Here is a 52,912-nt window from a genome sequence, read left to right on the forward strand (position 1 = left end):
GGTCGGCGAGGCCACCGTTAAGGAACTGATGGCGGAGATCGAGAAGGCGCGCAAGTAGCAGGCGGGCGCGCCCTTGATCCGGGGCGCCTTGCCTTCATCGTCCACGGTTCCCGGTCAGAGCTCGCGGTAGTCCCGGATGCGCGCGCGTGCGAGCTGCTGCGCCGCTGCAATGGCCGCCGGATCGGCCGCGGCCGCATCGGGCAGCCAGTGGAAGGCGTCCGGGCCGTGGCACAGCAGCAGGCCGTCCTTGAAGCGGCGGGCCTTGGTGTAGGCCTCCCAGCCGTGGCGCACCTCGCTGTGGCGGCCCCGTGCGTGGGAGCCGCTCTCCGACAGCGAGAAGTCGATCTCGTCGTTGTAGAAGGGGCTCTGCCTGAAGCGATGGAGGGCCAGCCGGGCGATGGCCGGCGCGCTCAGCAGCAGCGCGATGCCCACCGCGAAAACGACCGCCAGGACGGGAAACCCTTCGTAGACGCATATGGCCAGGGCCAGGGCGAACAGCAGCGCCAACGGCCACTTGAACCGGACCCACCAGACCTGCTGCAGGTTGCGCAGGAAGCCGGTGAGCACATGCGCCTGCGAGAACTGGAAGCGGTAGCTGATCTGCATCTTTGAATTCCGAGACGGGCCGTGCGGGAGGGCGCGGGGCGGGATTCTGACCGCTTTTTGCGGGTGCGCCGGTGCGCTCCGGTGATGTTCCAAGTTGGGGCCTTGCCACGCCACACGCCCCAAACAACGCACCTTGTTAGGGCTTTGCGCCTCAATCTGGTTCTCCGATCCGGCAAAATGCAGGATTCGCATAAGGTTATGCACCGTTTTGGAAAACAGAGGATTGATTGGAATGAAGCACGCATCCGTCGGGGGGTTCCTCGCACACGTCGCACAACGCAACCCCGGACAGCCCGAGTACCTGCAGGCCGTGACCGAAGTGATGGAGAGCCTGTGGCCCTACATCGAGAAGCACCCCAAGTACACGAGCCACAGCCTGCTGGAGCGGCTGGTGGAGCCCGAGCGCGTGATCATGTTCCGCGTGTCCTGGGTGGACGACCACGGCGAGGTGCAGGTCAACCGCGGCTTCCGCATCCAGCACAGCCTGGCCATCGGCCCCTACAAGGGTGGCATGCGCTTCCACCCCTCGGTGAACCTGTCAATCCTCAAGTTCCTGGCCTTCGAGCAGACCTTCAAGAACGCGCTGACCACGCTGCCCATGGGCGGCGGCAAGGGCGGCGCCGACTTCGACCCCAAGGGCAAGAGCCAGGGCGAGGTGATGCGCTTCTGCCAGGCGCTCGTGACCGAGCTGTTCCGTCACGTGGGCTCCGACACCGACGTGCCGGCCGGCGACGTGGGCGTGGGCGGGCGCGAGGTCGGCTTCATGGCCGGCATGGTCAAGAAGCTCACCAACCGCGCCGACTGCGTGTTCACCGGCAAGGGCCTGAGCTTCGGTGGCTCGCTGATCCGCCCTGAAGCCACCGGCTACGGCAACGTCTACTTCGCGCAGGAAATGCTCAAGCGCAAGGGCCGCAGCTTCGACGGCCTGCGCGTGAGCGTCTCGGGCGCGGGCAACGTGGCGCAGTACACCATCGAGAAGGCCATGGCGCTGGGCGCCAAGGTGGTCACGGTGTCCGATTCGAGCGGCACCGTGGTCGACGAGGAAGGCTTCACGCCTGAAAAACTCGCCGTGCTGATGGACGTGAAGAACCACCTCTACGGCCGCGTGAGCGACTACGCCGAGCGCACCGGCACCCGCTTCGTGGCCGGCGCCACGCCGTGGCACGTGCCGGTCGACGTGGCATTGCCCAGCGCCACGCAGAACGAGCTCAACGAGGAAGACGCGCGCACGCTGGTGAAGAACGGCGTGGTGTGCGTGGCCGAAGGCGCCAACATGCCCTCGACCATGGAGGCCGTGAAGGTGCTCGAAGGCCACGGCGTGCTGTACGCGCCGGGCAAGGCCAGCAACGCGGGCGGCGTGGCCACGTCGGGCCTGGAGATGAGCCAGAACGCAGCGCGCCTGTCATGGACGCGCGACGAGGTCGATGCGCGCCTGCTGCAGATCATGCAGGGCATCCACGAGTCGTGCCTGCACTACGGTTCGCGCGCCGACGGCAGCGTGAGCTACGTGGATGGCGCGAACATCGCCGGCTTCGTGCGCGTGGCCGATGCGATGCTGGCGCAGGGCGTGGTCTGACGATTCGGGTTCGTCAGAGTTCGATGAACGAAGAGGTCGCCTTGTTCAGGGCCAGGCGGCCCTTCGCGGTGATCGATTCCACCTGGGCCAGCTGATGGATCGCGCGCTCGTCGGGCGCGTGCTCCGACGGCGGAATGAAGGCAGTCACGAGATCGGCGGCACGCAGCACGCGCAGCCTGTCGATGTCTGCGGGCGTGTGGAGGACGTATGGCAATTTCTGCTCGGCGAGGGTCCGAAGAAATTCCATGGACATGGGTCGTCTCCTTGTGTTGAGGGGAGGGCGGTTTGGACATTGTGCGCACAAACAATTAGCGCTGTCTAAACCCTGCGCCGCGCATGCCTTTCGAGGCGTGTACCGAAGTTTCCAGTTCTTTCTGCGGGCGCGAGGGACGTGCCACTTTGTTTCTGGTCGTAGCCATGCTTTCGGCCAGCGTGGCGGGGTCCATGCATTCGCCAGCGGCCCAGGTCTGGCGCAAGGTGGTGCGCAGGTCGGTCAGGTCGCGCCGCTGCGCGCGCAGGCCGGCCATGAGCTGGTCGATTTCGCGCACGCGGCCGTCGAGACGTTCGAGCAGGTCGTCCCCCGAAAAGACCTCGCAGCCTGCGAAGGCGCTGCGCAGGCTGTCCAGCGAGAAGCCGAGGTTCTGCGCGATCTGGATCAGCTGCAGCCGCTTGAGCGCGGCCTCGGTGTAGACGCGGTACCCATTGGCGCCGCGCTCGGGCGCGGGCAGCAGGCCGCTTTGTTCGTAGAAGCGGATGGCCGAGGGCGCCATGCCGGTCTTGTCTGCCAGTTCACCGATCTTCATATCGCTTGACCTTCAAGTTGGCTTGAATCTTAGCATCGGGTTTTTCCACTCCACCACCCGGTCCTCATCGTGAACTCCTCGCCGCTTTTCCTGCCGCTGACCCTGCCCAACGGGAGCGTCCTGCCCAACCGCCTGGCCAAGGCCGCCATGGAGGAAAACATGGCCGATGCCGGGCAACTGCCGGGCGCGGCATTGCACGACCTGTACCGCGTCTGGGCGCAGGGCGGGGCGGGCCTGATCCTCACGGGCAACGTGATGATCGACGGCCGCGCGCTCACCGGCCCGGGCGGCGTCGTGCTCGAAGCCGGCACGCCGCTCGAGCGCTTCACTGAATGGGCCACGGCCGCGCGCAGCGGCGGCGCGCAGGTGTGGATGCAGATCAACCATCCGGGCCGCCAGGTGCAGACCAGCATGGGCGGCACGGCCTGGGCGCCGTCGTCGGTGGCGCTCGACTTGGGCAAGCACAGCAAGCTTTTCGTGCAGCCACGGGCCATGAGCGAGGCGGAGATCGCCGAGACCGTCGACCGCTTCGCCGCCACGGCGCAGGCCGCCGAGCGCGCGGGCTTCACCGGCGTGCAGGTGCATGCGGCGCACGGCTATCTGCTCTCGCAGTTTTTGTCGCCGCTGACCAACCAGCGCACCGATGCCTGGGGCGGCAGCCTGGAGAACCGCGCGCGCTTCCTGCTCGACGTGGTGCGTGCAGTGCGGGCCCGCGTGGCGCGCGGCTTCGCCGTGGCCGTGAAGCTCAACTCCGCCGACTTCCAGCGCGGCGGCTTCTCGGAGAACGATGCGAAGCAGGTCATCCGCTGGCTCAACGACGAGGCCGTGGACCTGGTTGAACTGTCCGGCGGCAGCTACGAGAGCCCGGCGATGCAGGGCCGCACCGCCGACGGCCGCACGCTGGCGCGCGAGGCCTACTTCCTGGAGTTCGCCCGGGAGCTGGCCGCCGAGGCGCGCATGCCGGTCATGACCACGGGCGGCATCGTGCGCCGCGCCGTCGCCGAACGGGTGCTGGGAGAAGGCGTCGCCGTGGTGGGCATGGCCACCGCATTGGCCGTGGCGCCCGACCTGCCCGCACGCTGGCGCGCGGGCGAAGACGCGGCGGCGCAGAGCCCGCAGGTCGACTGGAAGGACCAGGTCATGGCCGCGCTGGCGCGCATGGCGCTGGTGAAGCGCCGGCTGCGCACGCTGCGCCCGGGCCGCAACAGCGCGCCCGCGCATTCGCCGTTCCTGACCCTGGTGCTCGACCAGCTGCGCACGAAGCGGCTGACAAAGCGCTACCGGCGCTGGTTGGGAGCGCGCACGGCGTGAGCCGCCGCTATCGATTGGCCGGTTGAATCGGCCAGGCGGTGGTGTCGGGCCGCAGCAGGTGCCAGACCACGGGCGCGATGCCTTCGAAGGTGGCGCGGTAGCGATCGGACAGCCGGTTCTCGTCGGTCACGTCGCGGATCACGATGCCGTCGATGCGCTGCGGATGCGCACGGAACACCTGCGCATAGATCTCGGGATCGGCCTCGCCCGAATCGCCCACGAGCAGGAAGCGGCGCTGCGGAAATTCGGCCAGCAGCCGTTCGATCACGCCGAGCTTGTGCGCGCGCGAGTCTTCGGCGCTGGGGATCAGCGTGCGCCACGTCGTGCTCTCGCGCAGGTGCATGCTGCCGGCGGGAAAGTCGGCATCGCGAATGAAGTCGGTGAGCGCCGGGTACAGCTGGATCGGGCTGCCCGAGAGGTAGTGAAAGCGCGTGCCCGGCGCCTGCGCCAGCGCGCGGTAGTACGCCGCCATGCCTGGCGCAGCCTCGAAGCGGCGCGCGAAGGTGTTCAGCAGCATCTCGCGCCGGTCGCGCACCTGCGTGCGCTTGATGGTGTCGTCGATGTCCGAGATGACCGACACGCCCTGCGCCGGCACGATCTGCGCACGGCCGCGAAAGCGCGGCAGCAGCTCGCCCGGACCGGTCACGCCATGGAAGGGCAGCCACTCCTGCGACGCCGGGATGTGCGAGGCCTCGACGACCGCGCGCAGGTTGCTGCGGCCGTCGGCGCCCGTGGGCGGCATCGTGAGGCGCGTGGCCGAGCCGTCGAAGACGACGTCGATCACCTTGTCTTCTTCCGACTCGGCATGGAACAGCGCCGTGCGCTGGCTGAAGCGCAGCCGCGCGGCCGGCGTGAGCTTCTTCAGGTTCATGCCGAGGTAGCGCGCGAGCGCGGCGTCCAGGCCCCAGCGGTGCTCGCGCTCGAACACCCAGGCATGCACGTCGACCTCGAGCCGGCCGTCGGCCGTGGGGCGCGCGGTGCCGGGCATGAACAGCGCCTCTTCGTCCGACTCCAGCGGCCCGGCGGCCTGCAGGGCCTGCAGCGGCGCGAGGCCCGCGAGCAGGGCGGCACCGGCCAGCACGGTGCGACGCGACAGTTGTGGCGAGGTACCGGGCGCGCGGTGCTTGATCGTCATGCAGTGACGCGTTCGTAGGTCACGAAGCTGAAGGGCAGGCCGTCCTTGGCCGAGACGTGCGACTCGCGCTGCGTCTCGCGCCACACGGCGGCGTCGAGCACGGGGGCGTGCGCGTCGCCCTCGTAGTCGCGTGCGATCTCGGTGACCACGGCGCGCTGGGCCAGCGGCTCGGCTTCGGCGTAGATCTGTGCGCCGCCGATGACCCAGACTTCGGGTGAGTCCGCCGGCGTGCACAGCGACAGCGCATCGGGCAGGCTGCCGACCGCTTGCGCGCCTTCGGCCTGCCAATCGGTTTGCCTGGTGACCACGATGTTCCGGCGGCCCGGCAGCGGACGAAAGCGCGGGGGCAGCGAATCCCAGGTCTTGCGGCCCATCACCACGGGCGCGCCCGCGGTCTGCTGCTTGAAATGCGCCATGTCCTCGGGCAGGTGCCAGGGGATGGTGTTGTTCACGCCGATCACGCCGTTGGCGGCGCGCGCGAAGATCAGGTTGATGCGGGGCGTGGCGGCACTCATGGCACTCACACCGCCACCGGCGCCTTGATCGGATCGCCGTGCTTGTAGTCCAGCACTTCGAAGTCTTCGTACTGGTAGTCGAAGATCGAGTCGGGCTTGCGCTTGATGTGCAGCGTGGGGTAGGGGAAGGGCGTGCGGCTGAGCTGCAGCTTCACCTGCTCGGCGTGGTTGCTGTAGATGTGGCAGTCGCCGCCGGTCCAGATGAAATCGCCCACGTCGAGGTCGCACTGCTGCGCCACCATGTGCGTGAGCAGCGCGTAGCTCGCGATGTTGAAGGGCACGCCCAGGAAGATGTCGGCGCTGCGCTGGTAGAGCTGGCAGCTGAGCTTGCCGCGCTCGCCTTCGGCCTGCGGCGGCGCCACGTAGAACTGGAAGAAGGCGTGGCAGGGCATGAGCGCCATCTTCGACAGCTCGGCCACGTTCCAGGCGCTCACGATGATGCGGCGCGAGTCGGGGTTGCTCTTCAGCGTCTTGATGACGTCGGAAATCTGGTCGATGTGGCCGCCGTCGGGCGTGGGCCAGCTGCGCCACTGCACGCCGTACACCGGGCCCAGGTCGCCGTCTTCGCGCGCCCATTCGTCCCAGATGGTGACGCCGCGTTCCTTGAGCCAGTTGTTGTTGCTGGAGCCGGTCAGGAACCACAGCAGCTCCTGGATGATGGACTTGAGGTGCACCTTCTTCGTGGTCACCAGCGGAAAGCCCTCGTTCAGGTCGAAGCGCATCTGGTGGCCGAACACGCTCTTGGTGCCCGTGCCCGTGCGGTCGCTCTTGAACACGCCGTGCGTGTCGACGTGGCGCATGAAATCTTCGTACTGGGAGCGGACGGGGCGGGCAGGGAGGGTCATGTTGGGAATTTTACGGGGCGGCGCTAGCATCGGCCGATGACCGGCCATGACCACTCCCACGACCATTCCCACGACCACAGCAGCGAACTCGGCGAGATGGACCTGCGCGTGCGCGCCCTCGAAAGCGTGCTCACGCAAAAAGGCTACATCGACCCCGCCGCGCTCGATGCGCTGATCGACACCTACCAGACCCGCATCGGCCCGCGCAACGGCGCACGGGTGGTGGCACGGGCCTGGGTCGACCCGAGCTTCCATGACTGGCTGATGGCCGACGCCACGGCAGCCATCGCCTCGCTGGGCTACACGGGCCGACAGGGCGAGCACATGGTGGCCGTGGCCAACACCAACGACCAGCACCACATGGTCGTCTGCACCCTGTGCAGCTGCTACCCCTGGCCCGTGCTCGGCCTGCCGCCCACCTGGTACAAGAGCGCGCCCTACCGCTCGCGCGCCGTGAAAGACCCGCGCGGGGTGCTGGCCGACTTCGGCACCACCTTGCCCGAGACCACGCGCATCCGCGTCTGGGACTCGACCGCCGAGGTGCGCTACCTTGTCATCCCGCAGCGCCCGGCGGGCACCGAGGGCTGGAGCGAAGACGAACTCGCCGCGCTGGTCTCGCGCGATTCGATGATCGGCACGCGCGTGGTCGAGGCGCCGTCGGCAAGGAGCACGACATGACCTACACGACGCATGCCGACCTCGGCGGACAACCCGGCTTCGGCCCCGTCACGCCCGAGCCCGAAGGCGAGCTGTTCCATGGCGCCTGGGAGCCGCGCGCGCTGGCGCTCACCCTGGCCATGGGTGCGACCGGCTCCTGGAACATCGACACCAGCCGCGCCGCGCGCGAGACGCTGTCCGACTACCGCGACCTGAGCTACTACCAGATCTGGCTCGGCGCGCTGGAGCAGCTCATGCTGCAACGCGGCCAGGTCTTCGCGGACGAGATCGCGTCCGGGCAGATGCACCATCCGGCCGCGCCGGTCGCCCGCGTGCTGCAGGCCGAGAACGTGCCCGCCGTGCTCGCCAAGGGCTCCGGCACCGAGCGCCCCGCATCGGCGCCTGCGCGCTTTGCGGTCGGGCAGGCCGTGCGCATGCACCTCGGGCGCGTCGACCACCACACGCGCCTGCCGGCCTATGTGCAGGGCAAGCGCGGCACGATCGAACACATCCACGGCGCGCACGTGTTCGCCGATGCGAATGCGCAGGGCCTGGGCGAGCAGCCGCAATGGCTCTACACCGTGGTCTTCGACGAGGCCGAGCTGTGGGGCGACGGCGCGCCGCGCCAGAACCTGGCCGTGTCCGTCGATGCGTGGGAAAGCTACCTGGAGCCCGCGGCATGAAGGCGAACGACATGCCGCCGCTCGCACTCGCCCCGGGCATGCCGCGCGACGCCGACGGGCCGGTGTTCAGGGAACCGTGGGAGGCGCAGGCCTTCGCGATGACGCTGGCGTTGCACGAGCGCGGGCTGTTCAGCTGGGTCGAATGGGCCGAGGCGCTGGCCGCCCAGATCACCGCCGCGCAGGCCGCGGGCGACCCGGACACGGGCGACACCTACTACCGCCACTGGCTCGCCGCACTCGAAGGCCTCGTGGCCCGCAAGGGCGCGAGTTCCGGCGATGAGCTGGCCCGCTACCGCCACGCCTGGGACCACGCGGCGGAGCGCACGCCGCATGGCCAGCCGATCGAGCTGCGCGGCGAGGATTTTTCTGGCTAGACCCGGATCACGCGCCCCGGGTTCAGGATGTTCTTCGGGTCGAGCCCGCGCTTGATCGCCCGCATCATCTCCAGCGCCACCGGCGACTTGTGCTTCTCGAGCTTGTCGACCTTGAGCGAGCCCACGCCATGCTCGGCCGAGAACGAGCCGCCAAACTGCTCGACCGCGTCGTAGACCAGCGTGTTGATGCGCTCTTCCTCGTTCTTCAAGAACGCCTTGGTGTCGATGTTCTCGGGCGCCTGCACGTTGTAGTGCAGGTTGCCGTCGCCCAGGTGGCCGAAGTTCACGAGCCGCACGCCGGCGATCTCGCGTTTCAGCAGGGCGTCGGTGGCTTCCACGAAGGCCGGGATGCGCGACACGGGGATCGAGATGTCGTGCTTGATGTTCAGCCCCTCTTCGGCCTGTGCGAGCGGAATGCTCTCGCGGATGTGCCAGAGCTGGTGCGCCTGCGTGAGGTTCTCGGCCACCACCGCGTCGGTCACGCAGCCGTCTTCGAAGGCGGTTTCGAGCAGCGCCTCGAAGCGCGCGCGGGCGTGGTCCTCGGACTCGCTGTCGGAGTTCTCGAGCAGCACGCAGTAGGGCACGGCCTCGTCGGCGATGAAGGGCACGCGCAGCTGCGGCATGTGCTTGTCGACCAGGCTCAGCGCGAACTTGCCCATCACCTCGAAGCCCGTGAGGCCCGAACCCAGGTGCTTGTGCGCCAGGCCCAGCAGCGTGACCGCGTGGTCGAGCGAAGGCACGGCCGCCCAGGCCGTGAGCTGCGCGGCGGGCAGCGGGTACAGCTTCATGGTGGCGGCGGTGATGACGCCCAGCGTGCCTTCGCTGCCGACGATCAGGTCGCGCAGGTCGTAGCCCGTGTTGTCCTTGCGCAGGCCGCTCGTGCCTTCCCAGATCTCGCCCTGCGGTGTGACCACTTCCAGGCCCAGGCACAGGTCGCGCGTGTTGCCGTAGCGCACGACCTGCGTGCCGCCCGCGTTGGTCGCGAGGTTGCCGCCGATGGTGCAGCTGCCCTCGGCCGCCAGGCTCAGCGGGAACAGGTAGCCGGCTTTCTCGGCCGTCTCCTGCAGGGTCTGCAGGATGCAGCCGGCCTCGACGGTCATCGTGAGGTTGGCGGCGTCGATGTTGCGGATGGCGTTCAGGCGCTGCAGGCTCAGCACCACCTGCGTGCCGCTGTCGTCGGGAATGGAGCCGACCGCCAGGCCGGTGTTGCCGCCCTGCGGAATGACGGCCGTGCCGGCCGCGGCGCAGGCCTTGACCACGTCGGCCACCTGCTGCGCATTGGCCGGGCGCACCACGGCCAGCGACTTGCCGCGCGCGCGCTTGCGCCAGTCCTGCTCGTAGGCCGCGAGGTCGCCCTCGGTCAGCACGTGCGTGGCGCCGACGATGGCGCGCAGTTGGTCGAGGAGGGAAGAAGAGGTGGTCATTGGGCGGAAGCCTCCAGGGGACGGGCAGCAGCAGCGGCCTTGGCGTGGCGCAGGCGAAGGCGCACATGCCACGCGCAGGCCGCGAAGAGCACGAGGCAGAGCAGCACCTCGACGAGCGCGAGGATTTGTCCCACGCCATTGGTGTCGCTCCAGGCGCGTACCACGCCTTCGGTGAAGTAGAGCCAGATCATCAGGCTGACCCAGCGGTAGGTGTACATGCGGTTCTTGTAGAGCCCCGCGAGCGGAATGACCAGCGGCAGCACCTTGAGCGCCAGCAGCGAGCCGCCCGGGCGCAGCGGCGCCAGCCACAGCTCCCAGGCCAGGCCCAGCACGATCAGGCCGACGAGGCTGCCCACGGCGGCCCATCGGGTGGCGCGGACGGAAGAGGGAGGAAGCGGCTGGTTGGCATTCATGAGCGGGATACCGCGGAACCGGCTTTGCCGGGCCGCTGGTATCGCCCCCGGTGAGGGGGTTGGCGCAGCGACACGAAGTGCGCGGAGACTGGGGGAGAGTTCAACTCCTATGATACCGGCCATGAATCGTCGGCAGCTTTGGAGGGATCTTTCGCGCTTTCCTTGGCGCAACACCGCAGCGGTCTTGGGGGAGCGTTTCCGCGAAGACCGCCTCGGCCTCACGGCCAGCAGCCTGACCTTCACCACCACCATCGCGATGGTGCCGTTCTTCACGGTGGCGCTTGCGCTGTTCACCGTGTTCCCGATGTTCGCCACCATGCAGGGCCGCCTGCAGCGCTGGCTGATCGAGAGCCTGATTCCCGACAACATCGCGCGCCAGGTGCTGGGCTACCTGAACCAGTTCGCGAGCAAGGCCAGCGGGCTGGGCATCGCGGGCCTGGTGGTGCTGCTGATCACCGCCATCGCGCTGATCCTCACGATCGACAAGACGCTCAACAACATCTGGCGCGTGCGCACGCCGAGGCCGTTGGCGCAGCGGGTGCTGATCTACTGGGCCACCATCACGCTCGGGCCGCTGATCCTCGCGGTGAGCCTGTCGACCACCTCGTACGTGTTCGCCGCTTCGCGCGACGTGGTGGGCGGAGGCATCGTCAAGCTGGCCTTCGACACCCTGGAATTCCTGCTGCTCGCGGCCGGCATGGCCGGGCTGTACCACTACGTGCCGAACACCACGGTGCGCTGGTCGCACGCCTGGGCCGGCGGCATCTTCGTGGCGGCGGCCATCGAGATCGCCAAGCGCGTGCTGGGCTACTACCTGAGCCTGGTGCCGACCTATTCGGTGCTGTACGGCGCCTTCGCCACCTTCCCGATCCTGCTGGTGTGGATCTACGTGGCCTGGGTGATCGTGCTGCTGGGCGCCGTCATCGCGGCCTACCTGCCGAGTTTGCTGACGGGCGTGGCGCGCCGGGGCGGCGCGGCGGGCTGGCCGATGCAGCTTGCGATGGAGGTGCTGCAGCACCTGGCGCGCGCGCAGGCCACGCCGGCCAAGGGCATGGGCGCGAGCGAACTTCTGACGCGCATGCGGGTCGACGGGCTGCAATTGGCGCCGGTGCTCGAGACGCTGGTGCGGCTGGACTGGATCGCGCCGCTGGCCGAGGAGCCCGCCAACCAGGACCCGCGCTACGTGCTGCTGGCCGACCCGTCGACGCCCATCGAACCGCTGCTGCGCGAGCTGCTGATGCCGCGCGCGGAGCCGCTCGAAGACCTGTGGCAGAAGGGCCCGCTGCGCACGCTGCGGCTGGGTGACGTGCTATTGATCTAGGAGCGCCCTGGCGTTCGGGTCGTCAGATCTTGACGCGGCCGGCCCAGATGTCGCGGTACATCGCCCAGTCGCCCATGAAGGAGTAGAGCGGGCGTTTGAACGAGGCGGGCTTGTTCTTCTCGAAGCCGAAGTGCCCGACCCAGGCGAAGCCGTAGCCCGCCACCAGCCCGGCCAGCAGCCACCACGGATTGAGCGTGACCACCAGGGCCACGAGGCACAGCAGCGAGATCGTCGAGCCCGCGAAATGCAGCCGCCGGCAGGTGACGTTGGCGTGCTCGGTCAGATAGAAGGGATAGAACTCGGCAAAGCTCGTGAAGCGGCGCGGATCGACCGCGGCCGGCGTGGCAGGCGTGTCCTGTGCGGCAGGGGTGGAGGTGTTCATCGTGGGTCTCCTGCGCCCCGCAGGGGCTTTGTTGATAATAGCCACGACCCCGCGGACGCACCACCCGGGTTCGCCATCCCACCTTCGCCGTATCCACCTTGAGCGCTGTTCCCGTCGTCCCCGTCGATTCTTCCGCCGATGCCAACGCGCTGTGGGTCGTGTGCCTGTGCGCCGAATGGTGCGGCACCTGCCGCGACTACCGGCCGCTGCTGGTCGAGCTGGCAAAGGCGCACCCGCAGTTCCGCTTCGCCTGGGTCGACATCGAGGACCACGCCGAGATCGCCGATGCCTTCGACGTCGAGACCTTCCCGACCCTGCTGGTGGCGGGGGCCGACGGCACGCGCTTTCTCGGTCCGCTGCTGCCGCACATCGAAACGCTGTCGCGCCTGCTCGGCGCGCTGCAGCCGCCGCAGCCTTCCAGCCTCGACGTCGACCTGCTGCTGGCCGTGCTCGAGAAAAAGCCCGCGGCCTTCGCGGTCTGACCGCTTCGGAGCTTCCTTCCCATGAACATCCTGATCTTTGGCGCCACCGGCATGGTGGGGCAGGGCGTGCTGCGCGAGTGCCTGCTGGCGCCCGACGTGGAACGCGTGGTGGCCGTGGGACGCAGCGCCACCGGGCAGCAGCATTCCAAGCTGCAGGACCTGGTGCACAAAGACATGTTCGACTACCGCGCCATCGAGTCGCAGCTGACGGGCTTCGACGCCTGCTTCTTCTGCCTGGGCGTGTCGTCGGTCGGCATGAAGGAGCCCGAGTACAAGCGCATCACCTACGACCTGACGATCGCGGCGGCCACCGTGCTGGCGCGGCTCAACCCGGGCATGACCTTCACCTACGTGACGGGCGCGGGCACCGACAGCAGCGAGCGCGGCGAACGCATGTGGGCGCGCGTGAAGGGCGCGACCGAGAACGCGCTGATGCGCCTGCCGTTTCGCGCGTCCTACATGTTCCGGCCCGGCATGATCCAGCCGCTGCACGGCGTGCGCTCGAAGACGCCGCTGTACGACGCCGCGATCGTGGTGCTCAAGCCCGTGCTCGGGCTGGCCCACCGCTGGTGGCCCGACCGCGTGACCACCACGGAGAAGGTGGGCCGCGCGATGCTCGCGGTGGCGCGCCGGGGCGCACGCAAGGTGCTGCTCGATCCGGCGGACATCAACGCCCTGGGCAGCTGAACAGCAGCTGAAACACCGCCCGGCGTTCTTTCAGCCCGCGACGAAGTCGCGCAGCGCGAACAGCACTTCGTCCGGCGCCTCGCTCATCAGCGCGTGGCCGGCATGCACCGTCACCACCTTGGCGTTGCGCGCCTTGCCCACCAGCGCCTTGGTGGCGCGCGGCGGCGTCATCTGGTCGGCGTCGCCCAGGAGGAACAGCACGGGGCACTGCACCCTCTCCATCGCGGCTTCGCCGTTCGCGTAGTCGTTGCAGGCCTTGAAGCCGATGTGGAACACATTGGCCTCGCGGTTGCTCGCGAGCACGCGGCGCATCAGCGCGCGCGAGCTGCCGTACAGCCACGTGCCCGGGCCGAGCGACGAAGGTGGCGGCGCCAGCAGCGAGTGCGAGAAGGTGTTGACCATCGCGATGGCCCGCTGCGGATCGCTCACCGAGCTTTCGAGCAGCGCGGGCGACACCACCATCGGGTAGGCCGTGCCGACCAGCGCGAGCTGCGTGATGCGCTCCGGCGCGCGCGCCGCGGTCTCGAGCGCGATCAGCGAGCCGAAGCTGTGGCCGACCAGCGCGGCCTTCTGCACGCCGGCCGCGTCGAGCAGCGCAATGACGAACTGCGCCGCCTCTTCCACGCTGGCCGGCGGCGCGCCGGCGCTCTTGCAGTGGCCCGGCAGGTCGACCGCCAGCACGTTCCAGCCGTGGTTGGCGAACCAGCGGCTTTGCAGAATCCACACGCTGTGGTCGTTGAGCACGCCGTGGATGAACACCACCGTGGGCTTGGCCGCATCGAAGGGCTTGCCGGCGGTGTAGCAGTAGGTGTCGTGGCCGTTGACGGTGTAGTTCATCTCAGGCACTCGCCTTTTCCGCGGCCTTCAACGCGCGCTTGAGGTCGTCGATCAGGTCGGCCGGATCTTCGAGCCCGATCGACAGACGGATCGTGCCTTGCGAAATGCCCGCGCCCGCCAGTGCCTCGTCGGTCATGCGGAAGTGCGTGGTGCTGGCCGGGTGAATCACCAGGCTGCGGCAGTCGCCCACGTTGGCCAGGTGGCTGAACAGCTTGAGCGCCTCGATGAAGGCCTTGCCCTGCGCGCGGCTGCCCTTGATGTCGAAGCTGAACACGGCGCCGGCGCCGCGCGCGCCGTGGCGCAGCAGCTTCTGCGCGAGCGTATGGCTCGGGTGCGACTCGATCAGCGGATGTCCCACGCGCGACACGAACGGATGGCTGGCCAGGAACTCGACCACCTTCTGCGTGTTGTCGATGTGGCGCTCCATGCGCAGCGGCAGCGTCTCGATGCCCTGCAGGATCAGCCAGGCCGTGTGCGGGCTCATCGAGGCGCCGAAGTCGCGCAGGCCTTCGCGGCGTGCGCGCAGCAGGAAGGCGCCGACGGTGCTTTCCTCGCTGAACACCATGTTGTGGAAGCCGTCGTAGGCCTGTGTGAGCTCGGCGAACTTGCCCGACTTCTCCCAGTCGAAGCTGCCGCCGTCGACCACCACGCCGCCAATGACGGTGCCGTGGCCCGACAGGAACTTGGTGGCCGAGTGGTAGACCAGGTCGGCGCCCCAGTCGAAGGGCTTGATGAGGTAGGGCGAGGTGAGCGTGGAGTCGACCAGCAGCGGCACGCCGGCTTCGTGGGCGATGTCGCTCACGGCGGGAATGTCGAGCACGTCCAGGCCCGGGTTGCCCACGGTCTCGCCGAAGAAGAGCTTGGTCTCGGGGCGCACCGCGGCGCGCCAGGCGTCGAGGTCGCCGGGCTTCACGAAGGTGGTCTCGATGCCGAAGCGGCGCATCGTGTAGTGCAGCAGGTTCTGCGAGCCGCCGTACAGCGCCGTGCTGGCCACGATGTGCGAGCCCGCGCCCATCAGCGTGGCCACCGACAGGTGCAGCGCCGCCTGGCCGCTGGCCGTGGCGATGGCGCCGATGCCGCCTTCGAGCGCCGACACGCGCTGCTCCAGCACCGCGTTGGTCGGGTTGCTGATGCGCGAGTAGACGTGGCCGGCGCGTTCCAGGTTGAACAGCGCGGCCGCGTGGTCGCTGGATTCGAAGACGAAGGAGGTCGTCAGGTGGATGGGAACGGCCCGCGCGCCGGTGGTGGGGTCGGGGGCGGCGCCGGCGTGCAGCGCGAGGGTGTCGAAACCGGGGTCGGAATAACCGGGCATGAAGGCCTTTCTGTTGTCTCTTCGCAATGCCCCGTGACGCCGGCAATGCTTGCACAGGCGACAGGGGCGTTCGGGTCGGCGTCGATTGTGGGCTATATTCAAATCGGCACGACGCCGAGAACGACGAATCCCCGAGAGGAGCACCACCATGAAAGTCAGCGACATTCTTCGCGTCAAGGGCAACACGCTCTTCACCACCACGCCCGACGACCCGCTGGCGGAAGCCGCCAAGACCATGGCGGACAAGGACATCGGTTCGCTGGTGGTCATGGAGCACGGCGACCTGGTCGGCATGCTCACCTTCCGTGAAGTGATCGTGGCGGTCGTCAACAACGGCGGCCAGGTCGGGACCACGCTGGTGCGCAAGGCCATGGACGACGCGCCCGTCACCTGCACGCTCGAAACCGACCTCGACGAAATCCGCCGCATCATGCTGGAGCGCCACGCGCGCTACATGCCCGTGATGGACAAGCGCATGCTCATGGGCGTGATCAGCTTCTACGACGTGGCCAAGGCCGTGGTCGACGCGCAGAACTTCGAGAACAAGATGCTCAAGGCCTACATCCGCGACTGGCCGGAAGACGAGAGCAACGAAAAGGCCGGCTGAGCCTTTTCAGCCAGCCACTGACCGACTCGCCGTCGGCCCCTTCAAGCGAACACCGAGGAACCGGCTTTGCCGGGCCTCAGGTGTTGCCCCCGGTCGGGGGGTGGCGAAGCGACACGAAGTGCGCGCAGCCTGGGGGCGAGCTTCTTACTCTTTGATGTTGGCGGTCTGCACGATCTTTTGATTGCGTGCGTACTCGGCCTGCACGAACTTCCCGAACGCCTCCGGCGTTCCGCTGCCCGGCAAAGCGCCTTGTTCCGCCAGCTTGGCGCGCACGCCTTCCTCCTGCAGCACCGCATTCAGTTCCTGGTTGAGCCGCGCCACCACGGCCGGCGGCGTTTTCGCGGGCGCGAAGATGCCGGTCCAGCTCACCATGTCGTAGCCCTTGAGGCCGGGCATCTCGTTGAAGGTGGGCACCTGCGCGAGCGCCGGCAGGCGCTGGCTGCCGGTGATGCCCAGGGCCTTCAGGCGCTTGCCGTTCACGTGCGGGATGGCGCTGGTGCTCACCAGCATCGCGAGGTCGACCTGGTCGCCGATCACGTCGGTGGCGATCTGCGCACCGCCGCGGTAGGGCACGTGCGTCACGAAGATGCCGCTGCGCTCCTTGAGCAGTTCCATCGCCAGCTGCAGCACAGTGCCCACGCCCGAGGTGGCGTAGTTGTAGTGCCCGGGCTGGGCCTTGGCGAGCTTCACGAAGTCGGCGTAGCTGCGCACGTCCAGGCCGGGGCGCGCCACCAGCACCATCGGCGCGGTGTTGAGCAGGCCGACGGGTGCCAGGTCCTTGAGCGGATCGAAGCGGAAGGCCGAGGGGTTGACCAGCCGGCCGATGGCGATGGCGCTGTCGGGGCCGATCACCAGCGTGTAGCCGTCGGGTGCCGCGCTCACGGCCTTGGCCACGCCGATGGCGCCGCCCGCGCCGCTCACGTTGTCGATCACGACCGACTGCTTGAGCCGCTCGCCCAGGCGCTGCGCCACGAGGCGGGCGTTGACGTCCACGCTGCCGCCGGCCGTGAAGGGCACGATCAGCGTGAGGGGCTTGGCGGCGGGCCAGGCCGGCTGGGCGAGGGCACCGGTGGGCAGGGCGGCACAGAGGGCGGCGGCAAGGATCAGGCGGCGGTTCGTGGTCATGGCGGGGTTCATCCGGGGAAGGGGGTGGCGGAAGGCGTGGGCTCGGAGGGCAGGCGGGCGCGCAGCGCGTCGAAGGCGGCGCTCCATTCGGCGCGCCACTGGCGGCGCTGCGTGTCGTCGATCCAGGCGCCGGTCAAGCCGTTGTGCATGAAGCCGCGCAGGTCGTCCAGGCCGAAGCCGAAGTCGCGCACCATCATCAGCCAGGCGCCCGTGGGCGTGACCTGGTGCAGCGTCGGGTCGTCGGTGTTCGGATGGATGCGCAGGCCCAGGCCGGGCATGTGGCGGATCGGGTGGTCCAGGGCCCAGCGCTCGGGCGGCAGCGTGCGCAGGTAATAGGAGTTGGTCGGCACGACGGTGAAGATCACGCCGCGCTCGGCGCACTGGCGCGCGAAGTCGGGCTGGTCGACCACCGTGTAGCCGTGGTCGATGCGGTCGACCTGCAGCAGCTCGAGCGCGGTGCGCACATTGGTCCAGGGCATGCCGAACTCGCCGGCGTGCGCGGTGGTCTTCAGGCCGGCCTTCTTCGCGTCGGCGTACGCCCGGGCGAAGAGTTCGGGCGGCCGGTCGTTCTCGCGGTAGTCGATGCCGATGCCGATCACCTCGTCGCAGCGGTGGGTCTTGACCCACTCGACCATCTCCACGGCCGCCTCGGCGCTGGCCTCGCGGTCGATGGCGGCAATGAGCCGGCCGGTGATGCCGAACGCCTGCTGCGCATCGTGGATCGCACGGGCGATGGCGCCCTGCGCCAGCGGGTAGGCAATGCCCGAGCCATGCACCGTGCCGGTCGGGTTCCAGAAGAACTCGGCGTAGCGCACCTGGTGCGAGGCCGCGTCCTGCAGGTATTCGAGGGTGAGCTGGTACAGGTCGTCGGCGCTGCGCACCAGCTGGGCGTCGAGTGCGCGCAGCACGCGCAGCACGCCCACGGGCTTTTCGCCGCGCGTGTAGAAGCCGTCGATTTCCGCGTTGGCCAGCGGCGCGCCGGCGCGCTGGTTGAGCTGGCGGAAGGTGTCGTGGCGCACGGTGCCGAAAAGGTGGCAGTGCAGCTCCACCTTCGGAATGGCGCGCAGCATCGCTTCGAGCGTGAAAGGAGCGGCGGCAGGCGCAGGCACGGCTAGGGTCATGCGGCGCAGTCTAGGCAGTGCGTGCCCATAAGGAAAATTTTGAATTTCTATAATTTGATTCATTGAATCGATAACCAGGACGCCCATGGCCGCCTTGCCCCTGCGTGCGCTCACGCTGCGCCAGCTGCAGTGTTTCTCGGTGCTGGTCGAGGAAGGGCACTTCGGCCGCGCGGCGCGCCGCCTCGCCATCACGCAGCCCGCGCTGAGCAATGCGATCAAACAGATGGAAAAGCTGCTCGGCGCCGAGCTGCTGACCCGCTCCACCCACCGGCTCGAGCTCACGCCCGTCGGCGCCGAGGTGCTGGCGCGCACCGACTTCCTGGTCCACACCTTCGAGGTGGCGCTGCGCGACATCGAGAGCACGGTGCAGCGCGGCCGGGCCTACGTGCGCGTGGGCGTGATCCCCTCGGCCAGCGCACGCGTCGCGGCGGCGGCGGCCGGCTTCCTGCAGCAGCGCGCCGAGGTGGAGCTGGCCTGGCGCGATGCGCCCTCCACGGTGCTGCTGGCCGAGCTGCGCAGCGGCCAGCTCGACATGGCCGTGGCCGCCATCACCGAGCCGCCCGGTGGCCTGGCATGCATCGACCTGTTCCGCGACCCGCTGGTGCTGGTGGTGCGCAGCGACCACGCGCTGGCGGCGGCCGGCGAGGCGCGCTGGGAGGCCATCGGCAGCGAGCGCCTCGTGCTGTTCGAAAGCGGCAGCATGCCGGCGCTGGGCGACCCGGCGCGCGCGCAGTTCGCGCAGGGCGCCCAGCCGTACCGCGTGAGCTATTCCGAAACGCTCTACGCGCTGGTGCGCAGCGGGCAGGCGCTGGGGTTGATGCCGCAGCTGTACACCTCGTCGCTGCGCGACCCCGAGCTGGCCGTGGTGCCGCTGTCGGCGCCGCGCATCGAGCGGCGCGTGGTGCTGGCCTACCTGCCGGGGCCGATGCGCAACGTGGCGGCGCAGGAGCTCATCGGGTTTTTGCGTGAGCGGTTGCCGCAGGCTTAGGCGGTTTCGAGCATCGCCATGCGCGTTTCGCTGCTGAAACGCTCCAGCGTCCAGCCTTCGCCGAGCATGAACATGCGCGTGTGCAGTTGCGACAGCGTGTCGCCGTCCACCTCGTCGCCGAGATAACTCAAGCGCTTCTCGCGCAGGTCGACAAAGCCCGTCGTGTAGTCGCGCCCCAGGCGCAGCCACAGCGCGTGCGCGCCCGGCGACTGGCGCGCGCCGCTCATCAGGCACATGCCGCTGCCCAGTGCCCAGCGGTACACGGCCGTGGCCAGCCCGCGCCGCTGGTAGGCGGGGTCGTACTGCGAATGCGGCGCGCGGATGTGGCGGTCGGCGCGGCGGTCGAGCTCGATCAGGCGGTTGAACACGGTGTAGCCCACCAGCCGCTGGTGGCGCACGTCTTCGATGTACACGTAGGTCTCGCCGTCGGCCTCGCGAAAGCGTGCGCGCAGGTCGGGGTCGTCCAGGCGCAGCGCGGGCAGGTCCTGCACGCGCTCGCCCATCGCGCACATGCGCTCGTACACGGGCGTCAGCGGCTCGCTCGGGCGGCCCTTCTTCGGATCGACGTCGATGCGCAGCTCGGCCGGCTGCAGCAGGCGGCGGCGCAGCGCGTCGAACGACAGCCATGCGGGCCAGGGCGGCAGGGCGGGCAAAGGCGAAAAAGAGACGGAAGGGGAGCAGGCAAGAGCCACCACGGGGAAATCCTCACGACGAAACACGACGGCGAAGCGGGCGAGGTCCTTCCGCGCGGCACGGGGCCGGAGGCGGGAAGAAGGTCGGACGCTGGGGAAGTGGTGCGTCGCCCGGGCCGATCAGGGCCAGGACGCGCGACCGCGCGGGGCGGGTGCCCGACGGTCGATGTGCGCTGAAGAAAAAAGGAGGCTGACCGCCGGGCTCAGGGATGTGCGAGGGTCTGCTGCGACCTCGCCGTCATCGCCGCGGGTGCGCGCACGCGCGCGTCGCCCGGGGCCGCAGAGGCCGCCGCGCGATCAAAACCGGGGATGAAAACCATGACGTTCATAGGGTCGATTGTAGGAAGCCGGGGGTGTTCGGGCAACCAAAGCCCCCGCGGTCTCTGCCAGATTGAACGCGGGTTGCGCTCAGTGCAGTTCGTCGGCCGCGTGGATCGTCTCGCGCACGCGCGGGTAGATCTGCGTGTTCCATTTGCTGCCGCTGAACACGCCGTAGTGCCCCACGCCGGCCTGCAGGTGGTGCGTCTTGAGGTACGGGCGGATGCCGCTGCACAGGTCTTGCGCGGCCACGGTCTGGCCGACCGCGCAGATGTCGTCGCGCTCGCCCTCCACCGTGAGCAGCGCGGTGCGCCGGATCGCCGCGGGGTTCACCGTGCGCCCGGCCACGGTGAGCACGCCGCGCGGCAGGTCGTAGGTCTGGAACACGCGTTCGACGGTCTCCAGGTAGAACTCGGCCGGCAGGTCGTTCACGGCCAGGTACTCGTCGTAGAACTCGGCGATGGTGCGGGCCTTGTCGAGTTCGCCCTCGACCAGCAGGCGCTCCATGTCCTCGAACTGCTTCTTGTGGCGCTCGGGGTTCATGCTCATGAAGGCCGTGAGCTGCAGGAAGCCCGGGTACACGCGCCGCATCGCGCCCGCGTGCGGCCACGGCACGTGGCTGATGAGGTTGCGGCGGAACCAGTCGATGGGCCGGTCGGTCGCGAGCTTGTTCACGGCGGTCGGGTTGATGCGGCAATCAACCGGCCCCGCCATCAGCGTGAGGCTGCGCGGCGTGGCCGGGTGGTCATCTTCCGCCATGAGCGCGGTGGCAGCGAGCGCGGCCACGCAGGGCTGGCACACGGCCACCATGTGCGCGCCCGGGCCCACGGCCTCGACGAAGCGCATCAGCTGCAGCGTGTACTCGTCCAGCCCGAAGCGGCCCTGCCACAGCGGCACGTCGCGCGCGTTGTGCCAGTCGGTCAGGTACACGTCGTGGTCGCGCAGCAGCGTGCGCACGGTTTCGCGCAGCAAGGTCGCGAAATGGCCCGACAGTGGTGCGACCAGCAGCACGCGCGGGTGCACCGCTTCGGTGTGTGCCTTGCGAAAGTGCAACAGCGTCCCGAAAGGCGAGACCAGCGCGGCCTCTTCGTGCACGGGCACCTCGGTGCCGTCGACCACCACGCTGTCGATGCCGTAGGCCGGCCGCGTGTGGGTGAGCCGCATGCGCGAGAAGACCTCGCAGCGCGCGGCCATGCGCCGCAGCGCGGTGCGCTCGGTGCCGTCCTGCCAGAGGGCGCGGCCCAGGTACTGCGCGGTGAGCCGCCATGGCGAGAGCAGGTCGGCCTGGTTCTGGTAAGCGCGGTACAGCATGCACGGGTTGCAGGCAAGTTGCGGGCCAACTGTGTGGCACGGCGCTTGCACACAGCACGCATCGTCCAAGGAGTGTCGCGATGGCCAAACCCGTTCTCACGATCAGCAGCAAGAACTACGGCGCCTGGGCGCTGCGCGGTTGGCTGATGTGCAGGCTCGCGGGGTTGGACTTCAGCGAGAAGGTCATCCCGCCCGACGATCCGGCCATGAAGGCCGAGATGCTGCTGCTGTCGTCGTCGATGCTGGTGCCTTCGCTGCAGCACGGCGGCATCAAGGTGTGGGACACGCTGGCCATCGGCGAGTACCTGAACGAGATCAAGCCCAAGGCCGGCCTGCTGCCCGCCGACGCCGCGGCGCGCGCGCACTGCCGCGCCATCTGCGGCGAGATGCATTCGGGCTTTGCCTCGATGCGCGGCGCGCTGCCGATGAACATCAAGGCCCGCTTCAAGAACTTCAAGGTGTGGTCGCGCGCACAGGGCGACATCGACCGCATCGTCGCCATCTGGCGCGAGTGCCTCAAGGCCTACGGCGGCCCGTTCCTCTTCGGCAAGCAGCCCGGCATGGCCGACGCGATGTACGCGCCCGTGGTCACGCGCTTCCTGAGCTACGACGTGGCGCTGGACAGCGTGTGCGCCGCGTACTGCAAGCGCGTGATGGAGCTGCCCGCCATGAAGGAATGGGTGGCCGCCGCGCTGCAGGAGCCCGACGAGATCGACGAGCTCGACGCGGAGTTCTGACGCTGCTTCTTCACGCGCTCGCAGGCGGCAGGCCGAGGCCGTCCTGCCGCAGCCGGCGCTCGATGCTCTGCGCGGCCTGCTGCAGGTCGCCCAGGTGCGCCGACACGATCTCGCGCTCGCTCTTCACCGCCGGCAGCCATGCGCAGCTGAGGCAGCCCACCACCTGCTCGCCCAGCCGCACCGGCACCGACACCGCGCCGAAGCGGTCGGGCGAATCGAGGCTGGTGGACGTGGGGTCGCGCGCCGCGTAGCCCTGGTCGCGCGCATGCGCCACCATGCGGCGGATGCTGTCGGGGCGCCGCGCGCCGCGGTCGAAGTCGTTCGGTGAACGCGCCAGTGCGGCAACGATTTCTCGCCGCTCGTCTTCGGGGCAGAACGCGAGGTAGCAGCGCCCGAGCGACGACAGCAGCATCGGCGGGCGAAAGCCCAGCGCGCGGTAGTTCACCGCGAGGCCGTTGCGCGGCCGGTCGGTGTCGAGGATCAGCATCGCCGTGCCGTCGCGCACGCCGAGGTCGATCGGCCACGGCACCAGCCGCTGCAGCGTGGCGCGCGGCGATGCGGCCAACGCCGTGAGCCGCGTGCGCCATGCCGCTGCAGCGCCCGACTGGCCGGTGGCCGAGGTGGGCACGTAGCGCTTCTCCAGCTCGTTGCGCTCCACCCATCCGGCCTGCTGCAGCGTCTTCAGGATGCGCAGCAGCGTGGCCTTCGACAGGCCGGTCTGCCGGTGCAGCTCCTGCAGCGTGACGGCCGACGAACGCTGGATGGCCAGCATCACGTCGAGCCCGCGGCGCAGGGCGTCGATCGACTTCACGCTGTGCGCACCACGGGTGTCCGACATGCCGCCTCCGAAGAAAAAAGATTCACTCAGTGAAACTATATCTTCTGGCCGCGCGACGCCGTTCCTACAGTCCGACGACACCCCCACGTCGTCTCACCGAGAAGGAAAACGCAAGATGTTCCACCAACGAAACATGGTCCGTGCCGCTGCAGGAGCCATTCTTTTGCTGTGCGCCGCGACAGCGGCGCTGGCGCAATCGTGGCCCGCGAAGCCGATCACGCTGGTCGTCGCCTACCCGGCCGGCGGCGATACCGACGCCATCGCGCGCACCTACGCCGAGAAGCTCGCGCAGCGCCTGGGCCAGCCGGTGCTGGTCGACAACCGCCCCGGCGCGAGCGGCATGATCGGCAACGCCTGGGTCGCGAAGGCGCCGGCCGACGGCTACACGCTGCTCTTCACGCCCAGCACCTTCCCCATCGCGCAGCACGTGCTCAAGGCCGGCCCCGGCGTGGCGCACGACGTGGTGAAAGACTTCACCCCCATCGTCAAGACCGGCAACATCCCGGTGCTGATGGTCACGGCGCCCACGAGCGGCATCCAGACCGTGGCCCAGCTGGTGGCCGGCGCCAAGGCCGGCAAGGCCTTCACCTACGGCACGCCGGGCGCGGGCTCGCCGATGCACATCGCGGGCGAGCTCTTCAACAAGGACGCCGGCGTGACCATTGCGCATGCGCCGTACCGCGGCGTGGCGCCGGTGGTCAACGACACGCTGGGCGGCCACGTGAGCGTGGGCTGGATCACGCCCGGCGCGGTGGCGGGTCACATCGCCGCCGGCAAGCTGGTGCCGCTGGCCGTGGCCGAGCGCCAGCGCACGAAGCTCATGCCCAACGTGCCCACCTTCCTGGAGTTGGGCTACCGCGACATGGACGTGAGCGCCTGGATGGGCCTGCTCGGGCCGAAGGCCCTGCCGGCCGAGGTCGTGCAGACGCTCAACCGCCACTTCAACGAGATTTTGAAGATGCCCGACGTGCAGGCCCGCATGGCCGCGCTGGGCATCGAGCCCGTGGGCGGCGAGCCGGCCGTGCTGGCCCGCCAGATCGCCGACGACGACCAGCGCTTCGGCCGGCTGGTGCGCGAGTTCGGCATCCGCGCCGACTGACCCTACACACCCTCAGACAAGGAGACGATGCATGTTGAGCGAAGAAAAGAACCGCCTGCTGACCGAAGTCGGTCCGGGCAAGCCCATGGGCGACTACCTGCGCCGCTACTGGCACCCGATCGCCGGCGCCAGCGAGTTCGACGACAAGGCCGTGAAGCCGCTGCGCATCCTCGGCGAGGACCTCGTGCTCTACAAGGACCTGAGCGGCAACTACGGCCTGGTCGACCGGCGCTGCCCGCACCGCAACGCCGACATGTCGTACGGCTACGTCGAGAAGTGCGGCCTGCGCTGCAGCTACCACGGCTGGCAGTACGACACCAGCGGCCAGTGCATCCACCAGCCCTTCGAAGAAACGCTGGACCCCGACGCGCGCATGCGCAAGAACACGAAGATCAAGGCCTACCCCGTGCAGGAAAAGGCCGGCCTGCTGTGGGCCTACATGGGCCCGCAGCCCGCGCCGCTGCTGCCCGACTGGGAGCTCTTCAACTGCAAGAACGGTTTCGCGCAGGCCGTGTTCGCCGAGATCCCCTGCAACTGGTTCCAGTGCCAGGAGAACTCCATCGACCCCGTGCACTTCGAGTGGACGCACAACAACTGGACCACGCGCCTGCAGGGCGACGAAGGCCCCTACGTGCCCACGCACCTGAAGCTGGCTTTCGAGGAGTTCGAGCACGGCTTCGTCTACAAGCGCCTGCGCGGCGGCGAGCGCGAAGACAACGTGATGTGGACCACCGGCCGCGTCACGCTGTGGCCCAACGGCTTCTTCCTGGGCCACCACTTCGAATGGCGCGTGCCCATCGACGACCACCACACGCTGAGCGTGTTGTGGGTGCTCAGCCGCGTGCCGACCGAGCAGGAGCCGTATGTGCAGGAACGCATTCCCTCGTGGTACGGCCCCATCAAGGACCCGGCCACGGGCCGCTGGATCACCAGCCATGTCGCCAACCAGGACTTCGTGGTGTGGGTGGGGCAGGGCACCGTCACCGACCGCACGCGCGAGAAGCTGGGCCAAAGCGACAAGGGCATCGTGATGATGCGCCGGCGCTTCTTCGAAGAACTCGAGTCGATGCAGGCCGACCCGGCGCACGAGCCCAAGGGCCTGATCCGCGACCCCGAGAAGAACCGCGACGTGTTCCTGCCCTCGGCCTGCCGCGACGAGATGCTGCACGGCCTGCCGCGCGAGGAACTGGCCGCGCATCCGCTGCTGGGGCCGTACCTGAAGGACTTCTTCGGGCAGGCCGGGCAGCCTGACGATGTGCGCATGGCCTACGAGAAGGCCATCGGGCAGAAGGTCGAGGGCGCGAGCTTCTTCAAGGTGCATGGCGGCGCGTCCGACGCCGAGGTGGAAACGCAAGAGGCTGCGTAACGCACGCCGCGATCCGGGTCTTTGCGCCGGGGCTCGCCTCGACGCGAACGGCGTGTGAACATCCCAGGTCGGGAGCACATGCCGTGAAGTTTCGTGATCGTGCACAGGCCGGCCGCCAGCTCGCTGCCTTGCTTCGGCGAAGGGGCGGCTTTGCGGATGCCGTGGTGCTGGCGCTGCCTCGCGGTGGCGTGCCGGTGGCCTTCGAGGTGGCCCGCGCGCTGCGCTTGCCGCTCGATGTGCTGGTGGTGCGCAAGCTGGGCCTGCCCGAACAACCCGAGTACGCCTTCGGCGCGCTCGCGGGCGACGGCGTGCCCGAGATCGACGAACACCTGGTGCGCACGCTGGACCTGCGTCCTTCGGAGATCGATGCCGTGGTCCGTGCTGAACTCGCCGAGTTGGCGCGCCGCACGCAGGTCTATCGCGGCGATCGCCCGGCGTGCGAGGTGCAAGGCCGCACGGTGCTCGTCATCGACGACGGACTCGCCACCGGTGCCACCATGCGCGCGGCCGTTCGCGGACTGCGGCGGCAGAGCGCCGGCAGCGTCATCGCCGCCGTGCCCGTGGCGTCGCCCGAGGCCTGCGAGGCCTTGCAGCGCGAAGCCGACGACGTGCTGTGCGTGCGCTGCCCCACGGTGTTTCGCGCGGTCGGTGCCTGGTATGAAGATTTCTCGCAGACGACGGATGACGAGGTCTGCGCGCTGCTGGCGCAGGCTTAGCGCCTGAACATCCGCAGATCGAGCGCGCTTTCTTCGCCCAACCACATCGCATGGGCTGTGTGGTCCGCGAAGTCGTCGCCGGTCACGCCGTGCACGAACACATCGAGGCCGTTGCGGTTGGCGTCGAGCCAGCCGATGACTTCGTCGAACTCGGCGGCGTCGAAGGCCAGCTGGCAGCTCCAGTGCGGGTGCGGGCCGACCAGGCGTTCGTGCACCCGGCCCACCACCACCATCAGTTCGCGGTCGGCGCGCTCGCTGAGCTCGCGCGCCTGCGCCAGCGTGGCGGGGGCGAAGTAGATGTGGGCGTGGTACTGGGCGTAGAGGTTTTCGGGGCGGCGCGGCATGGTAGGCTCATTGTGAACCGAGGCGGAAGCGTCCGCTGTAGCGAAACACATCGCCGAACCAGCGGTGGCGCAGCAGCATCTTCATCGTGAAGTGGTCGGGGTCGGACGGATCGGGCCGCTCCTCGACATAGGCGGTGCCGAGAAAGAGGCCCAGCGGCAGTGGAATGCGCAGCCCCGCGAGGCGCCAGATGTAGCCCCGGTCGCGGAACACGAGCGCGCCGTCTTCCGCGCTCACCGCCAGGCGCATGCCGATGCCGAAGCGCACGTATTCGATCACCTCGCTGCCTTGCGCCGCGTCGTGCTCCATGTGCGAGCGGAAATGGAAAGGCGGCCTGCCCGGAAAGTGGAAGACGCGGTCCCAGTAGAGGTGGGCGTTGTCGGGGCGGCAGCGGTAGTGCACCTCGATCGGCACCTGGGTACCCTGGTGCGGAACCAGCGCGCCGAACAGCCGGCCGAAGGGCATCAGCAGCGCGGCCCAGGGCGCGTGCCAGACCTCGCTCATGGTGCCGCGCACGCAGACGTAATCGTCGGAGAACGGCGCCATCGTGTAGTGGCGGCGAATCACGTCACCGAGCTGGTTCCATGCGGGGCCGAGCGCCTGCTGGAAGACGGGGGGCGCGCTCATCCCGCCACCGCCTGGGTGGCTTCGCTGCGCGCCTTGTAGAAGCGCAGGATGTTCTCGGAAGCGTCGCCAAGCAGGAACTGCATGACCGGGTCCGCATACCAGTTGAAGCGCGTGCTCAGCCGCCACGACACCGCGACGCGCAGCTCGGTGCCGCCGTCGCGCGGGGTCAGGGTGTAGGTAGCGTCGCGCAGGTCGAAATACTGGCCGCCGATCATCACGTGGTCGTCGAGCGCGCCGGCGGGGAAGGAGTCGGGCGTGAAGCGGAAACGCCACTTCAGCAGGCGATCGGGCTGCCACTCGGTGACGACCTCTTCGAAGCGCACGTTCTTCTGCCACTGCACCTGGCGCACGCGGCCCTCGGGCGTGTCGACGGTCACGCCCGACACCGGCATCGGCACGCCGACGCGGTAGGCCCATGCGTCGCCGACTTCGCTGGGGCGGATGTCGCGCGCGGCGTTGAGCTCGTGCCACACGCGCCCGGCCGGCGCGGCAATGAAGAGCGTGCGCGAGGTGTTCGAGAACTGGTCCGGGTTGGGCCATTGCGGCTCGATGCCGCCGAGCAGCAGCGGCACCAGGGCGACGCTGTACAGCGCGGGCTTGGGCCAGTTGGTGATGCGGCACACGATGCCCATGGCCAGCCCGCCGACGCTGCCCATCACCGCGAACAGCGGCACGATGAAGGCGGCGCAGATGATGCCTTCGATGAAGACCATCAGCGTGCCGCCGACGAACAGCGCAGTGGCCACCCACGGCGCCCAGAGGTAGTAGCCCCAGCTGCGCCGTTCGATGCGCTCGGCCAGGTACACCGTGACCGCGCCGCACGCCGCGGGCGCGAAATAGACGAAGGAGCCCAGCATGGCCGAGAAGGGCTCGCCGGGGCCGCCGCTGAAGACGAGGCGCAGCACGAGCGCCAGCGCCGCGCCGGCGAACATGGGCCAGAACCAGCCGAACGGCATGCCGCGCACGGGCTTGGGGGCCGGCACTTCATCGTTGGCGGGCAGGTCGGCGAGTTTGCTTTCTTCGGGCTCTGTGGGCATGGAAATCTCTTCTCCTCTTCTTGTGATGTCTCAGCTGGCGCTGCGCCGGGCCGTCACCATGGCGTAGTCGAAGTCGCGCCAGAACATGCCCAGCGCGAGTGCGCAGTAGCTGGCCACGATGTGCTTGCGGCGCCAGGGACTGAGCCTGCCGCGCGCCTTCCACAGTTCGGCCAGCGTGAAGCGCGTGGCCAGCACGGGGATGTGCAGCGCGCTCGGTGCCACGCGCCAGCGCAGCGAGGTGAACGCGACGTCCTCGAAGCCGTGTGCGCGCAGCGCGGCCGTGAAGTCCTCGCGCTGGGCCAGTGTGGGCACGGCCCAGCTGTCGGCCCACAGGCGGTGCAGCCAGCCCGCGAGGCGGCCCGGCCGGCGGCGCAGCAGGAAGCCATCGACCACCACCAGCCGCGCGCCGGGCTTGAGCAGCCGCGCGGCCTCGCGCACGAAGTCGGCCTTGGCGGTGCCCTCGGCATAACAGGCGCTTTCGAGCGCCCAGGCGCCATCGGCCTGGGCGGCGGGCAGGCCGGTGCGGGTGTAGTCGGCCTCGACGTGCGCGACGCGGTCGGCCACGCCGGCCCGGGCGTCGAGCCGCGCGGCGATGCCGTTCTGCACCGGCACGTTGGTCACCGTGACCGCATGCAGCGCCGGGTCGTCGCCGACCAGCGTGCGCGAGGTGGCGCCGGCGCCGCAGCCCAGGTCGAGCACGCAGCGCGGGCCGGTGGTTGTGGCGGTGTCGAGTTGCAGTGCGCGGCCGACGGTGCGGTTCATCTCGATCAGCATGCCCTCGCGCCGCAGCGGGTTCAGGCCCAGGCGCCAGAAGCCGAAGTGCATGTTGTAGCTGGGGCTCCAGGCGCGGTAGTCGTCGGCGACCTCGGTGAAGTAGTCCTGCGTGTCCTCGCGGCTCACATGGCCTTCGACCGCGGGCGGCGCAGGCCGCGCAGTGCCGGGCAGGCGGAAGTCGGGCTGGAAGACGTCGGGCATCGAAAACTCCTTCGGGCGTGAGCGGGTGGTGTGTGACAGCGTGGGTTTTTCAGAGCTTGCAATGGTCGTCAGCGCAGGTGGCCGGCGCGATCGCACCGTGCCCCGCGAGCCGCAGGACCAGCCAGCGCGGCAGCCGGTAGCGGTTGCGGGCCAGCACGGCATACGCGCGATCGGCCAGCCGGCCGACCACCGGCAGGTCGAGCACCGCGCCGCCGGCCGGCAGGCCCACCGCGGCGCGGCAGGCGCGGATGGCGTCGACGCCCACGCGCAGTTGGCCTGCGGCATCGACCGCGTGCAGCGAGCGCATCAGCGCCTCGCGCGGTGCCGGGCCGTGCGCGAAACCGATGGGCGAGCAGTCGACCAGGCGCAGTCGCTTCGCAGCGTCGCGCGCCTGCATGGCGCCCATCTCGGCCGTGCACAGCGGGCAGGTGGCGTCGAAGTAGACGGTGAGCGGGTAGGTGGCGGGGGCGAAGCGGGTCATGGTGCTTTTGGTTCTCGATATTTCAGTCAAAACAGAAATAAGAAGGCAAAAAAAAGGACGCGGCCTTTCTCAGATCATGGGCAGGCTGGCGTGGTGCGCATCGGGGTCGTCGCCCTTGCCGGCGCCAGGAGGGGCGGGGGGCGGTGCGCTGTCGCCGCGCACGAACTTCTGCACGCTGGCGCCGAGCGTGAGCACCTTGTCGAGCGTGCCGGGCGACAGCCGCAGCATCTCGTCGGCCCAGGTGGCGAGCTTGGTCATGAGGTCCATGGTGGAGCGGATGCGGTCCTGCGCATCGGGCGGCTCCTTCTGGAAATCAGGGCTGGCGACGATCTCGCGCAGCACGCGGATGGTGGGGTCGAACTCGCGCTCCTTGCGCTCGCGCACCACGGTGCGGAACAGCTCCCACACGTCGACGCTGGTCTCGAAGTAGTCGCGCCGGTCGCCCAGCGTGTGGGTGACGCGCACGAGGTTCCAGGCCTGCAGTTCCTTCAGGCTGTTGCTGACGTTGGACCGGGCCACGCCCAGCGTTTCCGACAGCTCTTCGGCGTGCATCGGCTTGCCGTGCGCGAAGAGCAGGGCGTGGATCTGCGAGACCGTGCGGTTCACGCCCCACATGGAGCCCATCTCGCCCCAGTGCAGGACGAACTTGCGTTGAATGTCGGTGAGTTCCATGGCGTCGAGTTTAGGAATTCCTGAATTTCTGTCAAGACAGAAACAAAAAACTCAGCATCTCGGGATCAAAAGTGAAATACTGTATGAATAAACAGTTGTTCGACTTGTTTCCTGTTTCCTTCCAAGGACTCGCCATGCCCGCCGCCCAGGTTCCCATCCACATCATCAAGGGCCGAGGCGCGGCCACGCGGCTCGCGCACCGGTTCTCCAAAGACGCACGCGACGCCTTCGACGACGGCTGGGGCACGCTGGAAGACGGCGAAGCCGAGGCCGCCGGGCTTATGCCGCTGGCCACCGAGGTGCGCTTCGAGGACGTGAAGTCGGTGCTCAGCAGCAACGAGTCGCCCGACATCCCCTTCGACCGCTCGCTCAACCCGTACCGCGGCTGCGAGCACGGCTGCATCTACTGCTTTGCGCGGCCCACGCACAGCTACCTCAACCTCTCGCCCGGCCTCGACTTCGAGACCAAGCTCATCGCCAAGCGCAACCTCGTCGAGGTGCTGCGCGCCGAACTCGGGCGCAAGGGCTACCGCCCCAGCAACCTCGCCATCGGCACCGCCACCGACTGCTACCAGCCCATCGAACGCGAGCTGCGGCTCACGCGCGGCGTGATCGAGCTGCTGAGCGAGGTGCGGCATCCGTTCGCGCTGGTCACCAAGTCGAGCGCGGTCGAGCGCGACCTCGACCTGATCGCGCCCATGGCCGCCGACCGGCTCGCGGCCGTGTACGTCACGATCACCACGCTCGACGGCGAGCTGGCGCGCAAGCTCGAGCCGCGCGCCGCCGCGCCGCACCGGCGGCTGCGCACCATCCGCACCCTTGCCGAGGCCGGCGTGCCGGTGGGCGTGAGCGTGGCGCCGCAGATTCCCTTCATCACCGAGGACATGGAGCAGGTGCTCGAAGCCGCCTGGGAGGCCGGCGCACGCAGCGCCTTCTACACGGTGGTGCGGCTGCCATGGGAGGTGGCGCCGCTCTTCAAGGAATGGCTCGAGCTGCACTATCCGCAGCGCGCCGAGCGCGTGATGGCGCGCATCCACGAGATGCGCGGCGGCAAGGACTACGACGCCGACTTCGCCACGCGCATGAAGGGCAGCGGCCTGTGGGCCGACCTGATCCACCAGCGCTTCCAGAAGGCGACACACCGGCTGGGCTTCAACCGCGAGCGGATCGCGCTCGACACCGGCGCGTTCCGCCCGCCCGGCGCGCAAGGGCAGGGCAGCCTGTTCTGAGTGCGAGCAACGCTGACGCGCCCCGCCCCGGCTCGGACCGCTGCGGCTGACGAGGGCGGTCGATAGGGCCGCCCTCGCTTCAACGCAATGCCCGGGCCTACATGAAGAAGTCGTCCAGCGGTGGCGGCGCCACGACACCCACCAGTTGCACTTCGAAGTCGGCGGTGCCGTTGCCGTCGATATCGGCCTGCAGCGTCTGGGTGGCGACGTCGAACCTCAGCTGTCCGGCCACGTTGGTGAACGCTGCATCGCCGAGGTAGCTGAAGGCGTCGTCCGCGTTCGCGTTGCCCGAAATGGCGTCGATGCCCGACAGGTCGAGCGTGTCCGCACCGCTCATGAATCCGGTGACCACGTCCCTGTTCGCACCGGCCGCACTCTCGGCCACGGCATTGAAGTCGTAGATATCGTTGTCATCGCCCCCGGTGAGCGAGTCCTTGCCCAGTCCGCCGGTCAGCGTGTCGTTGCCGCCGCCGCCGTTGAGCGTGTCGTTGCCCGCGCTGCCCTGGATCGCTTCGTTGTCCGCACCGCCGGTGAAGGCGGTGCCGCCGACGATGCCGACGTCCAGCACCTGCGTCGCGGTGGCGTCGCCATCGGCGTCCTTGACCGCCAGCGAGAACTGCAGGTTGGCGTCGAGCTGGCCGCTGTTGAGCGTGACGAACCCGATGTCCGAGATCTTGATGACGTCGTTGTCGGACGTGGCCGCTTCGGGGTTGGCCGTGCCGGGTGTTCCCGAGAATTCCTGCAGCGTGGTGCTGTTGCCGCCGGCCCCGGTCAGCGCATTGAGGTTGATGGCCGTGCCCGTCACGCCTTCGGTCGACACCAGCAGTTGCGCCCCTTCGATGACGTAGTTCTCGGTGCCGGTGTTGAAGTCGTTCGACTCGATGATGACCGCGCCGTCGTTGTTGTCCAGCGAGATGCTGTACGGGGCCGGAATGGTGCCGCCGGATTTGATGATGTCGGCGTTGTCGATGATGATGGCCTTCGTCGTGCGGCTGCCGTCGTCCGGGTCCACCAGCTTGAGCACGAGCACCAGGTCCTCGCTGCCGATGCCGTCGAACTTGAGGAACATGCCGGCGGCCTGCGTGGTCGGCGTCGCGGTCGTGAAGCCGAACGGGTTCGCGGCGAAGAAGTCGAGGTCCAGCACCTCGCCCTGCTGGATGGTGTCGCCCGCCACGCCGTTGGCCAGGTTGGACACACTCACCCACGTCCCTGCCTGCTTGAACAGCTCGCCGTTCACGAAGGCGGTTCCGTTGGCCGTGCCCAACGGGGCTGCCGGAGCGATCGCCTGGATGTTGTTGGCACCGGTGCCGCCGCCCGGCTCGCTGTAGCCGGTGAACTGCACGAAGAAGTTGCTGCTCAACTGGGCCACCGACACGTCGGGCTGCGTCTGGTCGACCGTCGATGTGCCCACCGTGTAGCCGGTGAAGCCCAGCGCCTGGCCGGTCGAGACGGTGTTGAAGCCCGCGATGGGCGCATTCAGCGCGAGCGAGTAGGTGCCGTTCACCTTGTCGAAGCTCAGCGTGCCGGTCGCGTTGGTGGTGGTGGCCGAGCCCGGGTCCGGCTTGTAGCTGAAGCTCACGGCGAACGAGGCGCCCGTCGCCGTCTCGGCAGTCCAGGTCACCGTCGGGCTGGTGATCGCCGCATTGCCCACCGTGCCGGTCAGTGTGATCGCTGAAAAGTCGGAGTTGGAGACGCTGTAGCTCGACCGCGCGTCGGCGCCGATCTCGTAGTCGAAGGTGCCGGTGCCGCCGGGCGACGGGTTGCTGGTGTTCGCGTAGATGAGGTCGCTGCGGGCCACGATGGTCGGTCCGTCGTCCTCGAAGTTCAGGGCCTGGCCGATGTTGAGGAAGTCCGAGCCCGTGTTCTGGTCGCCGTCCTTGTCGGTGATGGTGTCGGTGCGGGTCAGCACTATCAGGTCGGCTGCAGTGAGCGTCTTCGAGTCGTCCGGGTTGGTGGCGTCCGGGTGCACGACGGCGCGCTGCTGGTCGAGCGTGACGAGGCCCGCGGCGTTCACGCTGACGGTGAAGACCAGCAATCCGCTGCCGGCCGTGCGCCCTTCGACCACGCCGCCGGCGGTGAGGGTCAACACCACGCTCTGGTTGCTGAGCGTGTCGACCAGGCCCGAGGCAACGCCCGCGCTCTTGACGCTCAGCGCGTAGGCGCTGGTGACCGTGCCGGCGCCGTCCGCGCCGTAGGTCGGCGTGCTGGTGAAGTTGTCGGCGAAGCTGGCCGATGCGTTGGTGGCCAGGATGGTTTCGTCCACCGTCAGTGGATCGGCGGCCGCCGTGTCGGCCACCGTGATGCTCGGGCCGTCGTCCTCGAAGTTCAAGGCCTGGCCGATGTTCAGGAAATCCGAGCCCGTGTTCTGGTCGCCGTCCTTGTCAGTGACGGTGTCGGTGCGCGTCAGCACGATCAGGTCGGCCGCGGCGAGCGTCTTCGAGTCGTCCGGGTTGGTGGCGTCCGGATGCACGACGGCGCGCTGCTGGTCGAGCGTGACGAGGCCCGCAGCGTCCACGCTGACGGTGAAGACCAGCGCACCGCTGATGGCGGTACGCCCTTCGACCACGCCGGCGTTGACGGTCAGCACCACGCTCTGGTTCGTCAGGGTGTCGACGAGGCCCGAGGCGACGCCCGCGCTCTTGACGCTCAGCGCATAGGCGCTGGTGACCGTGCCTGCGCCGTCCGCGCCGTAGGTTGGCGTGCTGGAGAAGTTGTCGGCGAAGCTGGCCGAGGCGTTGGTGGCCAGGGCAGTTTCATCCACTGTCAACGTGTCAGGCGATGCCGTGTCGGCCACCACGATGCTCGGCCCATCGTCCTCGAAGTTCAGGGCCTGGCCGATGTTGAGGAAGTCCGACCCGGTGTTCTGGTCGCCGTCCTTGTCGGTGATGGTGTCGGTGCGCGTCAGCACGATCAGGTCGGCCGCGGCCAGCGTCTTCGAGTCGTCCGGGTTGGTGGCGTCCGGGTGCACGACGGCGCGCTGCTGGTCGAGCGTGACGAGGCCCGCAGCGTCCACGCTGACGGTGAAGACCAGCGCACCGCTGATGGCGGTACGCCCCTCGACCACGCCGGCGTTGACGGTCAGCACCACGCTCTGGTTCGTCAGGGTGTCGACGAGGCCCGAGGCGATGCCCGCGCTCTTGACGCTGAGCGCGTAGGCGCTGCTGGTCGTGCCTGCGCCGTCCGCGCCATAGGTCGGCGTGCTGGAGAAGTTGTCTGCAAAGCTGGCCGATGCGTTGGTGGCCAGGGCGCTCTCATCCACCGTCAATGCGTCGGGCGGTGCCGTGTCGGCCACCGTGATGCTCGGTCCGTCGTCCTCGAAGTTCAGGGCCTGGCCGATGTTGAGGAAGTCCGAACCCGTGTTCGGGTCGCCGTCCCTGTCGGTGATGGTGTCGGTGCGCGTCAGCACGATCAGGTCGGCTGCGGCGAGCGTCTTCGAATCGTCCGGGTTGGCGGTGTTCGGATGCACGATCGCACGCACCTGGTCGAGCGTGACCGTGCCGGCGGCGTTGACGCTCACCGTGAAGACAATGTCGCCCGTGGCGGCCGCCGCGGCGTCCGTGCCCTGGCGCCCCTCGACGACGCCCGAGGCGTTGAGGAACAGGAACACGCTGTTGCCGGTGGCCACGTCGTCCAGCCCGGAGTCCGCGCCGCTGGTCTTCAGGCTCAGCGCGTAGGTGCTGCTGACCGTGCCTGCGCCGTCCGCGCCGTAGCTCGGCGTGCTGGTGAAGTTGTCGGCGAAGCTCGCCGACGCGTTGGTGGCCAGGGCGCTCTCGTCCACCGTCAATGCGTCAGGGGGCGCCGTGTCGGTCACCGCGATGCTCGGCCCGTCGTCCTCGAAGATCATCTGCGAGCCGATCTGCGCCGTGGCGGTGGACGACCGCAGCAGCCGGAAGCCCCCGATGTCGAAGTCCGCGTGCGTGTTGCCCGAGGCATTGAGGGCCGCCCCGTTTTCGATGAGCACGCGGTTGTGGTCCGCCGACGTCGTGTATTCGATCGACTGGCCGGCCACGACGCCGGTGATGGTCGCGACGCCGCCGGTGATGCTGATGGCAAGGCTCGAACTCAGTCCGCCTTCGGCACCGGCCGAGAAGGTTTCGAGCACGGCCCCGGTGACGGAATTGAGCACGCGCACGCTGGTGATCGCCACCGTCGCGTCGCCTGCATAGCCGTCGATGAAGCTGTTGCCGGACTCCGCCGCCGTGCTGAAGGCCGAGATCTTGACCTGGGCACTCTTGCCGCTTTGCAGCTGCACCACGTCGAAGTCGGCGGTCCTCGCGCCGAACATGCCGGTGAAGTCGATGTTCGACTCCAGGTCGGCCTCGTTCTGGTCCAGGTTCGGAATGGTGACGTCCGCCCGGGCACCCGTCACGAACGTGAAGCGGATGCCTTCCTGCTCGGTGATCATCTGGCTGTTGGTGCCGAACGTGGTCGGCCCGCCCGCCTTGCTGGTGTTGATCGTGTCGCCGGTCGAGATGTTGATGTCGTCGGCGGTGCTGTTGGGGTTGGCGCCGGACTGGTTGGCCGGGTCCTTGCCGGTCGCGATGATCGACACGTTGGAGATGCGGCCATCGACGATGGTCGGACTGCCGGTCGTGAACATCAGGAACAGGTTCTGGCCGGAGGGCGCGTCCTCGAGGTTGAACTCCGTGTCCTGGCTGACGCTGACGAAGACCTTGTCCGTCAGGTCGATCGGATCGTCGGCGTTGGCCGCGTCGGGGTTCGACATCGCTTCGTACTGGACGGTCCAGATCTTGGCGCCGTTCACCGGGCTGCCCGTCTCTTCCAGGTAGGCGGCGAACACGACGGCATTGAGGGCGGTCTTTCCGTAGACGACGTTGTTGTTGGTCGCGTCGGTGTACAGGAAGATGTCTTCGCCGTCGGCCGTATTGAGGCCGCTGTCCAGGCCATTGAGCGGCGCGCCGTTCGCGTCCGTGAAGGACATGTCGGTGACCGTGCCCGTCACGCTGAACGTGAAGGCGTTGGTGCCGGTGTTGGTCCCGTTGTAGCCACTCAACGCCGCGTTGATGGCGGTGCCGACGCCTTGGGCCGTCAGGCGGGTGCTGAAGGCGGTGGGCAGCGAACTTGCGGAGATGTCATTGTCGTTACTGTCGCCGGCGGCAGCGGGAGTAGCGGCAAGGTTCTGCAAATTGGCGGATTCATCCAGGGTGACGGTCGAGCCGGCCGTCAGGTTGAGCGCAGCCATGGGAACTCCTTGGTTGAAAAGATGCGCCGACTGGAATCAGTGCTCCCGATTGACCTGCATGCACTGGCGATCAACCACGTTCACATATCAGCAAAGAGGAATGCTGAACCGCCGGGCTGCGCCCTGTCCATAGGATAAAAGTTGTCACCCATTGGGTGATGCGCCGCGCCGATCGCGCGCCCTTACCCTTTGATACCTTGCGAGGTCGGCAGACCTGTCTGCAGGAATTTGTGGTCTTTATCATTAAGCTCCGGCTGCCTCCCAATAGGCACCTCGGAGGGAAACCATGGAACAAGTCCCACTGCCGTCTGCTGGGCTGGAACCTGCGTGGAACGCAGACCCGCTGCCGTTCATGCAGGGCTTGCGTCCCCTGTCGCCGTTCGCGCCCTCCGTGCCACCCGCGCTGTTGGCATCGGACTGTTTTCAACCGGCGTTCCCCGACCTCCCTTGCCCTGCGGCCGACCTCCGCGTGCCGGTGCTTGTCGCCACCGGCACCGGCCGCGCGTCACCGCGGTTCGGGCAGGGCCTGCTGGCCTCGCGGCAGCGGGCCGGGCGGGTGTACGAGGTCGCGTGCGTGCAGGTGAACAGCCTCTTCGAGCTGGAAGCCCGCTGCCGGCCGCAGGCGCCTCGTCTGCTGCTGGTGGACATCGCGCTGATGGCGCCGGAGAGCGTCGCCAGCCTGGACGGTCTGCGCCGCCGCTTTCCCGCCACCGACTGGCTCCTCGGCTGGGAGGCGCCGTCCCCGCAGGGCCTGGATGCCGCGCTCCGCAGCCAGGCGCGCGGCAGCGTCGAGTGGGCCGCGAGCGCCGAGCAGTTCGCGCAATCGCTGGACGCCGTGCTGGCGGGTACCCTGGGCTTTCCGGGGCCGGTGGTGCAGGCGCTGTACCTGTGCGTGCTGCGCGCGAAGGCCAGCGGCGGGCGGTCGGCGTCCGGCGGTGCCACGCCGGCCCTCCGGCTGACTGCACGGGAAGACGAGGTGCTGTCGCTCATGCACCGGGACATGACCAACAAGCAGATCGCCGAGCGGCTCGGCATCAGCGTCAACACGGTCAAGAAGCACCTTGCGCACGTGTTCGCGAAGCAGGGGCCGCACAGCCGGCGCTGGCACCTCGTCTGACCCGTGGCCGGCATCGGCTTTGCGCCCACCCGGGCGCCGACGCGGTAGATTCGTGACCGCGCGTGCCGGCTCCGGCACGCGCCTGTCAGCTTCAACAAAGGTCAAGGGTGCGCATGAACAGGGTCTGGCTCGTGGTGATGGGGGTTTCGGGCTGCGGCAAGTCCAGCATGGGCGCGGCGCTGGCCACCGCGTTCGGGCTGCCGCTGATCGAGGGCGATGACCACCATCCGCCCGCCAACGTCGACAAGATGAGCCGCGGCATCGCGCTCACCGACGCCGACCGCGCCGGCTGGCTGGCCACGCTGGGCCGCGCCCTGGCCGACGCGCCGCAGGGCGCCGTCATGACCTGCTCCGCGCTCAAGCGCAGCTACCGCGACCAGTTGCGCGCCGCCGCGCCGGGCCTGCGCTTCGTGTTCATGCAGATCGACCGCGCCGAGGCCGAGCGCCGCGTGGCCGCGCGCGCGGGCGCCGGGCTGCACATGTTCCCGGCCAGCCTCGTGGCCAACCAGTTCGCCACGCTCGAATCGCCGGTGGGCGAGGCCGGCGTGCTGGCGGTGGATGCGACGGCGCCGCTGGCGCAGTCGGTCGGCGTGGTGCGCGACTGGCTGGCCGACGCCGGCTGAAGGGCGAGCGCCTTCCTTACTCGATGACTTCGGGCCAGTCCGTGTGGAAGAACTGGCCTTCGGGCTTGTCGACCCGCTCGTACGTGTGCGCCCCGAAGAAATCGCGCTGCGCCTGCAGCAGGTTCGCGCTCAGACGCGCCGTGCGGTAGCTGTCGTAGTAGGCCAGCGACGCGCTGAAGGCCGGCACCGGGATGCCGTTACTGACCGCCAGCGCCACCACCTCGCGCCAGTTCTGCTGCGTGCGGTTCAGCAGGTTTTGAAAGAACGGATCGAGCATCAGGTTGCCCAGCGCCGGGTCGCGGCGGAAGGCGTCGGTGATGCGGTTCAAAAAGCGCGCGCGGATGATGCAGCCGCCGCGCCAGATCGAGGCGATGCCGCCCAGGTCGAGCTGCCAGCCTTTCTTCTCGCCCATCGTCTGGATCAGGTCGAAGCCCTGCGTATAGCTGATGACCTTCGAGGCATAGAGCGCGTCGTGCACCTTGGCCACCAGCGCCTTTTTCTCCAGCGACAGTGCGATCTTCGGCCCCTGCAGCAGCTGGCTGGCCGCCACGCGCTGCTTCTTCTGCGACGACAGCACGCGCGCCTCGACGGCGGCGTTGATGGTGCTGATGACCACCGCGTTCTCGGCCGCGTTCAGCAGCGTCCACTGGCCCGTGCCCTTCTGGCCGGCCTTGTCCAGAATGAGGTCGACCACCGGCTGGCCGGTTTCCGGGTCTTTCTGCTCGAGCGCCTTGGCGGTGATCTGGATCAGGTAGCTCTGCAGCTCGCCCTCGTTCCATTCGTTGAAGATCGCGGCCATCTCATCGGTCGTGAAGCCGGCGGCCTTGAACAGGCTGTAGGCCTCGCAGATCAGCTGCATGTCGCCGTACTCGATGCCGTTGTGCACCATCTTCACGTAGTGCCCCGCGCCGCCCGGGCCGATGTGGATCACGCAGGGCTCGCCGTCCACCTTGGCCGCGATGCTCTCGAAGATCGGCTTCATCACCTCCCAGGTCGACGCCGGGCCGCCCGGCATGATCGACGGCCCCTTGCGCGCGCCTTCCTCGCCGCCCGACACGCCCGCGCCGATGAAGCGCAGGCCCTTGCTCGCAAGGTAGGCGTCGCGGCGTTCGGTGTCGGTGTACAGGCTGTTGCCGCCGTCGATGACGATGTCGTCCTTGTCGAGCAGCGGAATGAGCTGCTCGATCACCTGGTCGACCGGCGCGCCGGCCTTCACCATGATCTGGATCTTGCGGGGCTTGGCCAGGCTCTGGACGAATTCTTCGAGCGTCTTCGCGCCCACCAGCTGCTTGCCGGGGTGGGCGGCCATGAAGGCCTCGGTGGTGGCCTCGGTGCGGTTGTAGACGCTGACCTGGAAGCCGCGGCTTTCCACGTTCAGCACCAGGTTCTGCCCCATCACGGCCAGGCCGATCAATCCGAAATCGCTTTGCTTGCTCATGTGTGCCGGGCCCTTCGTGCGTGTGCGGTGGATGAAGCGGGCCATTGTGCCGGGCGCCTGCGCGGCGCGGCGTCGGAGGGCGTCTATACCCGCTTGGCAAACGGGCCCGGGCTGGCTATGTTGGCGGGATGACTTCCGCCGCCATGCCCGCAGCCCCTGCTGCGATCCACACCTGGTCGACCGACACCGTGCCGCCGCCGCAGCGGCTGGACTACTGGATCGGCGCAGTCTGCGAAGGCTTTCTCGAGATGGACGTGACCAGCCCGCTTGCCGGTGGCTTCGGCGCCTCGCTCGAATCCGCGCCGCTGGGGCCGCTGCACGTGAACCGGGTGCGCGGCAGCGCGCAGGACGTGTACCGCACGCGCCGCGCCATCGCCCACAGCCGCCACAACTTCTACTACCTGCTGTGCAAGGCCGACTCGCCCTGGGTCGCGGTGCAGGAAGAGCGCTCGGCGCGCCTGCTGCCCGGCGACGCGGTGCTGGTCGATTCGCGGCGCTGCTACGCCTTCCACCTGCAGCAGTCGGCCGACACGGTGTCGATCGAGCTGCCGACCGCGTGGGTCGAGTCGTGGCTGCCCGATGCCGGCGACCACGTGGCACGCCGCATCGACGGCCACAGCGGCTGGGGCGCGGCGCTCAGTGGCTTCGCGCAGGCGCTGTCGCCCGAGGTGGCCCTGCGGCCGCCGCTGCCGGCGGCGCTGCTGGCCGACCAGCTCGGCGGCCTGCTGGCCCTGGCGCTCGGCCCCGGCGTGGCGGTGCCCGACGCCTGTGGCCGCGCCGCCTTGCGCCAGCGCGTGCTCGACGCCACGCGCGAACGCCATGCCGAGCCGGGCCTCACGGCCGCGGCCGTGGCGCAGGGGCTCGGCATTTCGGAGCGCAGCCTGCACCGCTGCCTCGCGGAAGGGGCAGGGGATGGCACCACCACTTTCGCCAACGCGCTGGCCGCCTGCCGCATGCAGGTGGCGCAGCGCATGCTGGCCGATGCGCGCTTCGACCGCCTGAGCGTGGCGCAGATCGGCCTGCGCGTCGGGCTGGCCGACGCCTCGCACTTCGTGCGCCTGTGCCGCCGCCACCTGGGCGGCACGCCAGGGGCGCTGCGGCAGTCGCGCGGCTGAACGCCGGCTACGCCCCGAACCAGTCGCGCGCCGACCGCCCCTGGTCCGGCCCCAGCATCGAGAAGCCGCCATCGACCGGGATGTCCGCACCGGTGACGAAGCGCGCCGCGTCCGAGCACAGGAACAGCACCACCTGCGCCACGTCGTCGCCGTCGCCCACGCGGCCCAGCGGGTGCATCGGCGCGCCGACGCGGTCGGCCCGTGTGCGGTCGCCGTTCGTCATGCGCGACAGCGCGTCCGACCAGGTCCAGCCCGGCGACACCGAGTTCACCCGCACGCCCCGCGGCGCCAGCGTGGCGGCCTGGTTGCGCGTGAGCTGCAGGATGGCGGCCTTGGCCGCCGGGTACAGCGCCCGGCCCGCCGCGCCGAACTTGCCGCCGACGCTGCCCATGTTCACGATGGCGCCGCCGTGTGCGGCCAGTGCGTCGGCGGTCTTCTGCACGAGCATCGCGCCGGAGACGAGGTTGACGTTCAGCGCGCCCAGCCAGTCGGCGCGCGCGGCATCCAGCCCCGCATCGCCGTAGACCACCGCGTTGTTGATGAGGAAATCGATGCGGCCTTCGGTGCGAAGCGTGCCGGTCACGAGCGCATCGAGCGCGTCGTCCGAGGCGATGTCGCAGGCGACGAAGCGGCAGCCCGCGCCCACGTCGGCCGCCAAGGCGGCGCCGCGCGCCGTGTCGATGTCGACCGCCACCACGCGCGCGCCGGCCTGCACGAAGGCGCGCACGATGGCGCTGCCCAGCAGCGCGGCGGCGCCGGTGACGATCGCGACCTTGCCTTGCAGCGTCGTCATGGCCGGCCTCCCATCTGCGCGATGGCGTCGTCCACGCGCACCACGTCCGCGAGCATCGCCAGGGTTTCGAGGCTCGCCGCCTGCAGGTGCGCCTGTGCGGTGCTGCAGGCGTCGGCGACCACCGCCACGTCGTAGCCCAGGTCGCTCGCATGGCGTGCGCCGTGCTCGACGACGTGGTTGGTCGCGATGCCGGCCACGTACAGGCGACTGGCGCCGGTGGCGCGCACCACCTCTTCGAGCCCGCTGGCCCAGAAGGGGTTGTTGCGCTTGTGGGTGACGACGGCCTCGCCCGGCCGCGGCGCGAGTTCGTCGTAGAAGCCCGCGCCCCAGCTGCCTTCCTGCACCGCGCCGCTCTCGGCCACGCGGCGGAACAGCGTGCAGTTGCGCAGGCAGTCCGAATAGTCGGGCGCGAAGGCGATGCGCACGAAGATCACCGGCACGCCGTTCGCGCGCGCCCCGGCGATGAGCCGCGCGGCCGAGGCGATGAGGCGCGGGCGCGCCGGGTCGTCGGCGGCCACGCCCACGCGCACCTTGCCGTCGACGTGCAGCACGTCGTTCTGGTAGTGCATCGCCAGCAGCGCGGCCTTCACAGGAACACCTGCAGGGCTTCGTGCGGCGCGTCGCAGTTCACGAGGTCGACGCGCTTGGTCTGGATGCGCCAGCCGTCGTCGGCGCGGCGCAGCGTGTGCAGCACGCTGCCGCCGAAGGTGCGCTGTTCGGTCTTGCGCCATTCCAGCAGCAGGAAGGTCGAGCGCACGGTGCAGCCCGCGTCGTCGCGTGCTTCGAGCGCGATGTTGCCCAGCACGTGCACGGTGCGCGTGGGCGGCTGCTGCGAGTAGGCGCGGGCCTGCTCGAGCCGCCGCGCGCGCATCGAGCGCAGCAGGGCGTCCTCGCAGAACAGCGAGGCGTGGTTGAGGTGGTCGGCCTGGCCGTGCACCAGCGGCACCCAGTACAGGCCGTCGGGCGTGAAGAGCTTCTGCCATTCGTCCCAGCGGTGCTCGTCGAGCAGGCGCGCCTCGTGGTGCAGGAACTGCGTGAGGTCTTGCTGTTCGTTCCAGTCGCGGAAGTTCATTCGGCGCTCCCGGTTTGCACGCCCGTGTCGACGCCCATGTAGCCGGCCCATGCCGCGAACATGTTGCGCGAGGGCATCTCGCTGTTGCCGTTGGACGCGCGCCCGCCCGGCAGCGGCTGGTCGCGCCCGGCGGCGCGGTGCATGCTCACCCAGTCGCCACCGTCCGAGCCCAGGCCCTCCTGCACGCGGTTGTAGGCCTCCAGGTCGTCGGGCATCACGTTCGACGAGGGCGAGTTGACGATGTTGGTGTACTTGAGCGTGCGCTGGAAGGTGGCCTCGGGCGCACCCTTCAGGCGGAAGCTGAAGATCTCGACCAGCGTGCGGTCCACCGACAGCGGGCGGATCACGCGGATCTGCTGGAACGAGGTGTGCGGCGAACAGCTCGGGTACACGATGGTGTTGTGCCGGTTCACGCGCAGGATCGCGTCGGCCTGTTCGGCGCCCTTCGCGGCTTCGAGCGAGGCCACGTAGGCCAGGCTCACCGGATCGGTCGGCGGCACGAAGATGCCTTCCATGAAACCGTGGCCGTGGTCGTAGCCCTTGAGCTCCAGCTTCTCCCAGAACTCCAGCGGCTCGCCGTTGCCGTCGACGATCACCACCTCGAAGGGCTTGGGCGTGCCGGCCGGCATGGCCTCGTGCTCTTCCTTGGCCGCGCGCCACGACGACTCGTGCGTGGCCACGGCGTGGATGGTGTCGTGCAGGTTCTCGAAGAAGATCTTCCAGTTGTTGCGCTGGATCACGCGCTGAACGCCGCCAGCCACTTCCACTTCGCCCTCGGGGGCGCGGTCGCAGAAGTTGTCGAGCGACGTGGCCACGCCACCCAAAAATTCCTTCAGATCAGGTCCGTCTTCCGACAGGCTGGCGAACACGAAGCCGCGGTGCGAAGCCACGCGCGCCACCTTGCGCACACCGTACTGCGGGTCCTTCAGGTCGAGCGCGGTGCATTCGTAGCCGCTGCGCAGCGGCACCGACAGCAGGCTGCCGTCGCACTTGAAGGTCCAGCCGTGGTACAGGCAGCGCAGGAACTTGCCGGCGCTGCCGCTGCCGTCGGGCACGAGCTTGGCGCCCTTGTGCGGGCAGCGGTTGAACATCACGTGCACCTGGCCGTCGGTGTGGCGCACCATCACCACGGGCTCGCGGCCCAGGCGGGTGGTGAAGTAGTCGCCGGGCTTGGGCACCTGGCTTTCGTGGCCGATGTAGATCCAGGCCTGGCCGAACACGCGGTCCATCTCCAGCTCGAAGATGGCGGGGTCGGTGTAGACGCGCTTGTGCACGCGGTCGGGCTGCACGAGCGACTGGATGTCGATCGGGCTTGTCGCCGCGATGGGGATGATGGGGATCACGGAATTCATCGGGTGGGTCTCCTGAAACGTCATCAGATGTCGAGCACCAGGTGCGGCGTCTTGGCGCGCGACACGCAGGTGCACAGGGTCTTGCCGTCCGCCTTCTCGCGCGGACTGAGGTTGTGGTCGCGGTGGTCGGGCACGCCCTCGACCACGTCCACCACGCACACGCCGCAGTCGCCCTGGCGGCAGTCGTACAGCGGGTCCAGGCCGGCGGCGATGAGCACGTCGAGCAGGCTCTGGTCGGGCGCCACGGTCAGCGTCTTGCCCGAGCGCAGCGTGCGCACCTCGAAGGGCGCGTCGCCTGCCTGCTCGATGGCGCCGGCGAAGAGTTCGAAGTGCACGTGGTCGTCGGGCCAGCCGAGCGCGCGGGCGGTGTCGACCACGGCCTGCACCATGCCGCGCGGGCCGCACACATGCAGGTGGCGACCGGGCACGGGCGCGGCGAGCAGCGCGCGCAGGTCGAGGCCGCGTGCCGGGTCGCCGCCGTCGTGCACCACGGTGCCGCCGAGCGCGCGCACCTCGTGCAGGTAGGCCGTGGCTTCTTCGCTGCGCGTGGCATAGACGAACTCGAAGGGGCGGGCTTCAGCCGCGAGCGAGCGCGCCATGCACAGCAGCGGCGTGATGCCGATGCCGCCGGCAATGAGCAGCGGTGGCGCGCTGCCCGCGTGCAAGGCGAAGTCGTTGCGCGGTGCGTGCGCGGCCAGCGCGGTGCCGGGTTGCAGCGCGTGCATCCAGGCCGAGCCGCCCGCGCCCTGCGGCTCGCACAGCACGGCGATCTCGCAGCGGTCGGAGCCGTCGTGCGGCTTGGCGAGCGAATACGCGCGCTGGCCCGAATGGCCGTTGGCCTGCACCACCTGCACGCCCAGGTGCGCGCCCGGCGCGAACGGCGGCAGCGGCTCGCCGCCGGCCGAGCGCAGCACGAAGGCCTTGATGGCCGGCGTGAGCGGCGTGACCGCGTCCACGACTAGCGCCAGCATGTCGGCGGCGCTGCTCATCCCAGGGGCAGCGCCGGGTCGGCGATGGTGAGGCCGGTCGACTTTTCCCAGCACGGCATCAGCGTGTTCGACGGCTGCGTTTCGTCGACCAGCTTGCGCGCCGTCTCGGCGCCGGCCACGGGCAGGCCCTTCGGATCGAGCAGGCCGATCTGCACCAGAACGCTGGCCTGGTCCCAGTAGATGTGCTCGTGGTAGAGCTTGTCGCCGCGGAACTTCACGATGGCCACGAGCGGAATCTCCACCGGCTTGCCGGTGGGCGCGATGCCCGGGAGCAGCCAGTCGATCTCGACCGTGTGGGTGAAGCTGAACAGTATCTCGTCCACGATCTGCGTAGCGCCCACCGTGCGCGAGATGGGCGTGAGCCGCGTGTCGGGCGGCGTGCTCGGAATGAAGTGGTGCTTGTAGAAGCGCGACAGCTCCTTGGCGCCCACGCCGCCGGTCATGGTCGGGATGTGGTTCACGTAGGGCTCGTTCACCATCGTGGCCATGGTGGCGACCACGTCGCGCGTGGCGAATTCGTACTCGCAGTGCTTGTCCCACAGCGCCGAGAGGTCGTACACCGGGCCGATCGCCTCCTTGAACAGCGCCATCGAGCGCTGGTGCGCCATGAGCGTGGAGGGTTTGTCGAAATGGTCGCCGCCGGTGCGTGCAAACGCATGGTCGACGCCGGGGTAGACATGCATCTGCGCATCGGGCTTGCCGGCGAAGGCTTCGAGCACCTGGGCGCGGGCCTCGGGCGGGCAGAACTGATCGAGCTCGGCGAAGTGCAGGGCGATCGGGCATTCGATTTGCGGCACGAGGTCGAGTGCGCCTTCGATGCCCACGCCGTAGTAGCCCACGGCCGCGTCCACGCCCGAGTGCGCGGCGGCCAGGTAGGCCAGCTTGCCGCCGAGGCAGAAGCCCAGCGCGCCGACCTTGCCGGTGCAGGCCGGGTGCGCGCGCAGCGCCTTCACGCTCGCCGTGACGTCGGCCACGCCGGCTTCGATGTCGAACTTCTGGAAGAAGCCGAAGGCGCGCTGCCAGTCTTCGGGCGAGTAGCCCAGATCGACGCCGGGCTCCATGCGCCAGAACAGGTCGGGCGCGAGCACCACGTAGCCTTCCTGCGCATAGAGGTCGGCCACCTCGCGCACGTAGGCATTGACGCCGAAGATCTCCTGGCACAGCACGATGCCGGGGCCGCGCCCCGAGGCCGGCAGGGCCAGGTAGCCGCGAAAGGTCTGGGTGCCGTCGCCGGCCGGGATGTCGATGGTGTCGCTCATCGGTTCGTCTCTTGAAGTGGTGGGGTCGGCGGCGATTCTGTGGAGCGCGCCGGCCTGCTGTCTGTCCATTTCGTGCAGCGGTTTGCGCCGCACGAAACGGATAGCGGGGCGCCGCCGCCGCACAGAGACTGCGCCCTGCATTTGCAGCCCCCCACGTTCAACGAACTCACCCCGAGGAGACCTTTCATGTCGCAGGCCACGCCCCGATCCGTCTTGTGCGCGCTCACCGTCCTGGTGGGCGCGCTGGCTTTACCCGCGCAGGCGCAGACCGTGAAAGTCGGCCTGGCGATGGACCTGTCCGGCCCGTTTGCCGTCGGCGGCGCCGAGGCCAAGGCCGGCTTCGCCGTGGCGATGAAGCAGCTGGGCGGCAAGCTCGGCGGCGTGCCGGTGGAGTTCGTCGAAGCCGACACGGCCGGCAACCCCGAGATGGCGCGCCAGGTGGTCGAGCGCATGCTGCTGCGCGACAAGATCGACCTGTTCACCGGGCCCGTCGGTTCGTCGGTCGCGCTGGCCGTCGGCCCGCCGCTCTTCGCTGCCAAGGTGCCTTACCTGTCGAGCAACACCGGCCCGAGCGACTATTCGGGCGCGCGCTGCAACCCGTACTTCTTCGGCGCTTCGTACCCGAACGACGCGTACTACGAATCGGCCGGCAAGTTCGCGAGCGACAAGGGCTTCAAGAAGGTCGCGATGATCGCGCCCAGCTACCCCGGCGGCAAGGACGCCATCAACGGCTTCAAGCACACCTTCAAGGGCGCCGTGGGCGACGAGCTGTACACCAAGCTCGGGCAGCTTGACTACTCGGCGGAGCTGGCGCAGATCCGCGCCTCGAAGCCCGATGCGCTGTACTTCTTCCTGCCCGGCGCGATGGGCGTGAGCTTCATCAAGCAGTTCGTCGGCGCGGGGCTGTCGAAAGACGTGGCGCTGATCTCCACCGCCTTCTCGGCCGACGAGGACATGATTCCCGCTGTCGGCGAGCCGATGCTGGGCCTGTTCAACACCGCCCACTGGTCGTTCGACCTCGACAACCCGGCCAACCAGCGCTTCGTGGCCGCGTTCCGCCAGCAGAACAACGGGCGCAACCCGTCGTTCTATGCCGGCCAGGCCTACGACGTGCTCATGGCGATGGATGCGGCCGTGCGCGACGTCGGCGGCAAGGTGGCCGACAAGCCCGCGCTGCTCAAGGCGATCAAGGCGGCCAACTACAAGTCGGTGCGCGGCGATTTCCGCTACGGGCCGAACAACTTCCCGATCCAGAACTACTACCTGCGTGTGGTCGCCAAGGACGGCAGCGGGCGCATTGCCAACAAGGTGATCGGCACCGTGCTGGAGCGCTACCAGGATCGCACCGCCGCGCAGTGCGCGATGAAGTCCTGAGGATGTGTGTTCAGTGCCGCGCGGCAGGCAGCCGCGCGGGGTCGCGTGAGGTGTCGCGCGGCAGTTGCCCGAAGCGCTCGCGGTAGCAGGCGGCAAAGCGGCTCAGGTGCGAGAAGCCGCAGTTCAGCGCCACCTCGGTGACGCTGGCGCCGTCGTGCCGCGCCAGCTGCGCGTGCGCGGCATCGAGCCGCATGTTGCGCAGCACCTCGCCGGGCGACAGGTCGCGGTGGCGCCTGAAGAGCAGGGCGAGGCCGCGGCGCGTGACGCCCGCGGCCTGTGCCACCTCTTCGAGCGAGAGCAGCGAGTCGAGCCGCTCGCGCATGAATTCTTCAGCCCGCCGCAGCTGCCGCAGGCTGGTTTCTTCGGTGCCGCGCTGTGCGTCGGCATGCCGCTGCAGCACCGAGTTGGGCCGGTGGCACAGCAGGTAGAGCATGAGGTTGTCTTCGCAGTGCGCGAGCCAGCGCGGGTCGTGGCGCTCGAACTCGTTCGGTGGCAGCAGCGAAGCCAGGCTCGCCACCATGCGGCACCACTGCGTGCCCGCCGCGTCGTCCAGGCGCAGGGGCATGTCGAAATCGATCTCGCCGACGGTGTCGCCGCCGCGCAGCGCGAAGGCATGGCGCGCGACCTCCTGCAGGCGGCTGAGTTCGATCTTCAGCATCAGCTGTTCGCAGTCGGCGTGCCAGCGCAGGCGCACCGGCTTGTGGGCGGAAATGATGGCGCCCTGGCCGGGGTGGATCTGCAGCGTCTGTCCGCCGGTGTGGATGTCGGCACGGCCGCGCAGCGGCATCTGCACCAGCACGAAGTTGCCGAGCGCGTCGGGCTCGATGTCGACGTCGCAGCCGTAGCGCAGGATGCACAGCGACAGTGCGCTCATCTCGGCGCGGCAGAAGACGGCATCGACATCGCCCGCGCCCCACGCGCTGCGGTGCGGCTTCAGTTCGCGCGCCACGCGCGCGTCGGTCTCTTCGGCCTCGCGCGAGCGGAAGACCTCGCGCCTGTACAGCGGGGACAGTTGCTGACTCGACCATGCGTCCATGGACACTCCTGCGGGGCCAAAGTGGGGAAAGCGACGGAAACGGACGATTTTTTCTACGCTGGAATCTACGTGGGTGCGCCGCGCGCCGCCATGGGAGTTGCCCGGGCAACGGGCGTCCCCGTTGCAAGAAGCTTGCCCGGCTTGTGTCTAGATGCTGCGGAGATTCACTCGCTTCGACAGCGCTTCGGCGCTCTCGCGCCGCTCGCTGTAGCGGTCGACCAGGTGGCCCGCGCAGTCGCGCGTGAGCAGCGTGAACTTCACCAGCTCTTCCATCACGTCGACCACGCGCTCGTAGTAGGGCGAGGGCTTCATGCGGCCCGCATCGTCGAACTCGAGGAAGGCCTTGGCCACCGACGACTGGTTGGGGATGGTGATCATGCGCATCCACCGGCCCAGCACGCGCAGCTGGTTCACCGCGTTGAACGACTGCGAGCCGCCCGACACTTCCATCACCGCGAGCGTCTTGCCCTGCGTGGGCCGCACCGAGCCGACGGCCAGCGGAATCCAGTCGATCTGCGCCTTCATGATCCCGGTCATCGCGCCGTGGCGTTCCGGCGAGGTCCACACCATGCCTTCGGCCCACTGCGCGAGATCGCGCAGCTCCTGCACCTTCGGATGGTCTTCGGGTTCGCCGTCGGGCAGCGGCAGGCCGCGCGGGTCGTAGATGCGGGGCTCGGCACCCATGGCGCGCAGCAGGCGCGCGGCCTCTTCGGTCAGCAGGCGGCTGTAGGAGCGCTCGCGCAGCGATCCGTACAGCAGCAGGATGCGCGGTGCGTGCGTGGCGCGTGCGGTGGGAAGCAGCTCCTGCAGGCGGGGAACACGGAACGCGTCGGCGTCGAGCTGCGGGAGATCAGGGCTTGGCGACACGCTGGCCTTTCGCGTCGATCACGGCTTCGCCGTCTTCCTTGGCGAACGCGCCTTGCTGTGGCTTGGACAGGATGTCGAGCACGGCCTCGGAAGGCCGGCACAGGCGCGTGCCCAGCGGCGTGACGACGATGGGGCGGTTGATGAGGATCGGGTGCTGCAGCATGAAGTCGATGAGCTGTTCGTCGCTCCACTTCGGATCGCCCAGGCCCAGTTCGTCGTACGGCGTGCCCTTCTGGCGCAGCACCTCGCGCACGGGCACGCCCATTGCCGCGATGAGCTGCGTGAGCGTGGCGCGGTCGGGCGGTGTCTTCAGGTACTCGATGACGGTGGGCTCGTCGCCCGTGTTGCGGATCAGCGCGAGCACGTTGCGCGAGGTGCCGCAGGCGGGGTTGTGATAGATGGTGATGTCGCTCATGGCAGGCTCGTTGAGAGAAGAAGAAAGAAAAATGGGTCAGCCCAGGCTGAGCCGCAGCGCCAGCGCGGCGAGCGTGGCGGCCAGCACGGGCAGGGTCAGCACGATGCCGATGCGGAAGTAGTGGCCCCAGGTGATGGTCATGCCCTTCTTCGAGAGCACGTGCAGCCACAGCAGCGTGGCGAGGCTGCCGATGGGCGTGATCTTCGGGCCGAGGTCGCAGCCGATCACGTTGGCATAGACCATGGCCTCCTTCACGAGGCCCGCCGCGCCCGAGGCCTCGATCGACAGCGCACCGACCAGCACGGTCGGCATGTTGTTCATGACCGAGGAGAGCACCGCCGCGAGAAAGCCGGTGCCCATGGCCGCGCCCCAGACGCCGCCTTGCGCGAACAGGTTCAGCAGCGTGGCGATCTGGCCGGTGAGTCCGGCGTTGCGCAGCCCGTAGACCACGAGGTACATGCCCAGCGAGAAGACGACGATCTGCCAGGGCGCGCCGCGCAGCACCTGGCGCGTGTGGATCACCGGGCCGCGCGCCGCCACCGCGAGCAGGATCACCGCGCCGAAGGCGGCCACGGCGCTCACCGGCACGCCCAGCGGCTCCAGGCCGAAGAAGCCCACGAGCAGCAGCGCGAGCACGACCCAGCCGGCGCGGAAGGTGTCGCGGTCGCGGATCGCGTCGGCGGGTTGCTTGAGGCGGGCCATGTCGTAGTGCGCGGGAATGTCGCGCCGGAAGCACCACAGCAGCACGCCCAGGCTCGCGAGCACGGCCGCGACGTTGACCGGCACCATCACCGAGGCGTAGGCGTTGAAACCGATGCCGAAGAAGTCGGCCGACACGATGTTCACGAGGTTCGACACGATGAGCGGCAGGCTGGCCGTGTCGGCAATGAAACCCGCCGCCATGACGAAGGCCAGGGTGGTCGCCGGCGTGAAGCCGAGCGCCACGAGCATCGCCATCACGATGGGCGTGAGGATCAGCGCCGCGCCGTCGTTGGCAAAGAGGGCCGAGACCGCGGCGCCCAGCAGCACGATGAAGGCGAACAGCCGCCGGCCGTTGCCGCGTCCCCAGCGGGCCACGTGCAGCGCGGCCCACTCGAAGAAGCCGGCCTCGTCGAGCAGCAGGCTGATGAGGATGACGGCGATGAAGGTCGCGGTGGCGTTCCAGACGATGGCCCAGACGACGGGGATGTCGGTGAGCTGCACCACGCCGAAGAGCAGGGCGATGACGGCGCCCAGGGAGGCGCTCCAGCCGATGCCGAGGCCGCGGGGTTGCCAGATGACGAGCAGCAATGTGCCGGCGAAGATGAGGAGGGCGGGGATCATGTTCTTCTGTTCAGGGCGTGTGCACAGGCCACCGGGTACTTCCCTCCGCGAATGTCCCCCGGCCTGCGGCCTCCTCCTTGATTTCGCTGCGGGAAGCACCCGGTGTCCTGCGCACGCCGAGCGCGGTCGTGGTGCTGGCCGATCAACGGCTGCACCGCGCAACGCTCACGTCGATGGGGCGCCTTGCGCAGCGAAATCAAGGGGGAGGCCGCAGGCCGGAGGACATTCGCGGAGCAAGGTGCCCCGTCGGCGGGAGCACGCCAGAGCGCACGCACGCTGCGTGCAACAGCACAAGCTTTCATATCAGCAGTCGCAGGTGCTCGCGGGAAGGCAGGCTTCCCCCTGGCAGCAGTTCTCGGTGAGGTAGCCGAGCAGGCCGTTCATCCGCTCGAACGACGCGCGGTAGATGAGGTTGCGCCCCTGGCGCTCCTGCGAGACCAAGCTCGCGTTCACCAGCTCCTTCAAATGAAAGGACAGCCCCGTCGCCGACACCTCTAGTGCTTCAGTCAGCGCACCCGGCGTCAGCCCGTCGGGCCCCGCCACCACCAAGGCACGGAACACCCGCAGGCGCACGGGTTGGGCGAGTGCGCCCAAGGCGCGGACCACATCGTTTTCTTCCATGATTCAAGTATCTTTGAATTATTGAATCGAGGCAACCCGCGGCACAAAAAGACCGGTGGCGCGAATCGGCCATCGCCCTGGCAGGTAACGGCCATCCACGACGTACCGCTTTTTCTACAGTCGCCCTCGGTTCATTCCCCAACGACGCATCCAACGAAGGAGACACCCATGTCCGACACCTATGTTCTGGTTCACGGCGCCTGGCACACCGGCGCCGAAATGGAGGCCGTGGCCGACGGCCTGCGCGCGGCCGGCCACACCGTGCATTGCCCCACCGTGGCAGGCAACAACCCCGGCGACGACCGCGCGGGCACCGGCCTGGCCGACGCCATCACCTCGGTGGTCCGCTTCATCGAGGGCAAGGACCTCACGCAGGTGCGGCTCGTGGGCCACAGCTACGGCGGCATGGTGATCTCGGGCGTGGCCGACCGCATCGCGGCGCGGCTGCGGCGGCTGGTCTACATCAACGCCTTCGTGCCGCTCGACGGCGAGGCGCTCAACGACATGGTGCCGCCGCATTACGTGACCATGTTCGACGCAGTGGCTGCGGCCAACAAGAACGCCGTGATGCTGCCCTTCGAGATCTGGCGCGAGGCCTTCATCAACGACGCCGACCTGGCGCTGGCGCAGGCCGCCTACGACAAGCTCAACCCGCACCCGTACCGCACCTT

56 protein-coding genes (2 of these 56 running past the window's edge) are annotated in these 52,912 nt (G+C 68.9%); 21 read left to right on the plus strand and 35 right to left on the minus strand.

Annotated elements, in window-relative coordinates; all coding sequences use genetic code 11:
• Window positions 1-58, plus strand: the final stretch of a protein-coding gene (locus tag AC1RL8_RS08920) for a TRAP transporter substrate-binding protein (protein WP_492685074.1). The gene continues 962 nt to the left of window position 1, outside the view; the window shows 58 of its 1,020 coding nt (coding positions 963-1,020); its start codon lies beyond the left edge, outside the window; the stop codon is at window positions 56-58.
• 56 nt (window positions 59-114) lie between these two features.
• Here AC1RL8_RS08920 and AC1RL8_RS08925 read toward each other — a convergent pair whose 3' ends face one another.
• Window positions 115-606 (minus strand): hypothetical protein, encoded by a 492-nt coding sequence (locus AC1RL8_RS08925; protein WP_492685075.1) that lies wholly within the window; start codon window positions 604-606, stop codon window positions 115-117.
• Between the two features lie 232 nt (window positions 607-838).
• Between AC1RL8_RS08925 and gdhA the strand changes: the two genes are divergently transcribed.
• Window positions 839-2,182 carry an NADP-specific glutamate dehydrogenase gene (gene gdhA / locus AC1RL8_RS08930; RefSeq protein WP_095744520.1) on the plus strand — a complete coding sequence of 448 codons (1,344 nt, stop codon included), beginning with the start codon at window positions 839-841 and terminating at the stop codon, window positions 2,180-2,182.
• Window positions 2,183-2,195: 13 nt separating this feature from the next.
• Here the strand turns inward: gdhA and AC1RL8_RS08935 are convergent, their stop codons facing one another.
• Complete coding sequence (locus tag AC1RL8_RS08935; protein WP_095951069.1) at window positions 2,196-2,435, minus strand: hypothetical protein; 240 nt, start codon at window positions 2,433-2,435, stop codon at window positions 2,196-2,198.
• Between the two features lie 55 nt (window positions 2,436-2,490).
• Window positions 2,491-2,985, minus strand: a complete 495-nt coding sequence (locus tag AC1RL8_RS08940; protein ID WP_095744521.1) for a MerR family transcriptional regulator — start codon at window positions 2,983-2,985, stop codon at window positions 2,491-2,493.
• 69 nt (window positions 2,986-3,054) lie between these two features.
• Here AC1RL8_RS08940 and AC1RL8_RS08945 point away from each other — a divergent pair, with 69 nt between their 5' ends.
• Complete coding sequence (locus AC1RL8_RS08945) at window positions 3,055-4,296, plus strand: NADH:flavin oxidoreductase/NADH oxidase family protein (RefSeq protein WP_159275164.1); 1,242 nt, start codon at window positions 3,055-3,057, stop codon at window positions 4,294-4,296.
• Window positions 4,297-4,303: 7 nt separating this feature from the next.
• On the opposite strand, the gene AC1RL8_RS08950 is transcribed toward AC1RL8_RS08945, so the two are convergent.
• Genes AC1RL8_RS08950 through AC1RL8_RS08960 form a run of 3 tightly spaced genes read right to left on the minus strand, consistent with a single transcriptional unit; the run spans window position 4,304 to window position 6,791 of the window.
• Window positions 4,304-5,431, minus strand: a complete 1,128-nt coding sequence (locus tag AC1RL8_RS08950; protein ID WP_159275165.1) for a phosphatidate phosphatase App1 family protein — start codon at window positions 5,429-5,431, stop codon at window positions 4,304-4,306.
• Window positions 5,428-5,946 (minus strand): dihydrofolate reductase, encoded by a 519-nt coding sequence (locus AC1RL8_RS08955; protein ID WP_070059758.1) that lies wholly within the window; start codon window positions 5,944-5,946, stop codon window positions 5,428-5,430. Before AC1RL8_RS08955 ends, AC1RL8_RS08950 begins: the two co-directional genes overlap by 4 nt.
• A 5-nt stretch (window positions 5,947-5,951) precedes the next feature.
• Window positions 5,952-6,791 (minus strand): thymidylate synthase, encoded by an 840-nt coding sequence (locus tag AC1RL8_RS08960; RefSeq protein WP_369644100.1) that lies wholly within the window; start codon window positions 6,789-6,791, stop codon window positions 5,952-5,954.
• A gap of 36 nt (window positions 6,792-6,827) precedes the next feature.
• Here AC1RL8_RS08960 and nthA point away from each other — a divergent pair, with 36 nt between their 5' ends.
• The 3 genes from nthA to AC1RL8_RS08975 are packed head-to-tail and all read left to right on the plus strand — an operon-like array spanning window position 6,828 to window position 8,505.
• Window positions 6,828-7,469, plus strand: coding sequence for a nitrile hydratase subunit alpha (gene nthA / locus AC1RL8_RS08965; RefSeq protein WP_159275167.1), 642 nt, complete (start codon window positions 6,828-6,830; stop codon window positions 7,467-7,469).
• Window positions 7,466-8,131: a nitrile hydratase subunit beta gene (gene nthB / locus AC1RL8_RS08970; RefSeq protein WP_159275168.1), complete on the plus strand. Its 666-nt coding sequence runs from the start codon at window positions 7,466-7,468 to the stop codon at window positions 8,129-8,131. Before nthA ends, nthB begins: the two co-directional genes overlap by 4 nt.
• A complete protein-coding gene (locus AC1RL8_RS08975) occupies window positions 8,128-8,505 on the plus strand; it encodes a nitrile hydratase accessory protein (protein ID WP_159275169.1) in 378 nt (125 codons plus the stop codon). The genes nthB and AC1RL8_RS08975 overlap by 4 nt, the downstream gene beginning before the upstream one ends.
• Here the strand turns inward: AC1RL8_RS08975 and AC1RL8_RS08980 are convergent.
• A complete protein-coding gene (locus tag AC1RL8_RS08980) occupies window positions 8,502-9,929 on the minus strand; it encodes an FAD-binding oxidoreductase (protein WP_159275170.1) in 1,428 nt (475 codons plus the stop codon). The genes AC1RL8_RS08975 and AC1RL8_RS08980 overlap by 4 nt on opposite strands.
• Complete coding sequence (locus AC1RL8_RS08985; RefSeq protein WP_492685076.1) at window positions 9,926-10,342, minus strand: DUF2069 domain-containing protein; 417 nt, start codon at window positions 10,340-10,342, stop codon at window positions 9,926-9,928. Before AC1RL8_RS08985 ends, AC1RL8_RS08980 begins: the two co-directional genes overlap by 4 nt.
• A gap of 109 nt (window positions 10,343-10,451) precedes the next feature.
• Here AC1RL8_RS08985 and AC1RL8_RS08990 point away from each other — a divergent pair, with 109 nt between their 5' ends.
• Window positions 10,452-11,663: a YihY family inner membrane protein gene (locus tag AC1RL8_RS08990; RefSeq protein ID WP_159277647.1), complete on the plus strand. Its 1,212-nt coding sequence runs from the start codon at window positions 10,452-10,454 to the stop codon at window positions 11,661-11,663.
• Between the two features lie 22 nt (window positions 11,664-11,685).
• Here AC1RL8_RS08990 and AC1RL8_RS08995 read toward each other — a convergent pair whose 3' ends face one another.
• Window positions 11,686-12,045 carry an Mpo1-like protein gene (locus AC1RL8_RS08995; protein ID WP_492685077.1) on the minus strand — a complete coding sequence of 120 codons (360 nt, stop codon included), beginning with the start codon at window positions 12,043-12,045 and terminating at the stop codon, window positions 11,686-11,688.
• Window positions 12,046-12,143: 98 nt separating this feature from the next.
• Here AC1RL8_RS08995 and AC1RL8_RS09000 point away from each other — a divergent pair, with 98 nt between their 5' ends.
• Both AC1RL8_RS09000 and AC1RL8_RS09005 read left to right on the plus strand, forming a co-directional pair.
• Window positions 12,144-12,527 carry a thioredoxin family protein gene (locus tag AC1RL8_RS09000; protein ID WP_139705773.1) on the plus strand — a complete coding sequence of 128 codons (384 nt, stop codon included), beginning with the start codon at window positions 12,144-12,146 and terminating at the stop codon, window positions 12,525-12,527.
• A gap of 21 nt (window positions 12,528-12,548) precedes the next feature.
• Window positions 12,549-13,214, plus strand: a complete 666-nt coding sequence (locus tag AC1RL8_RS09005; RefSeq protein ID WP_492685078.1) for an NAD-dependent epimerase/dehydratase family protein — start codon at window positions 12,549-12,551, stop codon at window positions 13,212-13,214.
• 30 nt (window positions 13,215-13,244) lie between these two features.
• Here AC1RL8_RS09005 and AC1RL8_RS09010 read toward each other — a convergent pair whose 3' ends face one another.
• Both AC1RL8_RS09010 and AC1RL8_RS09015 read right to left on the minus strand, forming a co-directional pair.
• Window positions 13,245-14,051, minus strand: coding sequence for an alpha/beta fold hydrolase (locus AC1RL8_RS09010; RefSeq protein WP_492685079.1), 807 nt, complete (start codon window positions 14,049-14,051; stop codon window positions 13,245-13,247).
• Window position 14,052: 1 nt separating this feature from the next.
• Window positions 14,053-15,363: an O-acetylhomoserine aminocarboxypropyltransferase gene (locus AC1RL8_RS09015; RefSeq protein ID WP_492685080.1), complete on the minus strand. Its 1,311-nt coding sequence runs from the start codon at window positions 15,361-15,363 to the stop codon at window positions 14,053-14,055.
• A 148-nt stretch (window positions 15,364-15,511) separates the two neighbouring features.
• On the opposite strand from AC1RL8_RS09015, the gene AC1RL8_RS09020 reads away from it, so the two are divergent.
• Window positions 15,512-15,970, plus strand: coding sequence for a CBS domain-containing protein (locus AC1RL8_RS09020; protein ID WP_062476634.1), 459 nt, complete (start codon window positions 15,512-15,514; stop codon window positions 15,968-15,970).
• A gap of 144 nt (window positions 15,971-16,114) precedes the next feature.
• On the opposite strand, the gene AC1RL8_RS09025 is transcribed toward AC1RL8_RS09020, so the two are convergent.
• Both AC1RL8_RS09025 and AC1RL8_RS09030 read right to left on the minus strand, forming a co-directional pair.
• Window positions 16,115-17,095, minus strand: coding sequence for a Bug family tripartite tricarboxylate transporter substrate binding protein (locus AC1RL8_RS09025; RefSeq protein WP_492685081.1), 981 nt, complete (start codon window positions 17,093-17,095; stop codon window positions 16,115-16,117).
• Between the two features lie 8 nt (window positions 17,096-17,103).
• Entirely contained in the window at window positions 17,104-18,216 is a 1,113-nt protein-coding gene (locus AC1RL8_RS09030; RefSeq protein WP_492685082.1) for an adenosine deaminase family protein, read from the minus strand.
• A gap of 85 nt (window positions 18,217-18,301) precedes the next feature.
• Between AC1RL8_RS09030 and AC1RL8_RS09035 the strand changes: the two genes are divergently transcribed.
• Window positions 18,302-19,204 (plus strand): LysR family transcriptional regulator, encoded by a 903-nt coding sequence (locus tag AC1RL8_RS09035; protein ID WP_095744539.1) that lies wholly within the window; start codon window positions 18,302-18,304, stop codon window positions 19,202-19,204.
• Here the strand turns inward: AC1RL8_RS09035 and AC1RL8_RS09040 are convergent.
• Together AC1RL8_RS09040 and AC1RL8_RS09045 are read right to left on the minus strand one after the other, a co-directional pair.
• Window positions 19,201-19,857 carry an N-acetyltransferase gene (locus tag AC1RL8_RS09040; protein ID WP_492685083.1) on the minus strand — a complete coding sequence of 219 codons (657 nt, stop codon included), beginning with the start codon at window positions 19,855-19,857 and terminating at the stop codon, window positions 19,201-19,203. The genes AC1RL8_RS09035 and AC1RL8_RS09040 overlap by 4 nt on opposite strands.
• A 447-nt stretch (window positions 19,858-20,304) precedes the next feature.
• Window positions 20,305-21,525 carry a polyhydroxyalkanoate depolymerase gene (locus AC1RL8_RS09045; protein WP_492685084.1) on the minus strand — a complete coding sequence of 407 codons (1,221 nt, stop codon included), beginning with the start codon at window positions 21,523-21,525 and terminating at the stop codon, window positions 20,305-20,307.
• A gap of 80 nt (window positions 21,526-21,605) precedes the next feature.
• Between AC1RL8_RS09045 and AC1RL8_RS09050 the strand changes: the two genes are divergently transcribed.
• Window positions 21,606-22,262, plus strand: a complete 657-nt coding sequence (locus AC1RL8_RS09050) for a glutathione S-transferase (protein ID WP_062476661.1) — start codon at window positions 21,606-21,608, stop codon at window positions 22,260-22,262.
• Window positions 22,263-22,272: 10 nt separating this feature from the next.
• On the opposite strand, the gene AC1RL8_RS09055 is transcribed toward AC1RL8_RS09050, so the two are convergent.
• Window positions 22,273-23,100, minus strand: a complete 828-nt coding sequence (locus AC1RL8_RS09055) for a helix-turn-helix domain-containing protein (RefSeq protein WP_492685085.1) — start codon at window positions 23,098-23,100, stop codon at window positions 22,273-22,275.
• A gap of 115 nt (window positions 23,101-23,215) precedes the next feature.
• On the opposite strand from AC1RL8_RS09055, the gene AC1RL8_RS09060 reads away from it, so the two are divergent.
• From AC1RL8_RS09060 to AC1RL8_RS09070, 3 genes are all read left to right on the plus strand, one after another.
• A complete protein-coding gene (locus tag AC1RL8_RS09060) occupies window positions 23,216-24,199 on the plus strand; it encodes a tripartite tricarboxylate transporter substrate binding protein (protein ID WP_492685086.1) in 984 nt (327 codons plus the stop codon).
• Between the two features lie 31 nt (window positions 24,200-24,230).
• Entirely contained in the window at window positions 24,231-25,565 is a 1,335-nt protein-coding gene (locus AC1RL8_RS09065) for a Rieske 2Fe-2S domain-containing protein (RefSeq protein ID WP_492685087.1), read from the plus strand.
• A gap of 83 nt (window positions 25,566-25,648) precedes the next feature.
• Window positions 25,649-26,281, plus strand: a complete 633-nt coding sequence (locus tag AC1RL8_RS09070) for a phosphoribosyltransferase (protein ID WP_492685088.1) — start codon at window positions 25,649-25,651, stop codon at window positions 26,279-26,281.
• Here the strand turns inward: AC1RL8_RS09070 and AC1RL8_RS09075 are convergent.
• The 6 genes from AC1RL8_RS09075 to AC1RL8_RS09100 form a co-directional block, all read right to left on the minus strand.
• Window positions 26,278-26,625 carry a DOPA 4,5-dioxygenase family protein gene (locus AC1RL8_RS09075; protein WP_492685089.1) on the minus strand — a complete coding sequence of 116 codons (348 nt, stop codon included), beginning with the start codon at window positions 26,623-26,625 and terminating at the stop codon, window positions 26,278-26,280. The genes AC1RL8_RS09070 and AC1RL8_RS09075 overlap by 4 nt on opposite strands.
• A 7-nt stretch (window positions 26,626-26,632) precedes the next feature.
• Window positions 26,633-27,250 carry a DUF4166 domain-containing protein gene (locus AC1RL8_RS09080; protein WP_492685090.1) on the minus strand — a complete coding sequence of 206 codons (618 nt, stop codon included), beginning with the start codon at window positions 27,248-27,250 and terminating at the stop codon, window positions 26,633-26,635.
• Window positions 27,247-28,287 (minus strand): SRPBCC family protein, encoded by a 1,041-nt coding sequence (locus AC1RL8_RS09085; RefSeq protein ID WP_492685091.1) that lies wholly within the window; start codon window positions 28,285-28,287, stop codon window positions 27,247-27,249. Before AC1RL8_RS09085 ends, AC1RL8_RS09080 begins: the two co-directional genes overlap by 4 nt.
• 30 nt (window positions 28,288-28,317) lie before the next feature.
• Window positions 28,318-29,262: an SAM-dependent methyltransferase gene (locus tag AC1RL8_RS09090; protein ID WP_492685092.1), complete on the minus strand. Its 945-nt coding sequence runs from the start codon at window positions 29,260-29,262 to the stop codon at window positions 28,318-28,320.
• A 49-nt stretch (window positions 29,263-29,311) separates the two neighbouring features.
• Complete coding sequence (locus AC1RL8_RS09095; RefSeq protein ID WP_492685093.1) at window positions 29,312-29,743, minus strand: thiol-disulfide oxidoreductase DCC family protein; 432 nt, start codon at window positions 29,741-29,743, stop codon at window positions 29,312-29,314.
• A gap of 69 nt (window positions 29,744-29,812) precedes the next feature.
• Entirely contained in the window at window positions 29,813-30,415 is a 603-nt protein-coding gene (locus AC1RL8_RS09100) for a GbsR/MarR family transcriptional regulator (protein WP_062476691.1), read from the minus strand.
• A 134-nt stretch (window positions 30,416-30,549) separates the two neighbouring features.
• Here AC1RL8_RS09100 and AC1RL8_RS09105 point away from each other — a divergent pair, with 134 nt between their 5' ends.
• Window positions 30,550-31,644 (plus strand): PA0069 family radical SAM protein, encoded by a 1,095-nt coding sequence (locus AC1RL8_RS09105; protein ID WP_492685094.1) that lies wholly within the window; start codon window positions 30,550-30,552, stop codon window positions 31,642-31,644.
• Window positions 31,645-31,741: 97 nt separating this feature from the next.
• On the opposite strand, the gene AC1RL8_RS09110 is transcribed toward AC1RL8_RS09105, so the two are convergent.
• A complete protein-coding gene (locus AC1RL8_RS09110; protein ID WP_492685095.1) occupies window positions 31,742-36,847 on the minus strand; it encodes a DUF5801 repeats-in-toxin domain-containing protein in 5,106 nt (1,701 codons plus the stop codon).
• 286 nt (window positions 36,848-37,133) lie between these two features.
• Between AC1RL8_RS09110 and AC1RL8_RS09115 the strand changes: the two genes are divergently transcribed.
• Entirely contained in the window at window positions 37,134-37,964 is an 831-nt protein-coding gene (locus AC1RL8_RS09115) for a helix-turn-helix transcriptional regulator (protein WP_492685096.1), read from the plus strand.
• Window positions 37,965-38,077: 113 nt separating this feature from the next.
• The gene (locus AC1RL8_RS09120; protein WP_240531376.1) at window positions 38,078-38,587 is read left to right on the plus strand and encodes a gluconokinase; all 510 of its coding nucleotides are present in this window, start codon (window positions 38,078-38,080) and stop codon (window positions 38,585-38,587) included.
• Window positions 38,588-38,603: 16 nt separating this feature from the next.
• On the opposite strand, the gene gnd is transcribed toward AC1RL8_RS09120, so the two are convergent.
• Window positions 38,604-40,025, minus strand: a complete 1,422-nt coding sequence (gnd, locus tag AC1RL8_RS09125) for a decarboxylating NADP(+)-dependent phosphogluconate dehydrogenase (protein ID WP_492685097.1) — start codon at window positions 40,023-40,025, stop codon at window positions 38,604-38,606.
• Between the two features lie 128 nt (window positions 40,026-40,153).
• Here gnd and AC1RL8_RS09130 point away from each other — a divergent pair, with 128 nt between their 5' ends.
• Window positions 40,154-41,140, plus strand: a complete 987-nt coding sequence (locus AC1RL8_RS09130; protein ID WP_492685098.1) for an AraC-like ligand-binding domain-containing protein — start codon at window positions 40,154-40,156, stop codon at window positions 41,138-41,140.
• Window positions 41,141-41,147: 7 nt separating this feature from the next.
• Here the strand turns inward: AC1RL8_RS09130 and AC1RL8_RS09135 are convergent, their stop codons facing one another.
• From AC1RL8_RS09135 to AC1RL8_RS09160, 6 genes are read right to left on the minus strand one after another with little or no spacing between them, the layout of a single operon-like run.
• On the minus strand, window positions 41,148-41,933 hold the full coding sequence (locus AC1RL8_RS09135; protein ID WP_492685099.1) for an SDR family oxidoreductase: 786 nt from the start codon (window positions 41,931-41,933) through the stop codon (window positions 41,148-41,150).
• Window positions 41,930-42,523 (minus strand): cysteine hydrolase family protein, encoded by a 594-nt coding sequence (locus AC1RL8_RS09140; protein WP_492685100.1) that lies wholly within the window; start codon window positions 42,521-42,523, stop codon window positions 41,930-41,932. The genes AC1RL8_RS09135 and AC1RL8_RS09140 overlap by 4 nt, the downstream gene beginning before the upstream one ends.
• Window positions 42,520-43,005: an aromatic-ring-hydroxylating dioxygenase subunit beta gene (locus AC1RL8_RS09145; RefSeq protein ID WP_159277630.1), complete on the minus strand. Its 486-nt coding sequence runs from the start codon at window positions 43,003-43,005 to the stop codon at window positions 42,520-42,522. Before AC1RL8_RS09145 ends, AC1RL8_RS09140 begins: the two co-directional genes overlap by 4 nt.
• Window positions 43,002-44,357: an aromatic ring-hydroxylating dioxygenase subunit alpha gene (locus AC1RL8_RS09150; RefSeq protein WP_492685101.1), complete on the minus strand. Its 1,356-nt coding sequence runs from the start codon at window positions 44,355-44,357 to the stop codon at window positions 43,002-43,004. Before AC1RL8_RS09150 ends, AC1RL8_RS09145 begins: the two co-directional genes overlap by 4 nt.
• A gap of 23 nt (window positions 44,358-44,380) precedes the next feature.
• Window positions 44,381-45,346, minus strand: a complete 966-nt coding sequence (locus AC1RL8_RS09155) for a PDR/VanB family oxidoreductase (RefSeq protein ID WP_492685102.1) — start codon at window positions 45,344-45,346, stop codon at window positions 44,381-44,383.
• A complete protein-coding gene (locus AC1RL8_RS09160) occupies window positions 45,343-46,605 on the minus strand; it encodes a dienelactone hydrolase family protein (RefSeq protein WP_492685103.1) in 1,263 nt (420 codons plus the stop codon). The genes AC1RL8_RS09155 and AC1RL8_RS09160 overlap by 4 nt, the downstream gene beginning before the upstream one ends.
• A gap of 186 nt (window positions 46,606-46,791) precedes the next feature.
• Here AC1RL8_RS09160 and AC1RL8_RS09165 point away from each other — a divergent pair, with 186 nt between their 5' ends.
• Complete coding sequence (locus AC1RL8_RS09165) at window positions 46,792-47,979, plus strand: ABC transporter substrate-binding protein (protein ID WP_489057511.1); 1,188 nt, start codon at window positions 46,792-46,794, stop codon at window positions 47,977-47,979.
• Between the two features lie 10 nt (window positions 47,980-47,989).
• On the opposite strand, the gene AC1RL8_RS09170 is transcribed toward AC1RL8_RS09165, so the two are convergent.
• The 5 genes from AC1RL8_RS09170 to AC1RL8_RS09190 all read right to left on the minus strand — a co-directional run bounded on the left by AC1RL8_RS09170 (window position 47,990) and on the right by AC1RL8_RS09190 (window position 52,241).
• Window positions 47,990-49,015 carry an AraC family transcriptional regulator gene (locus tag AC1RL8_RS09170; protein WP_492685104.1) on the minus strand — a complete coding sequence of 342 codons (1,026 nt, stop codon included), beginning with the start codon at window positions 49,013-49,015 and terminating at the stop codon, window positions 47,990-47,992.
• A 147-nt stretch (window positions 49,016-49,162) separates the two neighbouring features.
• Complete coding sequence (arsH, locus tag AC1RL8_RS09175; RefSeq protein WP_492685105.1) at window positions 49,163-49,882, minus strand: arsenical resistance protein ArsH; 720 nt, start codon at window positions 49,880-49,882, stop codon at window positions 49,163-49,165.
• On the minus strand, window positions 49,866-50,297 hold the full coding sequence (arsC, locus tag AC1RL8_RS09180) for an arsenate reductase (glutaredoxin) (RefSeq protein ID WP_492685106.1): 432 nt from the start codon (window positions 50,295-50,297) through the stop codon (window positions 49,866-49,868). Before arsC ends, arsH begins: the two co-directional genes overlap by 17 nt.
• Window positions 50,298-50,333: 36 nt before the next feature.
• The gene (locus tag AC1RL8_RS09185) at window positions 50,334-51,620 is read right to left on the minus strand and encodes an arsenic transporter (RefSeq protein ID WP_492685107.1); all 1,287 of its coding nucleotides are present in this window, start codon (window positions 51,618-51,620) and stop codon (window positions 50,334-50,336) included.
• Window positions 51,621-51,923: 303 nt separating this feature from the next.
• Window positions 51,924-52,241 carry an ArsR/SmtB family transcription factor gene (locus AC1RL8_RS09190; protein ID WP_492685108.1) on the minus strand — a complete coding sequence of 106 codons (318 nt, stop codon included), beginning with the start codon at window positions 52,239-52,241 and terminating at the stop codon, window positions 51,924-51,926.
• A 168-nt stretch (window positions 52,242-52,409) separates the two neighbouring features.
• On the opposite strand from AC1RL8_RS09190, the gene AC1RL8_RS09195 reads away from it, so the two are divergent.
• Window positions 52,410-52,912, plus strand: the 5' portion of a protein-coding gene (locus AC1RL8_RS09195; RefSeq protein ID WP_492685109.1) for an alpha/beta fold hydrolase. It continues 226 nt past the right edge of the window; only the first 503 of its 729 coding nucleotides appear in the window; it begins with the start codon at window positions 52,410-52,412; the stop codon falls past the right edge of the window.

The organism is Variovorax sp. GW822-FHT04E09 (assembly GCF_058800845.1).

Excerpts from the sequence above, each read along its gene's own strand:
- AC1RL8_RS08980 (WP_159275170.1), bottom strand. The coding sequence starts at position 9,929 with ATGACCACCTCTTCTTCCCTCCTCGACCAACTGCGCGCCATCGTCGGC.
- AC1RL8_RS09075 (WP_492685089.1), bottom strand. The coding sequence starts at position 26,625 with ATGCCGCGCCGCCCCGAAAACCTCTACGCCCAGTACCACGCCCACATC.
- AC1RL8_RS09085 (WP_492685091.1), bottom strand. The coding sequence starts at position 28,287 with ATGCCCACAGAGCCCGAAGAAAGCAAACTCGCCGACCTGCCCGCCAAC.
- nthB (WP_159275168.1), top strand. The coding sequence starts at position 7,466 with ATGACCTACACGACGCATGCCGACCTCGGCGGACAACCCGGCTTCGGC.
- AC1RL8_RS09110 (WP_492685095.1), bottom strand. The coding sequence starts at position 36,847 with ATGGCTGCGCTCAACCTGACGGCCGGCTCGACCGTCACCCTGGATGAA.
- AC1RL8_RS09105 (WP_492685094.1), top strand. The coding sequence starts at position 30,550 with ATGCCCGCCGCCCAGGTTCCCATCCACATCATCAAGGGCCGAGGCGCG.
- AC1RL8_RS09010 (WP_492685079.1), bottom strand. The coding sequence starts at position 14,051 with ATGAACTACACCGTCAACGGCCACGACACCTACTGCTACACCGCCGGC.
- AC1RL8_RS09080 (WP_492685090.1), bottom strand. The coding sequence starts at position 27,250 with ATGAGCGCGCCCCCCGTCTTCCAGCAGGCGCTCGGCCCCGCATGGAAC.
- AC1RL8_RS09060 (WP_492685086.1), top strand. The coding sequence starts at position 23,216 with ATGTTCCACCAACGAAACATGGTCCGTGCCGCTGCAGGAGCCATTCTT.
- AC1RL8_RS09160 (WP_492685103.1), bottom strand. The coding sequence starts at position 46,605 with ATGAGCGACACCATCGACATCCCGGCCGGCGACGGCACCCAGACCTTT.
- AC1RL8_RS08960 (WP_369644100.1), bottom strand. The coding sequence starts at position 6,791 with ATGACCCTCCCTGCCCGCCCCGTCCGCTCCCAGTACGAAGATTTCATG.
- AC1RL8_RS09095 (WP_492685093.1), bottom strand. The coding sequence starts at position 29,743 with ATGACCCGCTTCGCCCCCGCCACCTACCCGCTCACCGTCTACTTCGAC.
- AC1RL8_RS09155 (WP_492685102.1), bottom strand. The coding sequence starts at position 45,346 with ATGAGCAGCGCCGCCGACATGCTGGCGCTAGTCGTGGACGCGGTCACG.
- AC1RL8_RS09025 (WP_492685081.1), bottom strand. The coding sequence starts at position 17,095 with ATGACCACGAACCGCCGCCTGATCCTTGCCGCCGCCCTCTGTGCCGCC.
- AC1RL8_RS08950 (WP_159275165.1), bottom strand. The coding sequence starts at position 5,431 with ATGACGATCAAGCACCGCGCGCCCGGTACCTCGCCACAACTGTCGCGT.
- AC1RL8_RS09190 (WP_492685108.1), bottom strand. The coding sequence starts at position 52,241 with ATGGAAGAAAACGATGTGGTCCGCGCCTTGGGCGCACTCGCCCAACCC.
- AC1RL8_RS08975 (WP_159275169.1), top strand. The coding sequence starts at position 8,128 with ATGAAGGCGAACGACATGCCGCCGCTCGCACTCGCCCCGGGCATGCCG.
- AC1RL8_RS09170 (WP_492685104.1), bottom strand. The coding sequence starts at position 49,015 with ATGGACGCATGGTCGAGTCAGCAACTGTCCCCGCTGTACAGGCGCGAG.
- AC1RL8_RS08995 (WP_492685077.1), bottom strand. The coding sequence starts at position 12,045 with ATGAACACCTCCACCCCTGCCGCACAGGACACGCCTGCCACGCCGGCC.
- AC1RL8_RS09020 (WP_062476634.1), top strand. The coding sequence starts at position 15,512 with ATGAAAGTCAGCGACATTCTTCGCGTCAAGGGCAACACGCTCTTCACC.
- AC1RL8_RS09065 (WP_492685087.1), top strand. The coding sequence starts at position 24,231 with ATGTTGAGCGAAGAAAAGAACCGCCTGCTGACCGAAGTCGGTCCGGGC.
- AC1RL8_RS09120 (WP_240531376.1), top strand. The coding sequence starts at position 38,078 with ATGAACAGGGTCTGGCTCGTGGTGATGGGGGTTTCGGGCTGCGGCAAG.
- AC1RL8_RS08940 (WP_095744521.1), bottom strand. The coding sequence starts at position 2,985 with ATGAAGATCGGTGAACTGGCAGACAAGACCGGCATGGCGCCCTCGGCC.
- AC1RL8_RS09165 (WP_489057511.1), top strand. The coding sequence starts at position 46,792 with ATGTCGCAGGCCACGCCCCGATCCGTCTTGTGCGCGCTCACCGTCCTG.
- AC1RL8_RS09045 (WP_492685084.1), bottom strand. The coding sequence starts at position 21,525 with ATGCTGTACCGCGCTTACCAGAACCAGGCCGACCTGCTCTCGCCATGG.
- AC1RL8_RS08925 (WP_492685075.1), bottom strand. The coding sequence starts at position 606 with ATGCAGATCAGCTACCGCTTCCAGTTCTCGCAGGCGCATGTGCTCACC.
- AC1RL8_RS08985 (WP_492685076.1), bottom strand. The coding sequence starts at position 10,342 with ATGAATGCCAACCAGCCGCTTCCTCCCTCTTCCGTCCGCGCCACCCGA.
- AC1RL8_RS09145 (WP_159277630.1), bottom strand. The coding sequence starts at position 43,005 with ATGAACTTCCGCGACTGGAACGAACAGCAAGACCTCACGCAGTTCCTG.
- AC1RL8_RS08935 (WP_095951069.1), bottom strand. The coding sequence starts at position 2,435 with ATGTCCATGGAATTTCTTCGGACCCTCGCCGAGCAGAAATTGCCATAC.
- nthA (WP_159275167.1), top strand. The coding sequence starts at position 6,828 with ATGACCGGCCATGACCACTCCCACGACCATTCCCACGACCACAGCAGC.
- gdhA (WP_095744520.1), top strand. The coding sequence starts at position 839 with ATGAAGCACGCATCCGTCGGGGGGTTCCTCGCACACGTCGCACAACGC.
- AC1RL8_RS09100 (WP_062476691.1), bottom strand. The coding sequence starts at position 30,415 with ATGGAACTCACCGACATTCAACGCAAGTTCGTCCTGCACTGGGGCGAG.
- AC1RL8_RS09185 (WP_492685107.1), bottom strand. The coding sequence starts at position 51,620 with ATGATCCCCGCCCTCCTCATCTTCGCCGGCACATTGCTGCTCGTCATC.
- AC1RL8_RS09050 (WP_062476661.1), top strand. The coding sequence starts at position 21,606 with ATGGCCAAACCCGTTCTCACGATCAGCAGCAAGAACTACGGCGCCTGG.
- gnd (WP_492685097.1), bottom strand. The coding sequence starts at position 40,025 with ATGAGCAAGCAAAGCGATTTCGGATTGATCGGCCTGGCCGTGATGGGG.
- AC1RL8_RS09030 (WP_492685082.1), bottom strand. The coding sequence starts at position 18,216 with ATGACCCTAGCCGTGCCTGCGCCTGCCGCCGCTCCTTTCACGCTCGAA.
- AC1RL8_RS09135 (WP_492685099.1), bottom strand. The coding sequence starts at position 41,933 with ATGACGACGCTGCAAGGCAAGGTCGCGATCGTCACCGGCGCCGCCGCG.
- AC1RL8_RS09005 (WP_492685078.1), top strand. The coding sequence starts at position 12,549 with ATGAACATCCTGATCTTTGGCGCCACCGGCATGGTGGGGCAGGGCGTG.
- AC1RL8_RS08955 (WP_070059758.1), bottom strand. The coding sequence starts at position 5,946 with ATGAGTGCCGCCACGCCCCGCATCAACCTGATCTTCGCGCGCGCCGCC.
- arsC (WP_492685106.1), bottom strand. The coding sequence starts at position 50,297 with ATGAGCGACATCACCATCTATCACAACCCCGCCTGCGGCACCTCGCGC.
- AC1RL8_RS09090 (WP_492685092.1), bottom strand. The coding sequence starts at position 29,262 with ATGCCCGACGTCTTCCAGCCCGACTTCCGCCTGCCCGGCACTGCGCGG.
- AC1RL8_RS09150 (WP_492685101.1), bottom strand. The coding sequence starts at position 44,357 with ATGAATTCCGTGATCCCCATCATCCCCATCGCGGCGACAAGCCCGATC.
- AC1RL8_RS09130 (WP_492685098.1), top strand. The coding sequence starts at position 40,154 with ATGACTTCCGCCGCCATGCCCGCAGCCCCTGCTGCGATCCACACCTGG.
- AC1RL8_RS09055 (WP_492685085.1), bottom strand. The coding sequence starts at position 23,100 with ATGTCGGACACCCGTGGTGCGCACAGCGTGAAGTCGATCGACGCCCTG.
- AC1RL8_RS09115 (WP_492685096.1), top strand. The coding sequence starts at position 37,134 with ATGGAACAAGTCCCACTGCCGTCTGCTGGGCTGGAACCTGCGTGGAAC.
- AC1RL8_RS09015 (WP_492685080.1), bottom strand. The coding sequence starts at position 15,363 with ATGCCCGGTTATTCCGACCCCGGTTTCGACACCCTCGCGCTGCACGCC.
- AC1RL8_RS09035 (WP_095744539.1), top strand. The coding sequence starts at position 18,302 with ATGGCCGCCTTGCCCCTGCGTGCGCTCACGCTGCGCCAGCTGCAGTGT.
- AC1RL8_RS08990 (WP_159277647.1), top strand. The coding sequence starts at position 10,452 with ATGATACCGGCCATGAATCGTCGGCAGCTTTGGAGGGATCTTTCGCGC.